This window comes from Geobacillus thermopakistaniensis (genome assembly GCF_000498995.1).
In the GTDB taxonomy this organism is placed as follows: Bacteria; Bacillota; Bacilli; order Bacillales; family Anoxybacillaceae; genus Geobacillus; species Geobacillus thermoleovorans.
The window spans coordinates 1-57,530 of sequence record NZ_AYSF01000038.1 but is presented as its reverse complement, the minus strand read 5'-3'; the positions used below and the strand labels follow the sequence as shown (position 1 = coordinate 57,530).

Sequence of the window (57,530 nt, the reverse complement as noted above, 5' to 3'; positions counted from 1 at the left end):
CGCTTCGGTTTCCCAAACCGCTTCGGGTGGTGGATTCGACGACCGTCACGGTCGGGAAAAACCGCCTCCCATGGGCTCCGTGTCACGGCGAACGCGCCGGAGTGAAGCTGCACGCCGCGTATTCGCCGGAATCCTCGCTGCCGGCAGACGTGGTGGAAACGACCGGACTGCGTCATGATGGCCCGGTGGGAGAACAGTTGACGAACCCTCAACAAGTGCTCGTGGAAGACCGGGCGTATGTCAAAATCGAACGCCTCGATCGATTTGTGGAGCAGCATCAGCTCTTTGTCATTCGGATGAAGGACAACATCGAACTTCATCAGAAAAAAAGCTTGAAACGCCTTTCCAGCACATCCTCATCGGTTCAAGCCGACTTCACGTGCCAGTTGGGGACGAAACAATGCCGNTCAAAATCGAACGCCTCGATCGATTTGTGGAGCAGCATCAGCTCTTTGTCATTCGGATGAAGGACAACATCGAACTTCATCAGAAAAAAAGCTTGAAACGCCTTTCCAGCACATCCTCATCGGTTCAAGCCGACTTCACGTGCCAGTTGGGGACGAAACAATGCCGATCGACCAAGCGTCACCGGGCGTGATCTTTCGAGATGCAAATGGCCGCGACATTCGGGTCGTGACGAACCTCTTCCATGCGTCTGCGGAAACCATTGCCGACATGCACCAACAACGTTGGACCGTTGAAGTCTTTTTCCGCTGGGTGAAGCAATATCTGAATGTCCCGACCTTGTTTTACACCACCGAAAATGCGGTATACAACCAACTGTTTGCGGCGTTCATCGCGTATGTGTTGCTGCGATGGCTGTATGATCAAACCAAAAAACAGACGAANGTTCGCCGTTTTTTCTCTGGGCAGCTTCCTCTCGATTGGAAATCCGGGATGGCCGCTGCTTTGTTTGAGTATGCCCAAATTTATGGAAGACGTATGTCTAATTTTGGATAATCAACACTCGTGTTGGAGCATATTCTTTGGAATGAGCTTGGCACACAGGAAGATTATAAAAGAGAATTCGGAGACACACCGATTACAAAGCTCGTCCGCCAAATCGTCGGCCTTGACCCGCAGGCCGCCAACGAAGCGTTTTCCGAATTTTTATCAAGCGAACGGTTGAACATCCAACAAAGCCGTTTTGTCAAATTGATCGTCGATTACTTTGTGAAAAATGGAGTCATGGACAAGCGGGTGCTGCAGGAAGAACCGTTTAAAACTGTCGGCAGCATTGTTGAACTCTTTCAAGACAACATGGACGGCGCGCGGAGGATCATTAGCATTATCGATGGGATCAACCGGAATTCGGAAGAAATTGCGGGGGCGTGAGCGGTGGATGGCATCAACCGAGAAGTGGTTCTATTGGGGATGGATGAATCACGACCATGATGGCACGGATGGAGAAACGCTGTCTTTCCTAGGGGCAGTGCATGATAAGGAGCGCTGAACGTGAGCATTTCGTCTCTCATTTTGCTTTTGTTGATCATGTCGATCGTGTTGTTCGTGTATGGTGTTGTCCAAAAGAGCAAAGCCGCGAAACGGATCGCCTTTGGCCTCTTCGTCGCATCGGTCGGATTGGCCGGTTTTGTCGTGTTTCTCATCGGTTATATGTAACGGAAAGCCAAAGCCGAACACGCTGTTCTGTGTGTTCGGCTTTGCGTTTGCGGCGCTTCGGGAGGGAATCATTCGGAGAAGATGGGGCTCGTGCTTAAAGGCCTCAAGGACTGGGACCCTGCTGCAAGGGGAGGCGGCCGTTCAGGGCGGGTTCACCCGCCTTGCTTCATCTACCATTTTTTGGTTTGGTAGTTATTTTAAAAAAACAACGAAGAAAGTGATTCATTTTTTTGCACAAGGAAAAGTGTAGGGGATATAAAGAAAATGCAGAAAAGAATGATATATAAAAAAATTATTGAAGCAGAAGTGTGTAGTATTTATAATATTATTTGGTTATGTGTTATACAACAAAAGTAATCAGCTGGCATAGGAGGGATTGGATTGATTGAAAAGCTCGTGGAAACGGTGAACGGGTGGCTGTGGAGCCCTTTCTTAATTGCTTTTATTGTCTGTTGTGGTTTGTATTTTAGCATTCGCACCCGCTTCCTGCAAATCCGCCACGTGAAAGAGATGATCCGGCTTGTGACGACGGGGAAGGGCTCTGAGGCCGGGGTGTCTTCTTTCCAGGCGTTGACGATGTCGTTGTCCGGCCGCATCGGCGTCGGGAACGTGGCCGGGACGGCGACGGGGATTGCGTACGGGGGGCCGGGAGCGGTCTTTTGGATGTGGGTGATCACCTTTATCGGAGCGGCGACCGCGTATGTCGAGTCGACGCTGGCGCAAATTTATAAAGAGGAACAAGACGGACAGTACCGCGGCGGTCCGGCTTTTTATATTGAAAAGGGCCTTGGCTGGAAATGGTTTGCGGTTGTGATTGCCGGGGCGATCATTCTCTCCATGGCGGTGTTGATGCCGGGGATTCAAGCGAATTCGATCGCGGATGGGTTTTCGAATGCGTTTGGCATTCCGAAATTGGTGACGGGAATTTTCGTGATCGCTGTTCTTGGCTTTACGATTTTTGGAGGAGTGAAGCGGATCGCGAAAACGGCGGAAATTGTCGTGCCGTTTATGGCGGTTGGCTATTTGTTGGTCGCGATTGCGATTATTGCGGTGAATATTGAGAAAGTCCCGGATGTGTTTGGCCTGATTTTCAAAAGCGCGTTTGGCGCTGATCAAGTGTTTGGCGGCATTCTTGGGTCGGCCGTGATGTGGGGGGTCAAACGCGGCCTTTATGCGAATGAAGCGGGGCAAGGGACGGGCGCCCACCCGGCAGCGGCGGCGGAAGTGTCCCACCCGGCGAAGCAGGGGCTTGTGCAGGCGTTTTCGATTTATTTGGACGTGTTCTTGGTCGTGACGGCGACGGCACTGATGATTTTGTTTACGGGTCAATACAATGTGATCAATGAAAAAACAGGCGAGCCGATTGTGGTTCATTTGAAAGGAGTGGAGCCGGGCGCAGGGTATACGCAGGCGGCGGTGGACACGCTCTTCCCGGGATTCGGGTCGGCCTTTATTGCGATCGCTCTGTTCTTCTTCGCGTTTACGACGATGTACGCGTATTACTATATTGCCGAGACGAACCTCGCCTATTTGGTGCGCAGTGAAAAGAGGGGAACGGCCTTCTTTGCCTTGAAGCTCATCTTTTTGGCGGCCACGTTCTATGGAACGGTCAAAACGGCGACGACGGCGTGGGCGATGGGCGATATCGGGCTTGGAATCATGGTTTGGCTCAACTTGATTGCGATCCTGTTGTTGTTTAAACCAGCCTATATGGCCTTAAAAGATTACGAAGAACAGCTGAAGCAAGGGAAAGATCCGGAGTTCAATGCGTCAAAATACGGAATCAAAAACGCGGCGTTCTGGGAAAATGGGTATAAGAAAGCCGGAGAAAAGAAAAAGGAAGCTTTATGATGATCGCCTTGTTGCAGCCATCCATGTCTAAGGTTCACCGTACGTTGGTGAGGTTGGTGGTGTTGAGAGCATACGGCGCGAAACCGATCGTTCCTGAAGCGGAGGAGTCTTGCCTCGTTTGATTTTGCTTTCCTAAAAAAACGTTTTGCTGTGAAGGTGAGGTGATTGTTCACCGGTCTTCTAGCAGTCAAGGGTGTCCCGTTGCTTTTGGGACACCCTTTTTCTATTACCATCGATTCACTAGGAGAGCGGTGATTTGCTAGTGCAACCGTTTCCTAGAATCGTTTCTTAAGTAGAGAAACCTGTCGCGTCGGTTTTGCTTTTCGCACGTTTCCCCATCAATCAAGGAAAACAACTGTTTTTCCATCAGCCTTCTAGAGACCCTTTTTCTATGAATTCCTTTTTCGGCGGTCATTCTTTTTTCTTCACCTGAAAGCGTCCCTTTTTACACAGAATGATGGCGTTTGCCCGCTCATACATCCAATAAATGGGATAGAGTGTGACGAGAAACACGATGATTGTTGGCACGTGTTCGACCACGGGCCAATAAGCTGCTGCAAACGCCTTGATTTGGACTGTCAGGAAAAGAAACAACGGGACGATGCCGGCTGCGGCCAGCAGCAAAAACGGCGTGATTCTCGTTTCTTTCAGCTTCACATCGCAATACGGGCATTTCATGGTCCAAGGCGAAGAAAAATGCATGACATCTTTAACAGTAATGGGATTCGTGCACTGCGGGCAAGAGATGAAAGGATCCATCTTCCCGTTCTCCTTCCTCTATAAGATGCAGCTGTTCGTCGTCATTGAAACCGCCTTTGCGCCCCCGTGAATCCATGCGATTTTTGTCATCATGATGACTCCTCATCCGCTTCCACCAAATGCTTGAGAGCCGCAAGCCGTTCATCCCAATACTGTTCAAAGAAGGAAAGCCATGTTTTCAATTCGGCGAAGGGTTCGGGATTGAATCTGTACCTCGTTTCGCGCCCGGCTTTTCGACGGCTCACTAAACCTGCTTCCGCTAGGATATGAAGGTGCTTGTTGACGGCTGTACGGCTGATCGGAAACGATTTGGCAATCGCGGCGATCGACAGCTCGTTGTCGGCCAGCAGCTGCAACATCTGGCGGCGAGTCGGATCGGCGATGGCGTGAAACACATCGTGCTTCGGCGCGGAAACGGTCCGTTTATCCTTTGAGATATGCAGGAAGTTTTTGGTTGACAATGTTCTCCCACCCGTCATCCATAATCTTGCGAACGACTGTGTGAGGCTGCCCAAATTCGGTTGTTTTGTCCGCATCCCATCCGGAATGGATCAGGGTGAATTCTGTTTTTCCGTCTTCTAATGCTTTTAATTCAAACGTAAGGTGCCAATCCTTTCCCCAGTCAAACCCCAAGCGGTTAGGTGGATCGAGCTCTGTCACTTTGCATGGCGAATCGCCGAATGGCCCTGCGTGCAAAACAAACTGGTGACCTAAAATCGGCTCAAACGTATTGGGCATCCACCACGCCGCAATACCTTCGGAGGTCGCCACCGCTTTCCATACTTTTTCAATGGGGGCATTCAGCACAATCGTTTTGCGGATTTCCGGCAATGTTTGCTTGGTTTCCACAAGAACTCCTCCATTCATTGGATATGACACCAATAGGTTTCAAAATAAATATATCACCTTTTAGTGTTAAAAGCAAATGAAAACGAATGCAGCTCCCATCGATCGGGAATGATGTTCTGCCGTTTTCAATGAAAGTCGTTCCTTGTTATAATGAAAAACGTATGTTTCCGCCAAGCATAAGTCCGTTGCGACAAAGTGCACAATACACTCAAGAATGAAATAAGGCCGATTCATTTCGAAAAGGAGGGAAACCATTGGGCGGTGTGACGAAACATTCGTTTGTGGCAGAAGTTCATCAGTTGGATAAAAAAGGAATTGGACAAGCCGTCGTTTGGCGTGAAGAGGACGGAAAGAGAAAGAAGCTCAAACTCGCCATTCCGTCTACACTTCCCGGTGAGAAGGTGCGAGTCGTTGTCGATGAGCCAAAACGGCGCAGAGTTCAGGCGCGGTTGGAAGAAGTGATTGAGCCGCATCCGGAACGGCTTGCGCCTTCGTGTCCGCACTTTGACCGCTGTGGCGGCTGTGTCTGGCAGCACTGGCGCTATGAAGGGCAGCTGCGCCATAAAACGGAGCATGTCAAGACGCTCTTGAAAGAGCACGGATTTGACCCTGGCGTTGTCCGCGATACGATTGGCATGGAACATCCGTGGCATTACCGCAATAAAATGGAGTTTACGTTTTCTCCGGAAGGGTTGCTTGGACTGCACGAGCGAGGGAACTTCCGGCAAGTCATTTCGTTGGAGACATGCCTCATTGCCGGCGAGAAGATCGTCAAAGCGGCCATGGAGGTGGCGCGTTGGGCGCGCGATCATCAGCTGCCTGGTTATCACAAAGATACCCACGAAGGGCTGCTTCGCCACGTCATGGTGCGCGAGTCGTTTGCGACAGGAGAGGTGATGGTGGCGCTCTTTGCGACCGAGGCGCCGGAAGGGGATCTGAAAGAAGCGGCGGCCGATTTGACGGAGCGGATCACCAAAATGCTCCCGCAAGTGAAAAGTTTGCTTTGGCTCGAGAATCGGGCGTGGGCGGACCGCACCCAAGCGGAACAAACCCATGTGTTGGCCGGACGTGATTTCATTTACGATGAATTGTGCGGCTTCCGCTACCGCCTTTGGTTTGATACGTTTTTTCAAACAAACCCAGTGCAGGCGGCCAAATTGGTTGAACTGGCGTTGGAGATGGGCAAACCGCAGCCTCATGAAAACATGATCGACCTCTTTTGCGGAGTCGGGACGTTTTCCCTGCCATTTGCGAAACGGGTCAAAGCGTTAGCTGGCATTGAAATTGTTGAAACGTCGATTGAGTCGGCGAAGCGAAATGCGAAGGACAACGGCATTGATAATACGTACTTTTTGGCTCGGGATGCAAGACGCGGGATTGATGAAGTGTTGGAACAGTTCGGGCGGCCGGAGCTGCTGCTTTTGGATCCTCCACGTTCGGGGGCGGGCGGGAAGGTGATGCGCAAAATCGGCCGGGCGCGGCCGGAGCGGGTTGTGTATGTCTCGTGCAATCCGGAGACGTTTGCGTCAGACATTACGGAGCTAGTCTCGTTCGGCTATACATTGAAAACCGTCCAGCCGGTGGACATGTTTCCGCATACGGCCCATGTCGAGTGCTGTGCGTTGCTTGTTCGGGGATCATGATGGAAGGAATCCCGTTTCTCGGATAGGGAGAAACGGGATTTATTGCTTTTGCCATCCTTTTTTGAAACAAATAGAAATCATTTACAGGGATAGATGTGCAACCTATGCCCCACCTACAAACTTCAGAAGCGGAAGGAAAAAGATGGCGGACGGCCCTTTTCGTTTTTTCCGTCTAACTGTACTTCTGGATCGCATCTGCCAGTAATTGCGGCAATGCCGGGATGTCGCCTGTGCCGTATGTGAACCGGACAAACGTCTCGTCCATATCGAGCGCCTCTGCGAACAACCCAGAAAGTCCACGTGCCTTGCGGTCGATTTCCAGCAAGACTTCTACGCTGTTTTCAGACAAAAAGAAGATCGCTTCCAATTCATCAAGACAGCCTTTGAACGGTCCACTTGCCGGCTTGAATTCAAACTCTTGGACAAACGGCAACCGCCGTTGCCAATAGCGCGGCGCTTGTTCGCACTGCACATGGTGGAGGCGGAATCCTAATTGGCGGGCTGCCTCGAGAAACGCGGCGACGAGCGGGTGCGGTTCGATGGCGAGATGGTCGCGGTCTTGCGGGTCGAGCGCCATTTTAATGTCAAGGCCGGTTTGCAGCCATACCCGCGAAGAGCCGAGCGTGACGGGCACGTCGTACGGCAAGGCGAATTGAAACGGGATCGTTTTCGTTTCGTTCGGCCCAATCGTCAGCGAGCCGCTTACTTTGTACCTTGCCAGCACCGCTTTTTCCTCGTGTTTCTTATCATCGATTTCTCGAAGGTAGGTCGTCACTAACGCTAAGTAAATTTCGTCGATATGCTGCTCGATGCTGCCGCCGCGAATGTCGACAATCCCTTCGACTGTTTCGCCTTGGACATATTGCGCTTTCGCTAATTTCGTATCAACAGTGGCTGCTCCGATGCCGATAGAACTTAACAGTTTTTTGAACAACAAGTTCTCCTCCTTGTCATCGATTTCAGTTGAGAATACGGAGCGCCTGGTGAAAAGGTTCCGTCCTTCTTAATTAAAAAGGTGGGAACGATACCGTCCCGCCAAGAGTCTGACGCCAAAGGGCGATGTTCAAGAAGCGAAACGCAATATATTGCTTTTTAACAATTATATACGGCAATCAAAAAAGGTGCCCCGATCTTTTTGGGACACCTTTCCTTTTTGTTTCGTTGTGTTAACGGATGCCGAGCGGATCGGTTTCTTCATCTGCAACGGTGCACGCTTCCGCCAAAGCGAGGTCGGCGGCGGCGTCTTCGGCAGTGACGAGGACGCGCCAGCTCGGGTTCTCGATCAAACGGCAAAAATCAAGAAAGCGCGTTTGGGCAATCGCTTCGTACCACCCGTGGCGGTCCGAGAGCACCACGGTGCGCTCGTACGGGATGCGCGGGGCGTCTGACCGTGGAACCGACGGCAACAGGCGGTTGGCCGCTTGCCTGACTTGTTCGATGGCGCGGGAGGACGGTTGTTTCGGAATGGCATCAAGCAAAGCGTCCATATGCGCTGCCTCATCGGTTGAGACGAGGCCGGAGACGGATAGCTGCGTCGGAATCCAGCCTTCAAGCACGATGCGCCCGCGTGCCGTATGAATGTCCCAGTGCGTCGATTCCGAAGCGGCGGGGTCCATCGTAAAGCCGTGGTAATAATGGACGGGGATGCGCCAGCCGTTGCTTTCATGAATCACCGTAGCGCCGACGCGCGGCCGTGTGCCGTCTGGTTCTCGCAACGCGAATCCGCGTGCGGAAGCCGCTTCGCCAAACCAGTCGCGTCCGACTTCAAAAAAGTGGACGCCGTGCTCGATCAGGATGCCGCCGCTTCGCCGCTCGTCCCAAAACCAATGGCCTTCCGCGACACGGTGAGCCGCGTTGTGAAGGCTTGCGTAGTCCACTGGGCCAAGAAACGCGCGGTGGATGAGTTGCTTGACGGCTTCTGCGAGCGGGTGGTAGCGAAGGACGAGATTGACCGCCAACGCCCGGTTTTGGCGGGCGGCGAGCTGGATGTTCGCCCGCAGCGCCTCGGCGGTGAGGCCGCCTGGCTTTTCAAGCAGCACATGTTTTCCTTCCTCAAGCGCCCGCTTGGCAAGCGGGGCGTGCAAATGCGGCGGGGTGGTGAGAATGACGATGTCAACATGCGGGTCAACGATCAATTCTTCAGCTTCGCGGTATTCGCGCACGTCGCCCGCCTGTGCCTGACGGCGGCGATAGGCGTCGATGACGCGCTGGCGTTTTTCGTCCGTCCGCCCGGCGACAGCGGCGAGATGGAAGGAAGGAAGCGGGGCGAGCGCGCCGGCGAGAAATTCAGCGAATGCGCCGGCACCGGCAATGCCAACATGGTAACGGAAAGATGATGAAGAAATCATGGCGTATTCTCCTCCTCCCTCACATATATATAGCATTAACGATACTCATTATACCGCAAAGAAAAAGAAGAACGAGAAAATGAAAGTTTTGAAATTTGCAAGCATCAATCATTCCTCATCGACACCATCCGACAATTATTTCGCTTGCATAGAAGGAGGAATATTATGTATATTATTATTAGCAACCATCGCAGCCGAGTGCTAGCAATCTATGAACTACTTTCATTTTCTCGTTCATCCGTCAAAAAAGGTGTCTATTTTTGTGAAAAAAAGATATGGAGGGATGACGAAATGAAAGCATTGTTGCTGGCAGGAGGATTAGGTACGCGTCTTCGTCCATTGACCGAAAACATCCCCAAACCGATGGCCCCGATTGCGAACCGGCCATGGCTTGAACACCTCATCGTTCATCTTCGCGACCAAGGAGTCAACGAATTTGTCATCGCCGCACATCATTGTTCAGAAGTGATCCGTCGCTATTTCGAAGATGGGAAGCGCTGGAACGTCAAGATTACATACGCGCTCGAACCGTTCCCGCTCGGAACGGCTGGGGCGATCAAAAACGCCGAGCGCTGGCTGAAGGAACGGTTTCTCGTGTTTAACGCCGACATTGTGCATTTGCCGCAATTGATCCCGCTGCTTGATTTCCATCGTCAACATGGCGGTTTGGCGACGATTGTCTTAACGGAAGTAGACGATCCTTCTTCCTATGGGGTGGTCGAACAAGACGATCGTGGGCAAATTTTACGCTTTGTCGAAAAGCCGCGCCGCGAAGAAGCGCCATCGAACCGCATCAATGCCGGCATGTATATTTTCGAGCCGGACGTGATGCGTTATATTCCGGCTGAGCGGGAAGTGTCGATCGAGCGTGAAACATTCCCGCTGCTGATCGAGAAGAATGTCGGTGTATATGGCATCGTCAGCACCGGATACTGGCGTGATATGGGGACGCCGGCCCGCTACCGCCAAGTGCATTGGGATGCGTTGAGCCGGGAGTTTCCGATTCCGCTCAAAGGACGTGAAATTCAACCGGGCGTGTTTGTTGGTGAAAACGTGGAGATTGGGTCTGGCGTCTTGTTTGTGCCGCCTGTGCTCATCGGCGACCACGTGAAAATCGGTCCGCAGGCTGTCATTGGCCCAAATGCGGTCATCGGCGACCGCTGCCAAATTGGCGCCCGCGTCCATTGCGCGCAGACAATCGTTTGGGACCGCTCTGTCATTCGTGACCGCAGCCGTTTGCAAAACAGCATTTTCGGCTATCGGACGGTGACGCCGGCGGGAGAAGTGTTCGAAGATTCGATTATTAATCAGTTCAAGGAGGCGGTGCAAGCATGATTCGAATTGCCTACGTCAGCACGTACCCGCCGCGGCGGTGCGGGCTGGCGACGTTTACGGAACATTTGCGACAAAGCATTGACGGCGTCCGGGGCCCGTCCGACGGCGACCGCGTCATCGTGTTGTACAACGAAAGCGACGGCGATGACGCCTATCGCCACAACCCGGCGTATTGGCCGCTTCCGGCGCAAAACCGCGCGGCGTATGCCGAGATGGCCAAAAGGGTGAATGAAAGCGACATCGACGTCGTTTTATTGCAGCATGAGTTCGGCATTTTCGGCGGCGAGGCGGGCGAATACATTCTTGATTTCATCGCCGCGCTCAACAAGCCGCTCGTAACGACGTTCCATACGGTGTTTGCCGACCCGCCGTTGCCGTATCGCCCGATTCAAGAGAAAATCGCGGCGGCAAGCGATGCGATCATCGTCATGAACCGGCAGGCGATTCCGTATTTGGTCAAAGCGTTTGGCCTGCCGGAAGAAAAAATTGTCTACATTCCGCACGGTGCTCCAGGCCCAAGCAGCGAAAATCGCGATTCGCTTCGCCGACGCCTCGGATTCAGCGGCCGCAAAGTGATGTTGACGTTTGGGCTGCTCAGCCGCGGCAAAGGGATTGAATCGGTTTTAGCCGCATTGCCGGGCGTTGTGCGCAAGGTGCCGGAAGCGCTGTATGTCATTGCCGGACAGACGCACCCAGAAGTGAAAAAGAGGGAAGGAGAAGCATATCGCGAGGAGTTGAAATCGCTCATTCACCGTTTAGGGCTTGAGCGCCATGTCCACATGGAAGATCGGTATTTCAGCGAAGAGGAATTGATCGATTATTTGACGGCGTGCGATCTATACGTCACCCCGTACCCGGGCATGCAGCAAATCACAAGCGGCACGCTTGCCTATGCGGTCGGCGTCGGCCGTCCGGTCGTTTCGACGCCGTATGAGCATGCGCGCGATTTGTTGCAAGGTTGTGAAGAGCTGTTGTTGCCGTATGGCGATACGACCGCCTGGGAAGAGCGGCTCGGGCAGCTGTTGGCCGACGAGGCGGCGCTGAAGCGATGGGAGGAAAAGGTGCGCCAAATCGGGGCAAACACGCATTGGCCGCGCGTCGGCGAACAGCATGTCGCCTTGTTTGCGCGCATGTGCGACGCGAAACGTGGGGAGGTGAAGACCATTGGCACCGTCAGTCATTAAGTTCGACCATCTCGAGCGCATGACTGACGACACCGGATTGCTTGAGCATAGCCTTGGCCGCATCCCGCGCCGTCGCGAGGGTTATTCGACCGATGACAACGCCCGCGCCATCTGGGCGTGCCTGGAATGGATGGCGCTATGTGAAGACAAAGGAGAGAAAGAGCGGCTGCACCGTTTGCTTGACCGGTATTTGGCGTTTTTGCTTTGGGCGCAAAACGATGATGGCACGTTCCATAACAACTTTTTCTTCGATCGGACAAAAGAAGAGGAAACGCCGTCAGACGACTGCTTCGGGCGGTCGTTTTGGGCGACGGCGTTGGCTTACGTTCGCCTCAGCGATCCGGCGCGGCGCGAGGCGGCAGCAGATATGTTGCGGCGGGCCATGCCGGCGGCTTGGGAGCTTCGTTCGCTGCGCGGCGTCGCCTGGGGGGTGGCCACTTGCGGCGTCTTATTGACAGAAGGACGCCCGCTTGGCGTCGATCAAGAGGAAGTGGCAGCTTTGGCTGCACGGCTTGAGCAGCGGCTGCTTGCGGCGTATTGGGAGCATGCTGGCGACGATTGGCATTGGTATGAGCCGGAGTTGACGTACGCCAACGGGGTGCTGCCGTGGGCGCTTTGGACGGCATATCGGCGCGCGCCTCGGGATGAGGTGAAGGAAGTGGCGGAAAAAAGCCTTGCTTTCCTTATTGAAAAAATGAGCGGACCGGGAGGTGTCATCCGTCCGGTCGGCAACCGCGGCTGGTGCAGCCGCCGCTACCGCGCCGATTGGGATCAACAGCCGCTTGATGTGATGAAGCTCGCTTTGGCGGCGCGCGAAGCGTATTGGGCAACGGACGACGAGCGTTATCGCGGCGTCGTCCGCCGCTGCCTCGCTTGGTTTTACGGACAAAACGACGGCAACGCGCCGCTTGCCGACCCAAGCGACGGCAGTTGCTGCGACGGGCTTGGCCCGAACGGCCCGAACCCGAATCGGGGGGCGGAGTCAACATTGTCGTACTTGTTAACAGCAGCAATCGCTCAATCGATTTCGGTGGAGGTGGTTGTCGATGAATACGTCAACAACGAAACCGTTCGCATGGCCGGCACACGTGTTTAAAGAATACGACATCCGCGGACGAGCCGGAGAGGAGCTCGATGAGTCGTTCGCGTATTGGCTCGGACGGGCCTTTGCCGACATGATGCAAAAGGAAGGCGAGAAGAGGGCGGTTGTCGGTCATGACAATCGTCTATCATCGCCTGGCTTGCATCGGGCGCTCAAAGATGGGCTGCTCGATGGCGGCTGCGATGTCGTCGATATTGGGCTTTCGACGACGCCGATGTTTTACTACAGCTTATACTACACGAACATTCCATGCGGCATGATCATCACCGCCAGCCATAACCCAGGGGATGAGAACGGATTTAAAATCGCCATGGGAAAAACGACAATTTATGGCGAGCGCATCCAAGCGTTGCGGCGGGCGATGGAGCGGCTCAGCCAGGAACAGCCGCGGCCTGAAACAGCGCGCGGGCGCGAGGAAACGTTGGACCTTGCTCCGGCATATATCAATATGTTGAAGGAGAAAATCCAACTCGGTCCGCGCAAGCTGAAGGTCGTCGTCGACTGCGGCAACGGCACCCCATCGATCATTGCGCCACAAGTGCTCAAAGAGTGGGGATGCGATGTCGTCCCGCTTTACTGTGAATCCGATCCAACGTTTCCGAACCATCATCCGGACCCGGTCGTGCCGGAGAACTTAACGGCCTTGATTGAGATGGTGCGCAAGGAGCAGGCTGATCTTGGCATCGCGTTTGACGGCGACGGTGATCGGATCGGGGTTGTGGATGAAACGGGTGCGATCCGTTGGGGCGACCAACTGATGGTGCTGTTCTGGCGCGAGATTCTTAAGCGCTATCCGGGAGCCGACGCGCCCGTTGAAGTGAAATGTTCGCAAGCGCTTGTTGAGGAAATTGAGCGGCTCGGCGGGAAACCGTTCTTCCATCGCACCGGCCATTCGCACGTCAAAGCGACGTTGCGCCGTCGTCCGGAGATCCCGTTTGCTGGTGAAATGTCTGGCCATTTGTTCTTCAATGATGAGTTTTACGGCTATGACGATGCACTGTACGCCGCTGGGCGCCTGCTTCGATTACTGTCGCACGATGAGCGCCCGCTGTCCGAGTGGTTTGCCGATGTGCCGCGGTACGCGGCGACGCCGGAGACGCGAGTTGCTTGTCCGGAAGAGAAAAAACCAGCTGCCATTGCTGCGGTGAAAAACCGGTTCGCTGGCCGCTATCCGGTTGTTGACGTCGATGGCGCCCGCATCCAGTTCCCGGAAGGCTGGGGGTTGGTGCGGCCGTCGAACACGCAGCCGATTCTCGTCTTACGCGCAGAAGCGAAGACGGAGGAAGCGCTGGCGGAGATTAAGCGGCAACTGGCTGATTGTCTCCATGCTCTTGAATTGTGCATCGATTGGTGATGTTCATTTCCAAGCTGCCCGAAATGCTTGGGCCTGTTCTTGATGGTGCGCTCTGTTTGGCGCAAAAACTCTTTTCCGGCGCGGCGCCCGCTATCTCGTGCGGGCCGCCGGCGCCGGTTTGTTTTTGCTGTCGCAGGGGGTTAAAGCTTGATTTCTTGCCAGTTATTTGTCCATAATAGATAGGGGTAAAAACGAGTTGTAGGAGAGTTGAAGGCGTGGTGATCCGTGAATCGTTGCAATATATTCAAGATGCATACGCGGCATTGACGGAGTTGAGCATGCTTATCGTCGATGATCACGGCGCTCCCGTGACGAAAGTATCGAATATGACCGAGCTGGCGGAGCTCGTTTTGTTTGCAGCTGAAAGGGAAGCGCCATCGTTTTTCTGCCCGCGAGAACTTGTTATTGACGGATGGCAGCGTCCATCGGTCGTACCGGTCGGGCGTTTTGGCATGAAAAGCATCGTCGCTCCCGTGTTTGTCGATGAGAAGGCGGAATATTGGATTTGGGCGGGCGTGTTTATCGAGGAAGAGACGAAATGGCTCATTTGCGAACAGCCGCTGGCAGCCGGCGGAAAGTGGGTGTCAGCCATCGAACGATCGGTGGCGCTGCCGGCGCGGGCAGTCGAAGCGAAGTTAAAAGATATAGAAAAGATGGCGGTCATATGCGGGGAATTAATCAGCGGCGAGCGCCGCAAGCAGCAATGCTGTGAATACGGAAAACGGCTCGAAGCAGTGGTTGCGGACAGCTCCGCCCTAGCGGACGTGGACAAGCTGCTTTTTGAGTTGCGGGCGTTCGATGAACGCGTCGATATGGCGTTGTATATCGCCAAGTGTCCGCAAGGATGGATGGTGGCGGCGGCAAGCGGGGAAAAGGCCGGAAAGCTGCGCGGCAAGATGATCGATGCGTTGTTTCCGCCGCTTTCGTCTTCGAAGCCGCCGCTTCGTTCGGTTTACGTTCAAGATGCCGCTTTGGATCCACGCTTTTCCTTTTTTGTCCGCCATGGCATCCGCCCGAAAGCGATGATTGCGTATCCGGCGATGTACGGGAAAACAATGGAAGGATGGGTCATGATCGGCAGCGAGGCGGCCTCTTCACTGCCAGCGGCGCTTCGTTCGGTCGGCTCCGCCCTCGTTCAACATTGGCTGCTTCTGGCTAAATGTACAGAGGCCGATATGAAAATGGACCGCCATTTGATGCGCCTTTCGATGTTGATGGAAATTGGACGGGCCATGCGTATGGTGCAGAACGAGGAAGAAATCATCCGGATGATGGCCGAATTCGCCGCGGAGCTCGCTTACGGCGATTTCGTCTGCGTGGTATGGTCTAGCGATGGCCAAACAGCCGTTGTCCACGAAGGAGCGATGGACGTAGAAATGGCCGTTCGTTATCGGGATGATGTCTGCCGTCGCTATGGCTGTCACGGCGAGAAGGCGAAAAGCGAGGTGCCGGCGTTGCTTGATGTCGAGGGCAAATCGGTGATGGAAGTGCCGTTTTTCGTCGGCGATGGCCGCTATGGCGTTCTCGCCGTTCATATAAAGAAAGGAAGGGAAGCGAAAGAGGCGGAAGTGTATATGACGGCGCTGGCCGCGATTGGTGCGATGATGATTAGCGGCAAGGCCCACGGTGGGAATGATGGGACGGTCAATATCGACATGCTGTCCGAGCAGTTGACAGCCCGGGAGATGGATGTATTGGAGCTGCTCATTCAAGGCTGCAGCAACCGCGAAATTTCAGAACGGTTGTTCATTAGCGTCCATACCGTGAAAAATCATATTACGAACATTTTTCAAAAAATTGGCGTCAATGACCGGTCGCAGTTGATCGCCCTTGTGTATCAACTAAACCACCGCCGGCAGCGCCGCTAAGGGGACATCATTGGACGATGGGTGCCATGATGTCTTTTTTTTTTGGATGTAGGAAATTGGAATGAACCCCATTTTGTATTATAATGAGTTGTAGTAAATAAGAACTATTTTTCGATAGATGGAACAATAAAGGAGAAAAATAGCATTCGAATCCGTTTTCCCCAGCGCTGGAACGTGGGATAGTGGAAAAGCTGCCATGTTGCTTTGGCCGGCGCATAAGCATAACAAGGATAGGGGAATGCCGATGAAGCCCAAGGCCATGATCCGAACGATGGCGATCGTGAAAACGGCGGACATTTTAAAAGCGATGGACATTACCGAGGAACTGGCGAAGAGAATGGGGTTTTTGCCGCGCGATTGCCTTTTTCTTCGGCTCGCGACAGAGGAAGCGTGCACGAATGCGTATGAATATTGTCAAAAAACGAGAAAACTGCCATTTAGGATATTTTGGAAAATTGATGCGAGACAGTTTATGATCATTGTCAAACAGCGAGGAGGATGCTTCTCCGTAGCCCAAACTGATGTCGTCAACACTGGGCCGCGCGGCAGGGGGCTGCAGCTGATCACCCATATCGTCGACGATGTATACGTGAAGCAAGCGGGAAACAACGTCTTGTTTTGCATGTGCAAATGCAAAAAAAAAGAGTGACTATTGGAGGAAACAAGATGGAGACAAAACAAGGGGCAATTTGCACGCTGACATGGGCAGAAGATATTACCTTAAACAATGTCGAATCGTTCCGTCAAGCGCTGGAAAAGTTGCTGGACAAACAGGCGGATCAATTGATCGTCAACATGGAGGGGGTCAAATACATTAACAGCGCCGGACTCGGGGTCATCGCTGACAGCGTCATGGCGGCGAGAGCCCGACAAAAAGAGTTGGTCATTGCCGGAGTGGAAGGGTCGCTTGCAGAAATTTTCCATATCGTCAAATTTTCTTCGTTTATCAAACTATTTGCCACAGAGAAGGAAGCCATGGATTATTTCAGTGGAGAATGACGTTCTATGGTGGATGGGTTTTGGGAACATGTTCAACGTTATGACCACCTCGCGTGGCGAGAGTTGCTTCTCGGCTTGGAAAAAATGAATGTATTCGTTGGGCCGGGCGATTATGTGTATTGGCTCGCAGCGCCGGAACAAAGGCGGCTCTTGTTCATTTCGTCATCATGCGAGCAGCTGTACGGCCTGCCTCCGGACGACTTTTACCGCGATCAAGACATATGGGCAAAAGTGTCCTACCCGGATGACCGCGCCAAGGCGGAAAGAAAATGGTCGCTTCTTTCGGGGGCGGATGCGGGTGCCCAAACGTATCGCATCATCAATCAGCGGGATGGCTCCGTCCGCTGGGTGCTTGAACGGACGTTTCCTGTGCTTGGCCAATTCGGGGAAGTGAGGCTCGTCAGCGGAGTTGTCGCTGATCTGACAGAAGCAAAGCGAAACGAGAATGAACGGCAGCTCGCTGAGCAAGTGTACAAAGCGATGGAACAGGCGATGCTCGTAACCGATGGCCAGTTTGTCGTTCAGTTTGTCAATCCGGCGTTCACAAAAATCACTGGCCATGGTGTAGAGATTGTCGGTCAGCCGCTGCATGCGCTTTACGCGGGTTATTACGAGGCCTGGCTTTATGAGGTGATTCAAGCGGGAACTGGGGAAAGTGGAGAATGGAGGGGATGGGTGCGCTGGCGGCGGAAAAACGGTTCGGTCTATGTCAGGCAGACGACGGTGCGGGCTGTGCCCGGCCATGATGGAGGAATCGCTTTTTACTTGTTTTTATTTGCCGGTCCAACTTATGAGAACCCATACATCGCAGCGATGAAAGATGACTTGCGGCTGGCCCGCGAGGTGCAAAAGCGCGTGTTGAGCAAGCCGTTGTCGGCCAAAGGAATCCAGATTGCCGGAACGTACATCCCATCACGGGAGCTGGGGGGCGATATGTACGCCTGGTATCCGATCGACAAACAGCGGTACGGCATTTTTTTAATGGATGTGATGGGTCATGGGGCAGCGGCTTCACTCATTTGCATGTCGGTCCGCTCGCTCTTAAACGGCGTCATCCGCAAAGGGATCGTTCCGACGGAAGTGTTTCGCGAGTTGAACCGCCATATGCGCCAGTTGTACCATGAAAACGGGCGGATGACGTATTATTTCACCGCCGTGTATGTTCTTGTGGATGTCAAGGAACGGATGATTGAATATGCATCAGCCGGCCATCCGCCGGGGTTTTTGTTCCAACCGGACGGAACGGTGGCGGAGTTGGACCGCGGCTGCGCGCCGATCGGGCTGCTTCCGCGCCTTTTTGTCGACAGCGGCCGGTTGCGCTACGAGCCGGGGGCGACGCTTGTGTTGTATTCCGACGGGGCGATCGAAGGGGAAACGGGCTCTGTCCGGCAAAAGATTGAAGCGTTCCGCGATGCGCTAACGCCGCATATTTTATTGGACGAGCAGGTGCTTTTGGACCATCTGCGCCGCCATTTTGCGCAAAAAGGGCCGCTTCCGGACGATTTTTCGGCGGTGGTGGCCAAGCTTGGCTAAACGAGGGGAAAAGCCGCCTATATCGGATGATCGATCCGCTTCACAAGCTGCTTTTTCTTTATGTATGAAACGGCACGGCAGCCAACTGTGTCTCGGTTGCAAAAATGGCCTTTTGGGCTATCTTTTTTACGAATCGTGAAAAGACGCATTCACTCCTGCCGCCCAATAATGGCGGCAAACACCAAACTATAGTATAGATTCCTTTCCACAATTCAGGTTAAAATAAAGACAATTACGCTGTTGATTGCGAATACAATATAGAAAAGGCAACAGGAGGGAAGACATATGGCGGTGACGAATCCGGCTGGATTTTGGAAGCGGCTGTTGGCTAACTTGTTGGATGCGATTGTCGTTGGCATTCCGATTTCGATCATCGGCTATTTCATCACTGGCAGTTGGGAAACGAACTGGTTTACGTCATTAGCGAACATCCTTTACGCGTTAATCGTTCCGGCTGTTTGGTACGGATATACGGTCGGCAAGCGGATGCTTGGCATCCGGATTGCGAAAGTCAACGGCGGAAAAGTTGGGGTCGGCACGATGTTTTTGCGCTCGTTCGTTGGCGGACTCGTATACTTTATCACGTTTGGCATTGGTCTCATTATTAGTGCGATTATGGTAGCTGCAAGAGAAGACAAACGGTCGATTCACGATTTTATCGCTGGGACGTATGTGACAACGGAAAAACCGACGGTGTAAACAATGGAAAAAGGCGGGCTTCCGAGTGGAGGCCCGCTGTTTTTACATCGACGATTCGAGGTAAATAAATTCCGGATGCGGATGGCTTAAAAAATCATGATGAGAAATGTCCCAGCCGTAGGCGCCGGCGCAGCGGAACAATACGATGTCGCCAACGCGAAGGCGGGCGCAAGGCACATCCCGAGCCAATATGTCGTTTGGCGTGCACAATTCGCCAGCTAACGTCACCCGCTGGTTATGTAAAGATGGGCGGTTAAAGGGGTATGGCCACTCATCAATAGGAATGACGAGAAAGGGATGGTTCATTTTCCAGGCTGCCGGCAGCCGAAGATGGTGGGTGCCGCCGCGAATAATCGCAAAATGCGTTCCGTAATTGGTTTTCAGGTCGAGCACCTCGGCGGCGTAATACCCATTATGGGCGGCAATAAAGCGGCCGAGCTCGAAAATGACTGTCCAATGAGGGGGGGCTTGACGGCGCAGCAACAGGTTCAGCTCTTTGGAAAACCAATTCCAACGAAATTGCCGGTCCGGTTCGTTGTAATGCACGCCGACTCCGCCTCCGACGTTAACGACCGAAAACCGCCGCCCGTACGTCGTTTCCGCTTGCGCGACAAATGACAGGCACGTTTCGATAAAAGAAAGATGGGCCTGCTCGTCGGTATGATTGGACATCGAATGAAAATGGAATCCTTGCAGATCAATAGACGGAAGAGTCAATGCCGTATGGATCGCTTCGGCGATATGTTGTTCGTCGATGCCAAATTGGGTCGGTTTTCCCGCCATATGCAATGTGGCGCCTGAGGCGGCTTGCCGCAAATTGACCCGCAGGAGTACACGCACGGTTGTTTGCCTCCTGGCGGCGATCCAATTCAGCCGCTGCAATTCCCATACGCTTTCGACATGAATGAGAGCAACACGTTCCTCAATCGCCGCGGCCAGCTCCTCATCTGTTTTTCCCGGACCGCCGAAAATGACTGGAGAATCGGCAAACAGGCGGCGGACTTTTTGCAGCTCGCCGCCTGAGGCGACTTCAAAACCGGTGACATACGGCGCGACTGTTTTCAAGATGCGCTCATCCGCGTTCGCTTTCACGGCGTAAAAGAGCCGGACGGAAGGAGGAAGCGAGGCGGACAAGCTTGCTGTATGGACGCGGAGGTTGTCTAAGTCATATACATAGGCGCAAAGTGGGCCCTGCTGTTTTGCCTTGCGTTCTATAATGGCTTGAATGACGGTGTTCAATCGTTCCATATTCGTCCTCCTGTAGAGATGTTCCATAGTTCTTTTCGCCGCCAAAAGGCAAGGGCGCAAAGAAGGCAGAGCCATCCCATCGCATAGCCAGCGATTTTCGCTCCAACATACTCGGCAAGAGTCGTAAGCAAAAGGGTGCCTAGCGGGATGAAGCCGCGGTCCATTAAAGCGATGCTCATGACCCGTCCGCGCAACCGATCCGGAACGACCAGCTGGATGGCCAGGCGGCATAACGTCCGGTATAGCTGCCCGGTCAACCCGGCCAGTGCCATGGCGGCTAAGCAAAGCAGCCAATGTTCAAATAAGACGATCCATAGAAGCAACGATAGAGAAAAAGCGAGCAAAGAGACGATGAGCCATTTGCCGATCGCCTCGACCGGCCGGAAGGAAAGCCAGATCGTGCCGAGCAATGCCCCGGCGGATGAGACGGAGAGCAACACGGCGAAATCCCCGGCATCGCCGTTGGCCAACGCGTCAACAAGAAGAGGGGTGACCGCCGAATAGGCAAAGCCAAACGTCATCGGGATGATTGAAAGAAGAAGCAGCCCCCGAACGAGCGGGGTGCGCTTGATGTAACGGATCGCCTCCCCTTTGCTGCCGTCTGTTGGACGCGCAGCTGGACGGCGGGGGCGGCTCTCTTCTAATGACAATACAGCAAAAGCTGCGATAACGAGCATCGTGCTGTAGACGATAAGCAGTGAAACGCCGCCGAGTGAAGAGAGCCCCCATCCGGCCGCTGCCGGGCCGATGATTTTCCCGATGTGAAGAGCGGCGGTATGCAACGAAATGGCGCTGGAGAGCGCCTCGATTGGAACAAGGTCTGCGATATAGGCGTTGCGCGCTGTCGTTTCCATGGCCATAAAGATCGAACGGACAAAGACAGCGGCAAACAGCCAAATTAATGAAGACGGCTCGCGCAGCAACCAAGCAATCACCAAAGTAAAACCTGCCATGCCCAGCAAGGAGGCAGCAAGCACTTGGCGCCGGGACAGGCGGTCGGCGAGCACGCCGCCGAGCCAACTGAATAGAAAGATCGGCAACAGCCGGCAGACGTTGAGAACGCCTAGATCGAGCGACGAGCGGGAAAGCTGCAACACAGCCCAGTTTAGGATGACGAAATCAGCCCACTCCCCGATGCGCGCCGGCAACGTTCCGCTCCAATAAATCCGGAACGGGCGCCAAAATAGCGCAAAAGAGGGGGATGGTTTTTTCGATGTAAGAAGCATGTCAACTCCCCCTTATCGACTCGTTGCTAACGGATTGGGAACGGAAACGAAACAATACGTTTTCGCTTCTGGCTGCAGCCGCATTTTTGCCAGCGCCTTATGCTCGATGTGCGGCCGGTATAAGGCTTGGCGGTCTTCGTCTACTGCTCGTTTTAGGTTTGGGTCTTTGGCCAATTTGGCAAACACCTCATCACATTGGCGGCGGACGCATATCCAGCATTGTTCCTCGGCAATGCCCCACTGGCGGCTGATATGACGGATGATTTCGCCAAGCTGATTTTGAAAGACTGTATAAAACACTTTGTTTTGCGCTTCTCGCAAATCATCCGTAATCGTGATTGAATCGGGACGGACATCGATATTGAACCCTTGGCGCTCAAGGCGCGGCCGGTACAAACGGATGCCTCCCCAGTCGCGGAACAGCAATTTCATCGGTTTCCCTTGCCGGAAAACGGGAACGGTATTTTGCAAGTGTCCTTCCAGGCCAATACCGTACTTGACGAGCAACGTTAGAAAGCCACGGACGGCGATGCCGACGTATTCGCGAAGAAAGGAAAGCGCCGTTTCTTGAGATGATGGACGGCCGATTCCCTTGGCATATGCTTCAATAATATCGTTGATAATCGGCCGGCCGCTGAATGGTGACGAGGCGTATAAAGCGGTGCCGGCAATGGCGATTTCCCCTTCATCGACAAAGCGATCCAGCCCTTCCCGATAAATGACCGATAAGTTCCGTGCTTTATTTGGATCTTCAGAGCGAAACGAGCAGCCGCCGATTTCACAAACAGGAAGAAAGATAGCGGACAAGTCCCTCTCTCTTTCCAAAATGGCGCGAAGCAGCCGGCTGTATGTTGCGCCGTTGTTGGCTGACTGGGGGGAAATGGACCTGACCGTCGAGGTCATTTGACTATGGACGGCAGTCTTTATATACAGCGGTGCTTCTTTCGCCAAAACGGTTCGGAACGAGGCGGTCGCCTGCGTTGGGATCACCGCTCCTTCGATCAGCCAAAGGCGGCCGTCGCGCAATTCCGCACGATAGACGTTAGGAATGACATGTTCGTATTGCCAAGGATGGACAGGCACGAGCACATAGTCTTCTAGCTTCTTTTTGGTTTGCTGGAAGCATTCTTCAACCGGGCCGCGCAGCGACGGAAAATGGTCGAGCAGGAATGTGTTCGGATCCTCGTATCCGTCAAAGTGGAAATCGCACAAATTGCGTCGGACGGCGACGATCCGCAGCTGCGGTTGACCGCCAAACTCAGCCGAGTAAGCAAATACGTCTTTAGGGGACATCGGCAGTTTCGTTTTGGCGCCTGGATGAAGATGATGCCCTTCAATGCAAAGCTGCTCGAAAAACAGCGCCGGGCAAAACGATGGATCGCTTTGTCGTTGTTCGATATAGGTGAACAAGTTGTCCGCTTCCTTCCGCATCGTTTGGCATTCCTTTTCAAAATGCCAATAAGCCAACGCCAAGTTGGAGGTTCCGTTTTCCAATTCTTTCGCCAGCTGCGCCCATGCTTGTTCCTCGCCGGCCGCTTTGATGAGCGGCGTTAGCAACGAAAGGAAGGTAAGGGCGTCCCGCACCGTTTGGATGCCTTCGCCGATCCAAACGACCTCCTCGCCGATGTCGCATTGGCGGAAAGCGGATTCGCCGCGGATCGGGATCAGCAAACATTGGCCGGGGGCAACGGGGAACAATTTATACATGATCCCTTCCTGCAAGTTGGCGGCCGGCAGCTGGCGGACGACCGCTTCCCATTCCGGCGTCAGCCCGCGCCAGTTCGTGATATACACTGAGCCGATCACTTGCAAATTGTAGGAACGGGAGTATAGACCGAATACGTCCTCCCGCAGCAACGCAGCTGCGGTTCGTTGCAAGATCGTCGTCCGTGCCCGCATGACATGGCGGACATAAGCGGAGAGACGTTCAGGAAATCGTTTTTGGATGAACTCGACGCATTCTTGTTCGTATGGATAAAGGATGATATCAGCTGTCCGGAGGGATAAACGCGTGTTCATCGTTCCCATTCCTCCCTTTTCCATTTGGCCAGCGGATTAGCTGTTTCAATGAATCGGTTGCGAAGATCATTGGTTAAGCGCATAGCGACAAGTGCTTTCATCGGCAGCACCGGGGAAAAGAGCGCGTCCCGATCTTGCCTTGCCTGTTCTTCTGTTTCACTGTCACGGGTCAACGCGGCAAATGCATTCTCCATTACATCCGCTGTGGCCTGCCAAAGAAGTGTCTCGTCGATAGAGAACGTGCGGGAGAGGCAGGCGATCAGCTCGCCAAGATGGTTGTGAATGACGGCATGGGTGAACGTATGCCGCAACTCGTTAAGATCTGCTGTCACGATGCTTGAAGGCGCGAGCTCGTCAAGCGGATAGCGATGGCGACCGAAGCGGCCGCAATGAAGGCGGATTCCTCCCAAGTCGCGAACGTGCATTGACTGGGGCGCGCCGGAGCGAAAGACAGGAAGGCTATTTTGCAAGTGAGCTTCCAAGCTGATTCCGTACTTGCATAAAAGCAAGAGCAACGGCGGAACGAGCATTTCCGCATACTGCCGGAAAAACCATACAGCCGCCTCGCGCACGGAGCTTGCCCCCTGATTGGCTGCATATTCCTCAACGAGCTCAGCTGCCACCGGTTTGCCGCTCAGGAAGGAAGGGGCAAGGAGCGTCACGGCTGGCATCATGATATCCCCTTCCGCCAAATCGCGCTCCGGATTGGTTCGGACGATGGCCGAGAGCTGTTTGGCAAGAGCGGCATCCTCGTTGTCTGTCCGACCTTGCGGCGAGAAAGAGATGCCCGCTGTTTCGCTGACGACCCGAAAGCGGGGAGCAAGCCGCTCTTTGACGAGCACATCGTTCAGCCAAAGCGATAAGCGTGGTCCGTTGGCCGCTGCCGCCGGAGATACAGTGCGGATGGCGCTCGTCATTTGCACATTGATCGGAGTTTTCAAATGATCACCGGAAGCGCCGGGGATCATGAACGTCCGCACGGAAACGAGCGGATAAGCAGGCAGTACGCCGCCATCGATCGGAACGATTGTTTGTGCGGCCAGTTCGTTTTGAAAACGCTGTTGGATGACGTGTTTCCATTGCCATGGATGGACAGGGATGACGTCGTATTCGCATTCAGACAGGCCGTATGCCCGCAACGTGTTTTGCACAACGGACTGCAACGTTTTATCTTGTTCGTAAACCCAATCTGCCATCCGTCCATAGGAAAAGGAAACGAAACGGCAATGGCTGCGACGCACCGCCAGCAAGGGGAGAGCGACTTTCGCTTCCCATTCCGGCGAATAGTCGATCATGTCTTGGACGCTGAAGCCGAGCCGCGTTTTGGCGCACGGGTGCAGTGTATGCCCGTCAATGACCGTTTGTTCGTAAAAGGTGAGAGGGCTGAACGGCCGCGGCTGGGCACGCACCCACTCGAGCGAAGACGAGTACGTTGCTCCATATGTATCGCGCCATCGACAGCGGCGCCGCTCGGCCGCGGCTTGGGCAAGCGCGTCGTTGATCACGCTGTTGGCGATTTCGGCGCAAAACTCGTCCCAATTTGGTGCACAACTGATGAGCCCTTCGCGTTGAAGCAGCTCGAGCAGCTCCAAGGGAGAGGAGAGAGACTTTCGCTCCTTCTGATCAAGCAGCCAAAGGCGCGCAACGGTAAACTGCCCTAAGGAAAACTGTTCCATTACCGCCGCTGTGATTTGTTTCTTCATAGAGAGTAGGATGGAAAGCTCCAATTTGTGGCCGGTTTGTTCCCAAACAACGCGATCTGGGCTGAGGAGCTGTTCGCGAATAAGCGCCTGCAGCAGTCGGTTGGCTATGCGTTGACGGCTGTTCGGCAAGGTGGCCAAAAACAAACCAGCCAACGATGGATCGACCGTTTGCAAATATCGATATGTTTCTTCTTCCTCAGTGAGAAAGAGGATGGACGAATTCAATCGGATCCCTCCATTTGATAACGATTATCAATTTCGTTAAATATCATAATATAAATGATTATCATTTTCAATAAGGAATTAAAAAATAGTCTTTCCGTCTAAGAGATAGGGAGGAGAGTAAGAAAAACTGACTAGTTCGATTGATGGGAGGGAGAATATAGAGGTTCCGCCTAAGAGACTGGTAATTTAAGAAAAAAATGTTCCGGTGTGGGACTTTCGCTAATGAATCAACAGCCTTTCCACGCGTTCATGAATCAACCATTTTAAAGAAAATGCGGTTTTTCTCTAACTCTCTAAAGCGGGGCGACAAATCAAAAACGGGAACTCCATTGTCGGAGCCCCCGCTTTTGATTCATTAGTTTCCCCAAATGGCGTTCGCCATCAGGCGGAATAGGTAGTCGGTATGGTCCCGGAATCCANGGTTTTTCTCTAACTCTCTAAAGCGGGGCGACAAATCAAAAACGGGAACTCCATTGTCGGAGCCCCCGCTTTTGATTCATTAGTTTCCCCAAATGGCGTTCGCCATCAGGCGGAATAGGTAGTCGGTATGGTCCCGGAATCCAGCTTCGAGCCCGATCAACGTGACGTCGGCGTTTCGTTCGCGGACAATGACAGCAGCCCCTTGGGCGGCATCGCGGTTTTTCCAATGCCCGGCGACGAAGAAGCCCGGATCGTTTATAAATGTCGCTTCGACGATATCATTGTCCGTATTCGTATACCATACCGGACGATACACAAAGCCGATGTCGTTCTGTCCGTAGCCGGCTGTCGTCCCTGTGCCGCTGTAGTCGACACGGACGATGCCGTTGCTGTTCGAGCCCCCAACGTTAATTGTATCGTCGGTGAGACCGAGTGTTTTGGTTGCCCTTGATGCCCCAGCGCCAACAGCGATGTATTTGCCGCCATTTTGGACAAACGCGGTGACGTTTGCCTTAAAGGCATTGTACTGCTCTTCATTTTGCAAGCCAAACTCTTTATTAGCAGCACTCAATTTGAGAGAAATCAAATTTTCCGTGCCGCTGTAAATAAAGACGTCAAATCCATTAAGCCCGTTCGTCGCCACTTCGACAGGCGTCAATTCGGCCACTTGGAAGCCTAGACGCTGCAACGCCAGCTTCGTACCGGAATGTGATTGCTGCTTATTCATCCCCCCGTCTTTCAACAAGGCGACACGGACGCTTGTAATCGGTTCGGCATCAGCCGGAACAGCGGCGGTGGAAATATGCAGCCCCGATTCTTTCACAGCTGCTGAAATGCGGTTGGCCGGCGCTCCCACATAGAAGTTTCCACGCTCATCGCGTTTGACCGCAACGCCTTGTTGCAACAGCGTATTCACTAAGCGGACGGCGCTGACCGAGCTGTTCGGAATGAGGTACGGGCCTTTCCCGGTTAATGACCCTTGCACTTGGACGTTTCCTACGTTTGTCGTCGGAACGTTCACTTCCTCGTTAACAGGGATAGCCGCAAATCCCCATAATTCCGGCAAGCTCCATGCTGAGATGTCATACATCGCCGGCGTATCGTCCGTAATGTCTTCGCCGTCCCAAAGCATCGTGTTGGCTAAGCCGGCTTTCGCCTGATCCATTGGAACGATGTACGTTCCTTTCGGGTACGTTGTCCCGCCTACGGTAAACGGCTGCGCCGCCTGCTTCACTTCAATGTCATTGCGGAGCAGATGTTCCACCGCTTTTAACGTGGCGGTCGGATCAGTTTCATCGACCGGCAAAAGATAGGCGTTCGGGAAAAAGCCTTGCGGATGATGCGGATGGCTGAACGTAATCCCGCGTTTAAACATTTCAATCTGGTCGGCGATCATTTCTTGTTTATGTTCAACGGCGAATTTCAACGCGCCCATAATGGCGTTATATTGCCAGCGCACGCCGTCCCAGTCGTTGGTCGGTGCTTCGAGCGTATGGCCGTACGCGCCGTGGTACATGGCGTACATTGGCGTGAAAATCGGCGGATAGTCATCCCAGCCGGCTGTATCGTCCCGGTACGGGATATAGACGCCTTCCATCGATTTGTACAGTTCACCTTGATAAGATGCTTTGTCGGCTAGAATTTCCGCTTCCATCGCTTTCGCTTGCTCGAGCGCCCATTTGATGTATAAATCGTATTCATAGTTTGGATTGTGCGGGGGTGTGCACGGTTCAATCAATCCTTGTTTGTTGGGCGCATAGTTTTTGACATATCCGTGCGTATCAAGAAACACCATCGGATTCCATTCTTTAATTAATTCTACCGTTTCCCGTGTTTCCGGTTGCGATTGGGTGATGAAGTCGCGGTTCAAGTCGATTCCCGCACCGTTAAACCGTGTCGCCTGCACGCGCCCGTCCGGGTTTTGCACGACGTTAAAAATGAGGACGGTGTTCGCTAAAATCTGCTTTGTTGCGTCATCGTTTTGTGTTGCAAACCGCTCGATCAGCTGAAGAATTGCGTCAGTGCCGACAAATTCGGTTCCATGGATCGAACCGTTGATCATAATCGGGACTTTGAAGTCTTCGTTGTTTGCCACCCATTCCTGCGCTTTGCCCGGGTTTTTGAACATTTGTTTGCGGAGCGCCTGAATTTTGCCGAATTTGCCGCGCGTCGACGGATCGGCAATTGTGACGACATAAAGCGGGTAGCCGTTCGCTGATGTTCCTCTTACTTCCACTTTGACGCGGTTCGACTGTTTCTCGATTTCTTTCAGTTTGGCGCCGATTTGCGAAAACTTGACAAAGTCATAGTTTTCTTGGTTGAATAAGCTCCCGTTTTGTTCTTCAAACGCATTGACGTTCGTCCATTTGATCGGCTCAGCTTGCGCGGCCGTCCAAGGGGAGAATGCCAATAAACTGAAGGCAAGTGCCCCGCCAATCATCTTCTTTTTATTCATGGATGATCCTCCATTTTATTGATCTAGTAAATGAATATTTATAACACAATTACTATTTTAATACAATCCCTTTTTACTGGCAATAGAATTTTTACATGAATCTGTGGTAAAAACGTGTCCAAACTGCTGAGAACACTGAATAAATATAACGTTTTTTGCTTTTCACTCAATAAATGAAGATTCGAAGAGGGGCTAAAACCTTGGTATAATAACGTTTTCTGATACTTTTGATGAACTCCTGTCATATAAAGGATGTCCGGTTGGGCGCTAAAGAAGGAAAACCAATGCACGTTGACGAATATGTCAATGCTATAGTAGTAGTATAAAGTTTTTTGATGATAGAAAAAAGGAGGAGAATGGATTGTCGTTAAGCGCTTATATCATTCGCACAATGTTCGTTGTCATTCCTGGCACAGCGGCGATCGGCATGGCCACATGCCTGGTCAACGGCATTCGCGGGGCGGCATTTTGGTGGACGCTTGTTGCTACGGTGCTGTTTGGCGCGATGCTCGGCTTCGTTTCGGCAACGCTCAACTATCGACGGTTTGTTGCCCCGATTGCCGTTATTAACGAACATTTAGGCAAGATGACAGGCGGAGATTTGACGGTGCGCATACCGCTTGATCGCGTGCAGCAGCTGCGGCCGATTGCGGCGTCGTTAAACGATATGGCAGACGCTTGGCAAAGTGTGATGGGGCAAATCCAACATCATGCCGAAGAAGTAGCGCAATATTCTCAGCAGCTTGCCGCTGTCGCCGAACAGACGACGAAAGCGACAGAGCAAATTGCGACAACGATGGAAACGCTTGCGGCAAGTGCGGAGGAGCAGGCTGATGCTGTCCGCACCACCGCCGCGTCCGTGCATGATATTTCCCAAACATTGAGTGACGTCGCTTGCCATACGAAAGATGTGGCGCACCGCGCCGAGAAAACGTCGGCGAAAGCAGAGGACGGCAAGCAGTCCATCGGACAAATGTCCGAGCAAATGCAGTTCATTTACGATCATGTGCAAACGCTCGGCCAGGTGGTGAAAGGGCTTGGGGAGCGCTCCAACGAGATTGGACAGATTACGGAAGCGATCACCGGCATTGCGTCGCAGACGAATTTGTTGGCGCTCAATGCGGCGATCGAAGCGGCGCGCGCCGGCGAGCAAGGGAAAGGGTTTGCGGTTGTCGCGGACGAAGTGAGGAAGCTCGCAGAACAATCAGCGCGCTCAGCGCAACAAATTTCCGAGCTGATCGGTTACATTCAAGAAGAAACGAAGCGGGCAGTTGCGTCTGCCGAACAGGTGATCGCCGAAGTGGCGAAAGGATTGAACGTTGCGGCGGCATGCGGCCAATCATTTGCCCATATCCGCGAGGAGGTCGGCCAAGTGAGCAAACAAATTGGACAAGTATCGTCCGCCATCGAGCAAATGACGGAGCATGCTCGTCAAGTGAACGACGCACTCCAACAGATGACCAATATTGTCGAACAGTCAGCGTCTGGTGCGGCCAACGTATCGGCAGCGACCCAGGAACAAATGGCTTCCGTCGAGGAAATCGCCTCTTCGTCGACATCGCTCGGTCAGATGGCGGACGAGATGCGGGCAATGCTGAAGAAATTTTCTGTGTGAGTGAGGAAAAGGACGCTTTCTTCGAGAAAGAGGGGCTTTCAAACGACGTGTGGGAGTCAACGTTTGGAATAAAATGGTTTGCATCTTTGCCAATTGCCTGATAGAATAAAAAAAGTCAGTCATCATTGTGATACGCTTATCTGCTAGGGGAGTCCGAGAGCCGGGCTGAGAAAAGAACGCGATGAAGTTCTTTGACCCTTTGAACCTGATCTGGGTCATGCCAGCGTAGGGAAGCAGGCAGCGGGAACAGATGGACGTGTCTTGTTCATTTGGCCTTTTGCCTTCGATCAGGTTCCGGTGTCGGAACCTGTTTTTATTTTGAATCGGCCGCCATCGCCTATTCTCGTGTTTGCCCCGCTTCAGACGGTGTGGCTTCAGATCTGATTTTTCATCATTTTATGTTGAAAGGGGAAGCCACGCATGGAAAACATCCGCTCGTTTATGTCGTTTCCGGAAAGCCGCAAAGTGTACATCGAAGGGTCGCGCCCGGATGTGCGCGTGCCGATGAGAGAAATTGCTTTATCGCCAACGAAAACGCCGCAAGGAATGGTGGAAAACAAACCGGTGCGTGTCTACGATACGACGGGCCCGTATACGGATCCCGATTTTGAACCGGACGTGGAGAAAGGCTTGCCTCCTCTTCGTCGCCGCTGGATTGTCGAGCGCGGCGATGTGGAGGAAATGGAGCGGTCTTCTGTTGCGATCCAACGTTCGCTTCCGTTTGTGCGCCGTCCATTGAGGGCAAAGCCCGGAAAAACAGTGACACAAATGCATTACGCCAAACGGGGGATCATTACGCCAGAAATGGAGTTTGTCGCGATTCGTGAACAAATCGATCCAGAAATTGTCCGCCAAGAAGTCGCCGCTGGTCGGGCCATTATTCCGGCCAATATTAACCATCCAGAGAGCGAACCGATGATCATCGGACGTCGTTTCCATGTGAAAATTAATGCCAATATCGGCAACTCGGCTGTTTCTTCATCGATTGAAGACGAAGTGGAAAAATTGCTTTGGGCAGTGCGTTGGGGCGCCGATACGGTCATGGATTTATCGACCGGCAAACACATTCATGAAACGCGCGAGTACATCATCCGCAATTCGCCGGTCCCCGTGGGAACGGTGCCGATTTATCAGGCGCTCGAAAAGGTAGGAGGGGTGCCGGAGAAGCTGACATGGGACGTGTACCGCGAGACGCTCATCGAGCAGGCTGAACAAGGAGTCGACTACATGACGATCCACGCCGGTGTGCGGCTTCATTACATTCCGCTCACCGCCAACCGGACGACCGGAATTGTCTCGCGCGGCGGCTCGATCATCGCCCAATGGTGTTTGGCCCACCATGAAGAAAACTTTTTGTATACGCATTTTGAAGAAATCTGCGAGATTTTGAAACAATACGATGTCGCGATCTCCCTTGGCGACGGCTTGCGCCCCGGCTCCATCGCCGATGCGAACGATGAGGCGCAGTTTGCGGAACTCAAGACGCTCGGCGAGCTGACGAAAATCGCCTGGAAGCATGATGTGCAGGTGATGATCGAAGGGCCGGGGCACATTCCGATGCATAAAATTCGCGAAAATGTCGAGCGGGAACAGGAAATTTGTCATGGAGCGCCGTTTTATACGTTAGGGCCGCTTGTCACCGACATCGCGCCCGGGTATGACCATATTACGTCAGCGATTGGCGCCGCCATCATTGGCGCTTATGGAACGGCGATGCTTTGTTACGTAACGCCCAAAGAACATTTAGGGTTGCCGAATAAAGAGGACGTACGCGCCGGGGTCGTGGCCTATAAAATCGCCGCCCATGCGGCTGATCTGGCAAAAGGGCATCCAGCCGCTCAGCAGCGTGACGACGCGCTCTCGAAAGCGCGCTTTGAATTTCGTTGGAACGATCAGTTCAATTTATCCCTCGATCCGGAACGGGCCCGCGAGTATCATGATGAAACATTGCCGGCTGAGGCGGCGAAAACGGCCCATTTTTGTTCGATGTGCGGGCCGAAATTTTGTTCCATGAACATTTCACATGAACTGCAACGGAAAATCAAAGAGGAGGGGATGAAAGAAAAAGCGCAACAATTTATTCGGCAAGGGTCGTCGCTGTATCAATGACAAGAAGCGGGCTGCGATGCTCGGCATGGTGGAGAGGATATGGAAGTTCGATCAACGGAAAAAGCATGAGCTGGAAAACGCTCGGTGCTGATCGAAGCAGCGGAGGGGGGCGAACGTTCATCGTCTTTGGCGAGGAGACCCCCACTTCAACGACCAAAGGGAGTAAGTGGGGGAGGAATCGCTTTTTTTGTGTTTTTGTATCACTTTTAGTGAAAGAGAGGTGAGACAAATGGACATGACGTTAACAGCCAAAATAAAAATTTACCCAACAGCGGAACAAGCAGAAGTATTGAAAGCCACCCTTTCCGCTTATCGACAAGCGTGCAACGCTGTGTCTGTTGTGATTTTTGACACAAAAGTGCTTGCACAAGCCAAGTTACACGACATGACCTATCGTCTACTTCGATCAAACTACGCTTTGCGTTCGCAAATGGCGCAATCTGTGATTAAAACGGTGATCGCTAGATACCGCTCCCTAAAAAGCAATGGTCACGAATGGACATTGGTTCGCTTTAAAAAGCCTGAATATGATCTCGTTTGGAATCGAGATTACTCCATTGTTCAAGGGTTATTTTCTGTCAATACGCTAGAAGGACGAATCAAAGTGTCATTCGAACCAAAAGGCATGGAACCATATTTTGATGGCTCATGGACGTTTGGCACAGCCAAACTCGTCTACAAGCATAACAAATTCTTTTTGCACATCCCCATGACCAAAACAATTCCAACCGTAGATGAACACAACATTCGCCAAGTGGTCGGTGTCGATGTAGGGGTTAACTTTCTTGCAGTAGCTTATGATTCGCAAGGGAAAACTATCTTTTTTAACGGACGAAAAATCAAGCATATGCGTGCCAAGTACAAACGAATGCGAAAAACCCTCCAGCAAAAAGGGACGGCTTCTGCGCGTCGGAAGTTGAAAACAATCGGACAACGAGAAAACCGTTGGATGACGGATGTGAACCATGCTGTCACGAAGGCACTCGTTCGTCAATATGGAGAACGTACCCTTTTTGTATTAGAAGATTTAACAGGCATTCGTGAAAAAACAGAACGTGTACGTATCCATGACCGATATGAAACCGTATCGTGGGCTTTCTATCAGTTCCGTCAAATGTTAGAGTATAAGGCACGTTTGCATGGGTCAAAAGTGATTGTGGTTGCTCCGCATTACACCTCTTTGACATGTCCAAAGTGTGGTCATACGGAAAAAGCCAATCGAAAGAAACGTACACACACCTTTTGTTGTCGAACATGCGGATATACCTCAAACGATGACCGCATTGGTGCTATGAACCTTCAACGAAAAGGAATAGAGTACATCGTTGAAGGAACGACACAGGCATGACCTGCGTCGTTGGGTAGTTGTCAACCTGCCCCCTGATGCAACCCCAAGTCAAGGAAGGAGGACGAAGTCCGCTCGCACTTCTGGGGAGTTGCAAGCCCCCACTTCAAGCGTTAGCTAAGTGGGGGTAGTTGACCGCCCCTCTTGTTTGTTGTGCAAATTGGTCCGGTTCCTTATTATTTTAAAAATATATAATTTTTAAAAAATATATTTACAAATCGTTTCGGATTGATTATGATAATGGCATAAGGTGCAAATTTCTAGTCATAGAATGATCATGCGGGGAAAACTGCGCAGTCTATCGCGGCGCCTTCGCCGGCGCTTCGCTTCCATAGACAGCGGCCAGTTGCGTCATCGAACCGTGGATGATGCCGGCCGCTTCTTTTTATGGCGAAAGGGCCGGGTTTCAGAAGGTTGATCGCGTTTTTCTAGCAGCTTAGTGAAAAAATAACCACTTCTCCTGCATCGACCGCTTTTCGAGAAAAAAGATTTTGATGATGTCTTGATGTGAGAAAGCCATTGGTATGATAGGCTGCTTCTTGAACGTGAGACGGGCATGAGGGTGATGGGCGTGCGCATAAACTGAAACGAAGGGCCATGAGGAGGGATGGGATTGAACACATTTTCCGATATTGTGCAGACGATGCCGCCATATTTGTTCTCCCGATTTCAGAAGAAAAAAGAAGAATTGCTAAAGCTCGGGGTCGATGTCATTGATTTAGGGATCGGCGCCCCCGATTTGCCGCCCCCTTCCTTTGTCATCGAAGCGTTGAAAGAAGCGCTCGATGCGCCAGAACACTATACGTATTCGCCGTATGGCGGCTGCAGGGAGTATCGGGAAGCGGTCGCGCGTTTTTATGAACGGGAATATGGCGTCAAGCTCGATCCGGAGACCGAGGTGTTGGCGTTAATCGGCTCGAAAGAAGGAATCGTCCATTTGCTGCAAGCCGTTCTCAATCCCGGCGAGCTCGCCTTAGTGCCTGATCCGGGCTATCCTGTCTACCGGACGGCCGTCCATTTTGCCCGCGGCCAGGGCCTATCGCTGCCGCTCGATGCGCAACATGGTTATATTCCTCGGTTTGATGCGCTTCCCTCGTCCGTTTATGACCAAGCGAAAATCATGTTTCTCAATTATCCGAGCAATCCGACGGCCGCCGCTGTCGATTTGGATGTATTTGCCGAAGCCGTTTCACTTGCCCGTCAGCACCAGATGTTCATTGCTCATGATGCGGCCTACTCGTTCGTGACGTTTGCCGGTTTTCAAGCGCCGAGCATTTTGCAGGTGGACGGGGCAAAGGAAGTGGCGGTGGAATTTGGATCGTTGTCCAAAAGCTATAACATGGCCGGCTGCCGCATCGGATACGTAGTCGGAAACCGGGACATGATTCGAGCGCTTTCGGTGATCAAGAGCAACACGGATACGTGCCAGTTTATTCCGATCCAGAAGGCGGCGGTGGCCGCTTTGACGAACGGACGGACGTTTATTCGAGAAAATAGCCGCATTTATGAACAACGCATGAATATGATGGTCGAGAGACTTCGAGAACTGGGCATCGACGTGCAGCGGCCGAAAGCGACCTTTTTCTTGTGGATCCCGGTCTATGACGGATACTCGTCCGAACGATTTGCCGCCAAACTGCTGGAAGAAGCGGGAGTCATCGTAACACCGGGAACAGCGTTTGGACCCGCAGGGGAAGGATATGTCCGCGTATCGCTGTCAGCGCCGATGGAGCGTCTGCAGCAAGCCGTTGAACGATGGAAGCAAGTGGATTGGGAGGAATCGGCGCGATGAAGAGAACGATGCGTCACATCACGGTGGCTCAAGCCATCGTCGAATGTTTCAAACAGGAACAAATCCGTTATGTGTTTGGTGTGCCGGGGGAAAGTTATTTGCCCCTGCTTGATGCCATCTATGATGAGCCATCCATCGAGTTCATCTCCGCCCGCCATGAAGGGGGTGCTTCCTTTATGGCGGAAGGGTATGCGAAAGCGTCGCGGAAGTGCGGCGTCGTGCTGGCTACAAGGGCGGTTGGCGGGGCGAACTTAACGATCGGCGTCCATACCGCCAGGCAAGATTCCACTCCGATGGTCGTGTTTTTGGGGCAAGTGAACAGCCGCTTCCTAGGACGTGAAGGATTTCAGGAAGTCGATATGGAAGCGTTTTTTCGTCCGATCGCAAAATGGGTGATCGAAATTCGCGAAGCCGAGCGGGTGCCAGAGCTGGTGCAACGGGCGTTTCGCACCGCGAAAACAGGGCGGCCCGGCCCCGTCGTCGTTTCACTGCCAGAAGATGTATTTTCCAAAACGATAACGGAAGCAGTGATGGCCGAGACCTATGTGCCGAAGCCGGCCCCAAGGCAAGAGGATATACGGAATATAAAGGAGCGGCTCGAGCGCGCCAAACGGCCGCTCGTGATTGCCGGCGGCGGCGTCAAATGGTCGGGAGCCGAGCAGCTGCTGCGCTTATGGGCGGAAAAGTATGCACTTCCAGTCATGGCGGCGTTCCGGAGGCATGATGTGTTTCCCCACAACCATCCGTGCTATGTCGGCCACCTAGGCCTAGGGACGCCGAAAGAGGTCATGGAAACGGCTGAGCAGGCCGATGTGGTGATTGCGTTGGGGACGCGGCTGTCGGAAGTGACGACGCAAGATTACCGTTTGCTATCTCCAACGCAGACGCTGATTCATATCGATATTGACAGCGATGGGCTCGGAAAAGTGTATGCACCGGATATCGCGGTTTGGGCTGACTGTCGGGAAGCGCTGTCCCGTTTGCTCGATATCGCGGTGCAGCCGTCTTGGCAGGAATGGGCGGCTGAACGGAGGGAACGGTACGAACAAACGGCCGCGCTGCCGCTTGAAAAACGAACTCTCCATGAAGCGGTCATGGCGAGTTTAGGTCGCCATTTGCCGAAAAATGCGGTCATTACGAACGATGCTGGGAATTTCGCCGGTTGGCTTCACGCCTTTTTCCCGTTTGGGGATGGGCACACGTACATCGGCCCGACGTCAGGAGCGATGGGATATGGCATGCCGGCTGCCATTGGCGCGAAACTGGCCTTTCCCGACCGGACCGTCGTTTCTTTATCCGGGGATGGCGGCTTTATGATGACGGTGCAGGAGTTGGAAACGGCCGCTCGATACGATATTCCGATCATTAGCATTGTGTTTAACAATCATATGTACGGCACCATCCGCATGCATCAAGAATTGCAGTTTCCGGGGCGGGTCATCGGCACCGATTTAGGCCGCGTGTCGTTTGCCCGGTTGGCAGAATGCTTGAACAGCTGCGGATTCCAAGTGCAGACGGAACAACAGTTCACGGAAGCGCTTCTGTTGGCGCTTGAAGCCAAGAAGCCGACGGTGATTGAAGTGTTGACCGACCCGAACCACATTTCGGTGGCGGCAACGATCCAAGACTTGCGGGCCAAGAGGAAGTCCTGACGATCATCGCTCGGCGTTCAATGTATAAATTATCTCACTAAATCATCTAGAAAAATGGGGGGAGTATACAGTGAAAATCCAAAACTATATCAATGGAGAATGGAAGGAGCCAAGCACCGGGCAATTTGCGCCGGTGATCAATCCGGCGACGGGGGAAACGATTGCCGAGGTGGCGATGTCCGGGCCAAACGATATCGATGAAGCGGTTCAGGCAGCCAAAGAAGCGCAAAAACAGTGGGCCCTCGTGCCGGCGCCGAAACGCGCGGAAATCTTGTATAAAGTTGGGATGCTGCTAAAGGAGCGGAAAGAACAGTTGGCCCGGATGTTGACGATGGAAATGGGCAAAGTGATTGAGGAAGCGCGCGGCGAAGTGCAGGAAGGCATTGATATGGCGTTTTACATGGCGGGAGAAGGACGGCGGTTGTTCGGCGATACGACGCCGTCTGAACTGAAGGACAAATTTGCCATGAGCGTCCGCACGCCGGTTGGAGTGGTCGGCATCATCACGCCATGGAATTTTCCCATTGCCATCGCCACTTGGAAGTCGTTTCCGGCCATTGTTGCCGGCAATGCGGTCGTATGGAAGCCAGCGCCCGAGACACCGATCATGGCGCAGGAATTAGCCCGCATTTTTGAAGAAGCGGGCTTGCCGCCGGGAGTGTTTCATGTGGTCCACGGTGACGGGCCGACAGTCGGCAATGCGCTCGTCGAGCATCCTGATGTCAAGGTCATCTCATTTACCGGATCGAATGAAGTCGGGCGGATGATTGCGGAAAAATGCGGACGGCTGTTGAAAAAGGTGTCGCTTGAAATGGGAGGAAAAAACGCCGTCATCGTGATGGATGATGCGGATTTGACATTGGCGGTTGACGGCATCATCTGGAGTGCGTTCGGCACGTCGGGGCAGCGGTGCACGGCGTGCAGCCGGGTCATCGTCCATGAGCGGGTGAAACAGGAGCTTGAGCGGCGTCTGCTTGAAGCCGTGAAAACATTGAAAATCGGCAACGGGTTGGATGAAACGGTCAAAGTCGGACCCGTCATCCATGAAGAGGCGCTGCAAAAAATCGACCGCTACGTGCGCATTGGCGTAGAAGAAGGGGCGAAACTGCTTGTGGGTGGCTATATATTGCGCGAGGGCGACTATGCGCGCGGCTTTTATTACGCGCCGACGATTTTCACCGATGTCACGCCGAATATGCGCATCGCCCGCGAAGAAATTTTCGGCCCGGTTGTGTCGATCATTTCCGTCCGCAGTTTGGACGAAGCGATCGCCGTCAACAACAGCGTCGATTATGGGCTGTCAAGCGCCATTTTCACACGCGATGTCAACAATGTATTCCGAGCGATGCGCGATTTGGACACCGGCATCGTGTATGTCAACGCCGGCACAACGGGAGCGGAAATTCATTTGCCGTTTGGCGGCACGAAAGGGACGGGCAACGGCCACCGCGACTCCGGCGTCGCTGCGCTTGACGTATTCACCGAATGGCGGAGCATTTATGTCGATTTCAGCGGCAAGCTGCAGCGGGCGCAAATCGATACCGATGATTGAACCGGGCTGTCGCTTGCAACATGGCCGGCAAAAGAGAAGCGAAGATCAACGTGGAACATATATCGTGAATCGAAGCAGCGGCCGCGGCAAAGATGTGAAAAAAGCGGCTGTCATGTGAGCGTATGGCAAAGAATCGGTGACAGAGGGGGAAAGAACGATGAAAGTGCTTGTGCTTGGAGCGGGGCTGATGGGCAAAGAAGCAGCACGCGATTTAGTGCAAAGCCAAGATGTTGAGGCGGTGACGTTGGCGGATGTCGATTTGGCCAAGGCGGAGCAGACGGTGCGGCAGCTTCATTCCAAAAAGCTTGCCGCTGTGCGGGTGGATGCCAGCGACAAGCGGCAGCTGTCGGCTTTCATGAAAGGGCACGATGTGGTTGTCAACGCCTTGTTTTACCAGTTTAACGAAACGGTGGCGAAAACAGCTATTGCAGCTGGCGTCCATTCTGTCGATTTAGGCGGCCATATCGGCCATATCACCGACCGGGTGCTTGAGCTGCATGAACAAGCCCAAGCCGCTGGGGTGACCATCATCCCCGACCTTGGCGTCGCACCCGGAATGATCAACATTTTATCCGGCTATGGGGCGAGTCAACTCGATGAGGTGGAATCCATCTTGCTGTATGTTGGCGGCATCCCCGTCCGCCCCGAACCGCCGCTGGAGTACAACCATGTGTTTTCGCTCGAGGGGCTGCTTGACCATTACACCGATCCGGCCTTGATCATCCGCAACGGACAAAAGCAGGAAGTGCCGTCCCTTTCGGAAGTCGAGCCGATTTATTTCGACCGGTTCGGGCCGCTTGAAGCGTTTCACACCTCAGGCGGGACGTCGACGCTCTCGCGCTCGTTTCCGAACTTGAAGCGGCTCGAGTACAAAACGATCCGCTACCGCGGCCATGCGGAAAAATGCAAGCTGCTTGTCGATTTGAATTTGACACGCAACGATGTGGAAGTTGAGATCAATGGATGCAGAGTCAAGCCGCGCGATGTGCTGCTTTCCGTCCTGAAGCCGCTGCTTGATTTGAAAGGAAAAGATGATGTGGTGTTGCTTCGGGTCATCGTCGGCGGTAGAAAAGATGGAAAAGAAACGGTGCTGGAATACGAAACCGTCACGTTCAATGACCGCGAAAATAAGGTGACGGCGATGGCGCGTACGACGGCCTACACCATTTCCGCTGTCGCCCAGCTCATCGGCCGTGGGGTGATCACAAAGCGCGGCGTCTATCCGCCGGAGCAAATCGTTCCGGGGGATGTGTATATGGACGAGATGAAAAAACGCGGCGTTCTTATCAGCGAGAAGCGGACGGTTCATAGCTGAACAGCGAGCGCCATAAGCAGGAGGATGGAAGCAGTTTCGTGAAAAAGGGCAATGCTTCGCCGCCGCGAACACGATGACAAAATGGCTGCGGCCGGGAAGCGAATTGTGAACAACGCCCGTTCCCGTCTGGAACGGGCGTTTTCTGATTTTAGACGCGAAATGATTGTGATCGCCTGTTTTTTTTACGGCTATGCCGTTTTGGGTGCCGAAGTCTTGCGCTTGCGCCAGGAAAGGAACAGAAAGGCGATGAGCGCCAGCGCCATGGCGACCATAAACGGTGCTTTTGAGGAAATGGTGTGGCCGATGATGCCGGACAGCACCGGAGCGATGGCCGCTCCGAGCCAGCGGACGAAGTTGTACGTGCCGGACGTCACTCCCCGCTCATATGGCGATGTTTCCATCACATAGCTTGTAAACAAAGCGTTGTTGAGTCCGGAGACGAGCCCAGACAAAATGATGAGCGTTACCATAAGCCATGTCGGCTTGGCGACTACAAGAAGCAGCAATAAGGCTGCGAACATCAGCAAACCGTATGGCAAAATTTCCCTTGGTTCATATTGTTTCTCAAGCTGATGGGCGAGCACCGCTGAGCCATAAGCAAGGCAGAGCCCCCAGCCGAAGAAAACGAGGCCGATTTGGATGGCCGACAGTCCAATGATCAAAGGCGAATACGCCAATACGACGAAAAAGCCGTAATAGTAAAGCATGCCGCCGACCGCCCCTTTTAAAAATGGCGGGAACGAAAGCAACCGCCGCATTTCTTGCAGGCCGACCGCTTTTTTCGGCTTTCCTTTGTTCGGATCATAGACGAAAAAGGTGACGAGTAAAAAGGCAATGAAAATCAAGACGCTCGTGCCGATAAACGGATAGCGCCATGAATGTTGGCCAAGCAGTCCGCCGACGAGCGGACCGCCGGCCATGCCGAGGCCGATCGCCGCTTCATACAGGCCGACCGCGGTGCTTGCCTGCGGCGTCAACGCGATCAACAACGTCATGGCTGTGGCGAAAAACGTCGCATTGCCCAATCCCCAGCCGGCGCGAAAGAGCGACAGCTGCGGGATAGTAGAAGCAAAGCCGCACAACAACGAAAAAATCGTAACGAGGCCAAGCCCGATCACCATCATTTGTTTATCGCCGATACGGTTGACAACAAGACCGACCGGGATCATCATGACCGCCATCGTCAAAATGTAGGCGGTAAACAACATTTCGACTTGCCAATGGGTGGCGCCGATGCTTTCGGCGATGACCGGCAAAATCGGGTCGACGATCCCGATGCCCATAAACGCTAAAAAGGCGGCGGCGACGGTAATCCATCGCGCCTTTGTTTTTCTCCCTTCCTCCACTATTCTTCTCTCCTTTCTTGCAAGAGGGCGTCTACCCGCTCTGCCATTTGTTCCAGCTCTTGCTTCAGCATGGCCATCTTCTTCATTTTCTCTTCCAGCATGGCGATTTGCCGACGCAATCCAGCGCTGATTTGTTCCAGTTCACGCCGTTTTTCGCTCCCAGCGGCCTCATGTCGATATTCCGCCCGATGCGTCTCCATCGTTTCTTTCAGCGCCAAAAAATGCTGCAGCTCCTGCAGCGAAAAGCCGAGCACTTCGCGCGCGGCAACGATGTTTTTCAGCCGTTCGATGTCCTCAGCTGTATAAAGGCGTGTGCCGCCTTCGCTGCGCGCCGGCGGCTTGATCAAGCCAATCTCCTCATAATAGCGAATCGTCCGTTTTGTTAGGCCGGTTGCTTTGGCGACGTCATCGATTTTGAATCGCTCCATTCGGGGCCCCTCGCTTTCCCGTGATCACAGTGAACGATCTGTTTTACAAACATAACATTAACGTTAACGTTATATTTTTGTCAATAGCTATTTAGAAGGCCGGTGAAAAACCGCTGTTTTCCTTGATCGATGGGTGAACGTGTGAAAATAGGGGCTGATGCTACAAGGATTTTCTACTTGAGAAGCGATTCCGGGAAGCTGTTGCCCTAGTAAATCACCGGCCTTTTCGATGAGATGTATACCGCATCAAAAAAGAATATCCCGATTGGGTGCGGGATATCCATTGCTCGTCAAGGATCTGTTGGTTTTGCTTTTTTGGCTTCGAGCACTTCTTTGACCGCCGCTTCAATTTCTTGATAGCTTGTGCAGCGGCAAATATTCGACTCCAGCCATTCTTGAATCGTCGCCTCATCGGCGTTTGGGTGCCGCTCGATGAGCGCGTGGGCGTTCATAATGAACCCAGGAGTGCAATAGCCGCACTGAAAGGCGAAGTGGCGGACGAAGGCGTGCTGAATGGGGGCATCATCAAGCCCTTCGATCGTGGTGATTTCTTTGCCGACTGTCTCAATCGCGAGCATCATGCACGATTTGATTGGCGTGCCGTCGACTAAGACGGTGCAGGCGCCGCAGTCGCCGTTCAAACAGCCTGGCTTGGCCCCGGTCAGCCCCAGCCCATCGCGCAAAACAAACAGCAGCGTTTCGGCTTGGCGAGTGACGATCGATCTTCGTTCTCCATTAACGTGCAGCACAAGCTCCCGCTTTGTCGTTTCCTCCATGTCCGCATGCTCACCTCCTGTTTAGACGGTTTCTCCGTCTCCGAGCTCACGAAGCATATCTTCAAGCAGCTGGGCGGCCACGAACAGCCGGTAGTCTGCTGAGCCTTCAATATCGTGCAAAATCGGGCGCGGGAAGGCGTCAACCGCTGCTTGGATTCGTTCACCAACTGGGCGGTTCCGGTCGTTGAGGTGCGCCTCAACGTCAGCCGAGCGAAACGGAAACGGGCAGATGCCGCTTAGGGCAACGCGAACCGTCCCGTCTTTTTTCAGCGCTGCAATCGTCACAAGCGGGTAGCCGACTTCCCCTTGCTTGCGGCGCTTGCGGTGGAAATGGGGCAGGGTGGCGGTGGCACGGTCAACCTTGAACTGGACGACAAATTCACCGCGGCCAAGCTGCAGCTGTTGATGAAACAAGTCAAGGAAGCGGCATTGCCTGATGCCGTATGGTCCGGCGATGATGACATCCGCCTCGGCGACGAATAGCGGCAGTGCGGTCTCACGGTAAAAAATTTGTCCGCAGATGTTGCCGCCGAGCGTAATTTGGTTGCGCGCTGTCCGGTCGGCGACTTCTCGCGCCGCTTTTGTCAATAACGGGAACGGATTTGCTTCTTCGAGCTCGCCGAGGGAGAGCGCCGCTCCGAGCACGAGAGAACCATTGTCGACATCAAGCGACCGACATTCAGGGATCGCTTTTATGTCAATGACGGCCGCGGTGCGGACAAGGTTCAACCGAGACAACGTGATGATTTCCGTGCCGCCGCCGTAGTAGAGCGGTCGTTTTCCATCCCGCTCGAGCGCCGCAAACAGCGCTGTCGCTTCGGCGATCGACTGCGGCCGGTAGTAGGCAAAGTCAAACGGAACCATAGGAGTCCCCTTTCTGTGTCCGCCAAATGAGTTCAGGCACAAGCGGCAGTTCATTGAGCGGCACGCCGGCAGCGAGAGACAAGGCGTTTGCCAAGGCGGCGGGCATGCCGATCAAGCCATGTTCGCCGATGCCGCGAGCGCCGTATGGGGCATCGATTTGCGGCGTTTCGACAAACTCAACGATGTACTCTGGATGTTCGCCGAAGCGAATCGGCCGGTATGTGCGCAACTGTGGGTTTAACACGCGCTGTTCGTTGTCAAAAAGAAACCCTTCGCGGCTGGCAAAGCTTAGCCCCATGCTCATCGCCCCCATCGCTTGGCCAAGCGCTGCCTTTGGGTTGAGCACTTTGCCGGCATCAATGACCGCATACGCTTTGACAATGCGATACGTGTAGTCGCGGCGGTTGAACTCAATTTCCACTCCCTCGGCGCATACGCCCCATTCCGGTCCCGGTTTGCCGGCGCCGGTCTCCGGATCAAGCGGGGTCAAGTGGCGCAAAATGTAGTGGCCGCGCCCGATCACTTGCCCGCCGATGGCGTTGCCGTTCGGAAACTTGTAGCCATAGGCGATGTCTTTGATCAGAAGAAAGATGGCCGGGTCATCGCGCAAAAAGACGCGCCCGAATCCGACTTCCAAATCGTCCGGCGAGGCCCGCAAGACGCAGGCGGCGATGTCTTTTAACTGACGGATGGCGTCGTCGGCAGCGGCAAGCGCCGCACGTCCGGCCATAAACGTCCCGCGGCTGGCGACTGTTTTCCAATGTTCCGGCGTCGTTTGCGTATCAATATCCATTTTGACATGGACACAATCGACGTCCATCTTCAGCCGTTCAGCAACGATTTGCGCGAGCACCGTTTTCGTTCCGGTTCCGATTTCGACGACGCCGGAGATGACGTTGACACTGCCGTCGGAGTTGAACGTTAAGATGACGCCCGAGCTAGCATCTGTGTCGATCGTCGATGTTTTCCAGCCGCTGCTGATTCCCTTTGCTCTTACCGTATAAGCGTCCACTTCGACGCGCTGCCACTCGTCCCAGCGCATCAGCTCGCGCAACCGGTCGAGGCAGGCTGATATGTTGCCGACGTTGCTTTTTGTGAGCCGCACTTGCGTCGGGGTCGTATGCCCCGGGCGGATGGCATTTTTGCGCCGCACGTCCCATGGGTCAAGTTGAAGCGTTCGTGCCAATTCATCGATGGCCCGCTCGACGGCAAATGCCTGTTCGCAATGGCCAAAACTGCGAAACGGCGTCGCGTACGGGCGATTCGTATAGACGCACAATGAATCACAAAAGACGTTTTCGACATGGTACGGGCCGGTGCAATCGACGGCTGCGGCGCGGCTGACATCGATCGCCTTGTCGGAATAAGCCCCGCCGTCAAATAGAAATAAGATTTCCATGGCCTTGAGCAAGCCCTCTTTTGTCGCGCCGATTTTGACGGTTGCCTCCAAACCGATATGGACGGGCGAAGTGACCATGTCATGCTCGCGGCTGTTCCAGACGCTCACTTTTCGGCCGCCGACCGCTTTGGAGGCAAGGTAGGCAAGCAACTCAAGCTGGACGGGCGCTTTTCCTCCGTAGGCGCCGCCGACAAGCGGCGTATGGACGATGACTTTGCCGGTTTCTTCGCCAAAATACGTATGAAGCAACTTCTTGATCATAAACGGTGACTGTGAGGAGGCGGAAATATGGATCGTGCCGTCCGGCCAAATTTCTGCCGTGGCGCAGCGTGTTTCCATCGCGATATGATCGGAAGGGGCGAACGATACGCTTGTTTCGACGATGACGTCGCTTTCAGCAAACCCTTGTTCAATGTTGCCTTTTCTGATTTTCGTCCGGTGGGCGACGTTTGTCCCTGGCTCAGGATGAGTCGTTTTGTTTTTTTCATAGCGGTCGAGATGTTCATGCAATAATGGAGCGCCTTCTTTCAACGCCTCGCGCGGCGAGCCGACGGCTGGAAGCGGTTCGTAAACGACGCGGACGAGGCGGGCCGCTTGTTCGGCTTGCGCGAGCGTATCGGCTACGACGACGGCGACGACTTCGCCATAGTAGCGCACTTTGTCGACGGCGATCGGCGGACGATCGCGCATGTCTTCACCGGTGAGCGGAAGCCCTTCGCCGGTCACAACAGCATGGACGCCGTGGACGGCGAGCGCGCGGCGTGCATCCAGCGAGAGGATGCGCGCATGGGCGTATGGGCTTGTTACTAGAGCGGCATGAAGCATCCCCTGTTCTTTGAAATCGTTCGTATATTTCGCCCGGCCGGTCACTTTATCCCACGCTTCTTTGCGGATGATGCTTTTACCGATGGCCACGGTGGCGTCCCTCCTTTTCTTCTCGATCCATGACGGCACGCTTATAATCGTCTATCGTGTCAATGTCGATGCCGATCGTCTCATCGCCTTCATACAAGAGACCGCGCCAACGCGGATGGTGAAACAGTGTGCGCCCCCCGGCATCGCCCCTTAGAGCAAGCAAGGCAGGGAACGTTTGTTTCCCAAAAATGACTGGGGGCATCGGCGTGCCGAAGCGGGTGAAGGCGACGTAATCAGGACGGTGGCGGCGGTAAAGGTCGGTAAGCGCATTGATTACGTCCGCAGTGACAAATGGTTGGTCCGCCAACAATACGACAGCGGCGTCCGCCCCGCTAGCGAGCGATTCCCGCAAGCCGCAGGCAAGCGAATGCGCCTGCCCACGGCAATGGTCAGCGCAACGGGTGAAGCGGCAGTTTTCATGATTCCGAAGCTCGTCTGGAAGCCACGCGAGCGCATCGTCCGGAGGAACGACGACGATGACGGGCGAAAGGCGGGAACGAAGCGCCGCTTTAAGGCTGGCGGCCCCCAGCGTGCTTTCTCCCCAAGGCAAAGCGCGTTTATCCGTTCCCATCCGCCGGCTTTCTCCAGCCGCCAAATAAATGACAGCGATGGTTGGGCCATTCATGATACTCTCTCCGTTGATCGCCCGCGAAGGACGCTGATCAATTCGGCGGTGATGCTAACGGCGATCTCATACGGACCGCGTGCGCCGATGGAAAGCCCTGCCGGCGAACGGACAAATGGAGGCGTCGAGCCGGAAGGAAAGAGGCGGTCCGTGCGCCGCCGCGGACCGAGCACGCCCAGATAAGCGAGCGGCATGTCGGCTAACAAGGAAACGAGTTCGCGGTCGCGTTCAAACTGATGGGTCGTGATGACGACAAAGTCGCGCTCGTTTAGGCGAAGCCGCGGAACAGTTTCATGCGGAAAGCCCATGACGAAGGCGTCGGCGTCCGGAACATGGGATGGGTGGCAAAACGCTGGGCGCCAATCACTCACGGTAACGGAAAATCCCGCCGCTTTGGCCGCCGCGACGAGCGGCGGGGCGTCCGGACCGGCGCCGAAAATGACGAGGCGCGGCTTTGGCCAAAAATGTTGGATGTAAAACGCGCCGTCATCTGTTTCCTGCACCCCGTTCCGGCCGCGGAAAAACGGGGTGCCATGCAGCGCGTTGAGCCATTCCGGCCTCGGCGGTGAAACATAGCCGCCGAAGCGTTCCCCTGTTTCGCTTTGGAAAAACGGCGGTTCCTTAGGATGAGCGATGCTTCGCGCCATCAGCACATGTTCGCCGCGGTCAAGGCGCTGTTTCAACGTAAGCCAATCCGGTTTCGTCTCGTTTGTGACCGGCTCAAGCCAAACATGGATGACGCCGTCGCATCCGCTTCCTTGCCCCCACCCTCCGTCATCTTCTGTGCGCAAGTCAAACGATAGGGCCGCCGCCTGCCGGCTTGACAGCACTTCGATCGCATGCGCAGCCACCGCTTCTTCGAGGCATCCGCCGCTTAATAAGCCGGTTGTCTTTCCGTCTGCTCCGATCCACATCCATGTTCCTTCCTTTTGGTAGGCCGAGCCTTCCACGTCAATCGTGATGGCGAATACACCATCGTTCGGCGCGGCGGCCATGGCATTGAGCGCGGCATAGTAGCTTTCCATGCTTATCCTCCTTCCGCATGGCGCCAAAGGCGGCTAAGCTGTTGAAAACGCGGCGTGACGATCAATAAACTTTCATAATGGCCGTAAGCGGCAGCCACCGTCGGCACGAGCCGCATCAGCGCGTACGTGAGCGCTTGAAGCGGCACGCTCGGGTGGAACCGACCGACCGCTTTGAGCATCTCGTTCGTTTCTGCCATGGCTTCGGCCGTGCGAAACAGCACGCTTAGATGATATTTTGCTTCGTTTCGTTCAAGCGGTCCGCTAAGAAGGGTGGAGACGTGTTCGCTGAGTTCTTCGGCCAATGCGGCGAGCCGTTGAAAAAGCGGATAGGTATACCGATGTTCTTGCACGTATGGGCGCAGCTGTTGCTGGATCGTTTCATTGGCCGCTTGAATGTCGCTGAGCAGACCGCTTATCTCTTTTCGATTGTCCCATTGTTCATTCATCGCGATCCTGTTCTCTCCCTAACCATTTTTCGACTTTGCAAACGCCGTTTTTAAAATGCGGCTGTTTTGACACTTGATCCCACGTATCGAGTGTCAGCTCGTTTGCCGCTTCCTGCTCAAGCAGTGATCCGTAGTGAAACGGAAGAAACACCATGCCCGGCAGCACGGAGTCGGTGAGGCGAGCGCGAACGATCACTTCACCGCGGCGGCTTGAGACGCGCACCCAGTCGCCCATTTGGATCTGCAAGCGGGCGGCGTCGTCCGGATGAATTTCCGCATACCCTTCCGGAGCCGACAGCTGCAAAAGCGGAGCCCGCCCGGTTTTCGTCCGCGTATGCCAATGGAAGACGTTGCGCCCGGTATTCAGCCAAAACGGGTATTCCCGATCCGGCCATTCGAGCGGCGGCGACCAGTCGATCCCGTACAAAATGGCGCGTCCGTTGGCGCCGATGGCGGCGAACTCTTCGCGCGTCCGCGCCCGTCCTGTCCGCATGTCGCGACCGTATGACTCAGCCTCATCGACAGCCGTCGGAAACACGTTGTCGGTGTACAGCCGTTTTTTTCCTTCGGGATATTGTTCGTTGCACGGCCACTGAATGCCCCCAAGCCGTTCGATTTTTTCATAGGTCATGCCCGACATGTCGCACGGACGACCTTTTGAGACGAGGCGCCATTCGTTAAATGCCTCCTCGGGTGTGCGGTAGGTGATGAGCGGACGCCCGCTTCGGTCGCGAAACCCCATGCGCCGGGAAAATTCGATCAGCAGCTCCAAGTCGGACGGCAAGCCGAACGGCGGGTCGACCGCCTTGCGAAGCACGTTGACGCGCCGCTCCAAATTCGTCATCGTGCCTTCCTTTTCTCCCCATAAAGCGACCGGGAGAACGAGGTCGGCGAACTCGGCTGTTTCGTTGAAAAACGGATCTTGGACAACAAGGAACACCTGTTTGAGCAGTTCGATCACCCGCTTGCGGTTCGGCAGCGAAACGGCCGGATTGGTGGCGATCACCCAAAACATGCGGATGTGCCCTTCCTCGATCAGCCGAAGCATCTCCATGACATGCGTTTGCGGGCCGACCGGCAGCGTCTCGACATCGACATTCCATAAATCAGCGATTTCTTGCAAATGTTTCGGGTTTTCATCGTTCCGGTATCCGGGGTAAAAGCCGGCGCCGCCGACTTCGCGGTTGGACATCGAGCTCGGCTGCCCGGCGTGCTGAAACGGCCCCGACCCCGGCTTGCCGATTTTGCCCATGATTAAGTGCATCGAATTGACGAGCGAGGCGGCGGCCGTAGCGTCCATGCTTTGATAGACGCCTTGCAGCAGTACGGTGACGGTTGTTTTTGACGTGCCGATCCATTCGGCGCACGTTCGCAAATCGCGTTCTGGCACACCGGTAATTTGTTCCACCACTTCGGGCGTGTAGCGGGCGGCCGTTCGCTCGAGCTGCTCATACCCAACCGTATAGCGTTCGATGTAGCCGCGGTCGATCCAGCCGTTGGCGATGAGCAAATGAATCAGCCCGTTTAAGACGGCGACGTTCGTGCCGCTTTTCGGCCGGAGCGATAAGTCAGCCATTTTTTGGCTGATGTCAAGGCGCGGGTCGATTTCCACAATTTTGGTGCCGCGCTTCCGCCGGGCATCGAGTACCCGCTCCCAGAGGACGGTATTCGTCTCGTTTGAGTTCCGGCCGATAAATACGATGACTTCCGCAACATCCAAATCGTCAAGGCAGGCCGGAGGACCGTCGGCGCCGAAGCTTTGGATAAGCGACCATTCGGCTGTCGCCGTGCATAGCCTTGTATTGGCGTCAACGTGGTGGGTGCGCAAACCGGCGCGGGTGATTTTCGCGATCGTATAATATTCCTCTAAATACAGCTGCCCGCTATGGTAAACCGCGATGCTCTCCGGGCCATGAGCGGAAAGTAATTCTTTCGTTTTTTCCACCAGCAGCGAAAGGGCATCGTTCCAGCTTGCCGGTACGAGTGTTCCGCTCCGGTTGCGGATGAGCGGCCGGGTCAGCCGGTCAAGGCTGTTGTTCGCCCACCATTGGTTTTCTCCTTTCGGGCCGAGCCGACCGCGGTTGACTGGGTAGCGGACATTGCCTTTAATGCCGACGATGCGGTTGTCTTTGACCGCGATGTAGCAGCCGCAGCCGTTCGAGCAAATGCCGCAAGTGGAATACACCCACTTGTCAATTTCGCCTTGCGTATATACGCACATATCTTCGCGCGGCGTCTCCCAAGCCATAATGTCATCTCCTCACGAAGGATAAATGATCGGTGGTGATAATCGCTCGCAGCTGCTGGTACGATGGATACGAAGATGTGTAGCGGATGGAACGGTACGGCAAAAACGGGGGAGGTGCAGGCGTCGTTGCTGCGTAGATGGGAAGCTGTGACGACGGCACACCTGTTTCAGCGCGAAACGGCGGCGTGATGAGCTGCCAAAAGGCAAGCGGCGGCAGCGAATGCGGCATCGGTTCGCCCCCTTTCAAAAAAGGCTCTGCTATCATTATATTTCTGTAACAAATGCCCATGACTGAAAAACAAAGAAGCCAGCTGTTGACAGCTAGCTTCTTTTTTGATCCGTTTTTCCTTTCCTGAGCCGTCCGGCCCGCTTGGCGGCTTCCCGCAGCAAAAACTCGATCTGGGCGTTGACGCTGCGAAACTCGTCCTGCGCCCATTGTTCGAGCGCGGCATATAATTCATGGTCAATGCGCAGGGGAAATTGTTTTTTCTTTGCCATCGCACTCCACAACCGTTAATATAGACTGCCGGTATTGATCACCGGCTGGGTGGCGCGCTCGGAGACGATCGCGACCATTAAGTTGTTCACCATTGCGGCTTTTCGTTCATCATCTAACTCTAAAATGTTTTCTTTGTCAAGCTGTTCGATTGCCATTTGTGCCATGGAAACCGCCCCTTCGACGATCTTTTTCCGCGCCACCAAAATGGCAGCAGCTTGTTGGCGTTGGAGCATGGCGCTCGCAATTTCCGGGGAGTACGCCAAGTGAGTGAGGCGCGCTTCCATCACCTCGACTCCGGCGACACGCAATCGCTCCTGCAGCTCAGCGGCGAGAACATCGGAAATAATATCGGCGTTGCCGCGCAACGTAATCTCGTTGTCGTCTTCAAACGTGTCGTACGGATATTTTGTCGCGACATGGCGAATGGCGGCTTCGCTTTGAATCTCGACGAATTGTTCGTAATCATCAACATCGAACACAGCCTTGGCTGAATCAATGACGCGGAAAACGACGACGGCGGCAATTTCAATCGGATTGCCTTGAACATCGTTCACTTTCAACTTGTTGCTCGTGAAGTTGCGCACGCGCAGCGATACTTTCTTTCGAACGGTGAGCGGCACGGTGAAAAACAGCCCGCTGTCGCGAATCGTGCCGAAATAGCGGCCGAAAAAGGTGAGCACTTTCGCTTGATTCGGCTGGACGATCGTGATGCCGGTCGCCAAGAGGGCGGCAAGGGCGAAGCAGAAAACGGCCAATAAGAGCTGCACTTGAATGAGGCTGACAAAACCAGCCATAACGAAAAGGGCGATGCATCCGATGCCGATAAATCCATCCATGCGCCATGCTTTTTGTTCTCTCATACCTATCCCCCTAATAGTGTCGATTTGATATTTATATGATATCATATAATCAAAAAAATGGAAACAGGGATTGATCATGTTAAGACGAGAAGAGGGATTCGCCCATAGCTCGCCACGAGGCAGATGTTTCTAACTATTTTCCATCCAGAAGCATAAAGGGCGATCGTTCAGCCTGTTAATGTTTTAATGTACTAAAAAATGGAAATTCATAATTGACATCGCATTCATTGTCATCATACAATAGAAAAAAAGACCAATAGGTGTGTAGAAGCAATGGAAACACGACAAGCGCGCATCGGCCGGCTGGCATTGTTGCTGGCGATGCTTGACGAGGGAGAGGAAGAAGCGGCCCTCGGCCAGCTCGAGGCGCTCGCTTGGCGCTATTGTCAAGGGCGGGTCGGGGCGATGGAGCCGCAAAAAATCGTCGCGGCAATTGAGACGGCGGCGAAACGGCATGGAGTGGTTGACGGTGGCTTGTACCGTGAGATGCACGCCTTATACCATGCGATTTTAGAGGCAGTGCATGGCGTGACGAGAGGGCAGGTAGAGTTAGGAGATTTGTTGAGAACCGCTGGCCTTCGTTTCGCCGTGGTGCGCGGTATGCCATATGAACAGCCGAACGAAGGGGAATGGATCGCCGTTGCGTTGTACGGGACGATCGGCGCTCCGGTGCGCGGGCTCGAGCACGAGGCGGCCGGGCTCGGAATCAATCATATATAAGACGGTCAGTGCCTAGAGCAATAAGTCATGAGGAGGCGAACGCTGCCATATGGCAGGGCGCCTCCTTTTTTGTTTGCCCAGGCGTTCGATTGAGAAAACAAACGAAGGGAGATGAAATGATGATCGTATTGACCGGGCATACATTGACGATCGATGAGGTAAGACGTGTTGTCTATGAACGGGAGCGGGTGGCGGCCGATGAGGAAAGCATGAGGGCTGTCGAGAAAAGCCGCGCGGCAGTGGAACAAGCGATCTCCAATGGACGGACGATCTATGGCGTGAATACGGGTTTTGGCAAACTCGCCGATGTGCGCATTGAAGGAAGCGACCTTGAACAGCTGCAAATCAATCTTCTTCGCTCGCACGCTTGTGCCGTCGGCGAGCCATTTGCCGAAGATGTCGTGAGGGCGATGCTTCTTTTGCGGGCGAATGCGTTGTTGAAAGGGTATTCCGGCGTGCGTCCGGCGGTCATTGAGCAGTTGCTCGCATTTTTGAACACCGGTATCCATCCGATCGTGCCGCAGCAAGGTTCCCTCGGCGCCAGCGGCGATTTAGCGCCGCTCGCCCATTTGGCGCTGGCGTTTGCCGGCGAGGGAGAGGCGATGTACCAAGGGCGGCGGATGCCTGCCGCCCAAGCGCTTTCACAAGCGGGGATTTCACCGCTTTCCCTTCAGGAAAAAGAAGGGCTGGCGCTTATTAACGGCACGCAGGTGATGACGGCCGTCGGAGCCCTTGCTTACTTAGAGGCGGAACAACTGGCGTATGACAGTGAATGGATCGCGGCGCTGACGATTGAGGCGCTTTATGGCATTGTGGACGCGTTTGACGCCCGCATCCACGCAGCCCGCGGGTTTCAGGAGCAGGTGGAGGTGGCGGAACGGCTGCGCCGCTATTTAGCTGGCAGCCAACTCACAACAAGGCAAGGGGAGCGGCGCGTGCAAGATGCGTACTCCATCCGCTGCCTCCCGCAAGTGCACGGAGCGTCGCTTAGGGCGCTTCGTTATGTGAAGGAAACGCTTGAAATCGAAATGAACGCTGCTACGGACAATCCGCTTATTTTTGCGGACGGGACGGCGCTCTCTGGCGGCAACTTTCATGGCCAACCCGTTGCGATCGCCATGGATTTGTTGAAAATCGCGGTGGCGGAGCTGGCCAACATCAGCGAACGCCGCATCGAACGGCTTGTCAATCCGCAGCTTAGCGAAGGCTTGCCGCCGTTTTTAAGCCCACAGCCCGGCTTGCAGTCGGGAGCGATGATTATGCAATATGTCGCCGCTTCGCTCGTGTCGGAAAACAAGACGCTCGCCCATCCGGCCAGCGTCGATTCGATTCCGTCATCGGCCAACCAGGAAGACCATGTCAGCATGGGAACGACCGCCGCCCGCCATGCGTACATGATCGTGCAAAACGCTCGAAAAGTGTTGGCGATTGAGCTCATTTGCGCTTTGCAGGCTGTCGAAGCGCGCGGCATCGAGCGAATGGCCCCGTCAACGAGGCAGTTTTACCATAAGGCGCGCCGCATTGTTTCCTCCATTACAGCTGACCGCGTCTTTTCTGATGACATTGAAGCGGTGGCGGCGTGGTTGAGCGAAAGGGCAAACCATCACTTTCTCCGCGATGAAGCGAAAGCTTAGAAGTCTAGTGAGAAAGAGCCAGGAAGTTGTGGGGTTGCAAGGTTTTTCAACTTGAGAAATACTGTTGGAGGACAGCATTTCCCCTTGAATCACCAGCTTTTTCAAGAAGGGCAAAGCATAGTGGGCGTAGAGGCGTGAGAGCGTTCAAGGATAGGTGTTTGAAAAAATGGTAGTTATATAGACCTTTTCCGCTAGAGATAGGGAAGCAGTCATCAGTGAAGATGGTTTGCTTCCCTAACTTTTTCTACGGAGTTCGGACGATGCAGTGAGCCTTCCCCATAATTGGTTAGGACGAGAGCATTGACAGTCTATTCCATTGTTGTCCCCCAGTCGAATTTGCAGTATGATGAAGAAGAGAGACAAAGGGGAAAGGGTGGGTATATCATTGACAATTTCTGCCGCGGCGCTGTTGGCGTTATGGAAGATTATTGCGATTGATATCATTTTGTCTGGGGATAATGCGGTCGTCATTGCGATGGCGACGCGGCGGCTGCCGAAAGACCAGCGAAACAAAGCGATTTTTTGGGGAACAGCGGGGGCGGTGTTGCTGCGCATCTTGTTTGCAGCCATCATTGTCTTTTTACTGAACATCCCGTTCGTTCACTTCGTTGGCGGATTGCTGCTTGTATGGATCGCCTATAAAGTGCTTGTCGAACGGGAAGAGGAAGCGAACGTACAATCATCAGACCGGTTGTTGAAGGCGATTGCGACGATTATCATTGCCGATGCAGTGATGAGCCTTGATAACGTTGTTGCTGTGGCCGGGGCGGCCGAAGGGCATCTTGGCATGCTGGCGCTCGGGGTAGCCATCAGCATCCCGATTATGATTTTCGGCTCCAAAGCGATCGTCCGGGTGATGGAACAACATCGATGGATCGCGTACGTTGGCTCCGGCATTTTGGCGTGGACGGCCGGAAAGATGATGGCGGGGGATGAAGGGGTGCTGCATTGGTTTCACCTTTCTTATGGCCCGTTCGTCTACGCGGTTGCCGCCGGCGTGACGATTTTGGTCGTGTCAGCTGGCTATATCACGAATAAAAAGGCCGAGCGTGAAGAAGGGACGTTGATTTGAGCGGTTGGGGGTGGTGTGATGCCATGAACATCCAACGCATTCTCGTGACGGGAAGGCTTTATGCCGAGCTTGCCGCCCTTCTCCCGGACAAGCGGCCGGATAAAGCGTTTCGCTTTGTGGCGGAAGAAGAATTGACGGCCAATGATTTCGCCTGGGCGGATGCGTACGTCGGCTTTCGTCCGGCCGGGCCGTTTTCGCTCGCCAATTTGCGCTGGGTGCATTCGCTCGGCGCGGGCGTTGACGCGTTTTTGTGGAAGCGGGAATGGAAGAAGAACGTGTTGCTGACGCGGACGATCGGGTCATTTGGCGAGCAGATCGCCGAATATTGCCTCAGCTACTTATTGCGCGACGCCCAATGTCATGACGTGTATGCATGGTATCAAGAACAGCGGCAGTGGAAGCCGCTCGCTCCGAAACGGCTTGGTGAACAGCGGATTGTCATTTATGGGACGGGTGAGATCGGCCGGCGCATCGCGGAAACGCTTCGTCTGTTCGGCGTTTCGCCGATCGGCGTATCGCGAAGCGGCCGAGACACGCCGCCGTTTTCGGCTGTTTGCCGCCATGAAGAGGCGGGGGAAGCGCTTGCTTGCGCTGATTGGGTGATCGCTGCGCTTCCGCTGACAGAGGAAACGCATCATCTCTTTGACGAGACGTTTTTTGCCTGTTTGCACAACGCGGGCTTTATCAATGTTGGGCGTGGGGCGACGGTTGATGAGACGGCGCTTATCGGCGCCTTGGAAAACCGAAATGTCCGCCTGGCGGTGCTCGATGTGTTCGAAGAAGAGCCGCTGCCGCCGCACTCGCCGCTTTGGGTTCATCCGAATGTCATCATTACCCCTCATATCGCGGCGCTGACATCAGCGGATGCCGCCGCCCATAGCGTTTTAGACACGCTCCGCCGCATCGAAACAGGAGCGCCGCTTGCCAATGCGGTCGATGTGAGCCGGCGGTATTGAACCGGCATTTCGCGTCTTAACCGCGTCACAAAGGTTTTTTAGTAATTTTTTTGACCAGCACAACGAGCGATGACAGCTCTTTTTTGGCCATCGCTCTTCCCTCCTTGTGACATTCAATGTCAATGCTTTCGTCCATGCCCAAACCTTCCACAATCTTTCGCTGATCAGGGGGAGCGGGCGGCCCGGTGCGTCCCACGTATATTCGGCTGCGATGTTGTTGGCCTTTGTCTCATAAAACAAGCGAATCGAGTCGCCGTTGTTGGCAAAAGGGGGAACATTGAAAAAAATCTGTCCCATTGCGGAAAATGCAGTTGATTTGGTAAATTCAGTTTTGTTATGATAACAATAGTTAAATAATCTATGGATTGGAAAATAGGGAAGGCGAAAAGCAAGGGCGAGTGGCTGGCGTTGGCAGTGGCCGTCCTTGCAAGCAGGAGTGTTTCGCTTCTCCTTTCAATCCGTCTTTCTAGGGTTCGAACGGTAGTTCACGAGTTTTATTGCCATTTGAGTTCAACTTTCTCATACTATCATAATCAATGGTGATGATCTGCTGAAAACGCAACTTGTTTCCACATCCCTTTGCGATTCCACAATGACCACGGAACCCACCTTTCTTAACTAGGCATCCAGCAGGTTTAACTCATTGTCATTGACTATATACATGCTCATGGAAAAATGAACATTTGCCTTCTCCTTCAACTAACTTCCTCCCCCCCGTGGCTCAGCTTGTAGATTGAGCCCGCAGGATCTGTAAAGGAAGTGTTGCAACGCTTAGGGTGTGCAGGATAACGGAGAGGTTAACTCTTCTTGTTGCATGTATATAGCTACTATATAGCTGTCATTAAAAGAGGAGGTGATCCACGAGATTAGGATGGCTCTGCGGTGTGTTTCTCAACTGAATTGGATTCGCTCAATTCCTTTTTCTGTTTTCGATAGAGCCATTCCCGCATTTTAAACATGACAGTGGAGCTGATCAATAAGGCAATCAATGTTCCATACAGGTGGCACTGAAAGCGAGCCCCTTTCATCGGTTTGAATCGATGAATGTGAAACAGGGATTTCCATGTCTTAAATACCACCTCAATCTGCCAGCGAAGAGAATACAGCGTATGAATTTCGTGCAAAGAGGTATAAATCGCTGGAATATTGGTGATATATACATATATTGGGTGGGGGCGTCGCGTCACGTACGCGGCCCCTTTTTGTTTCGCCTTCTGTTTCCATTGTCCTTCCTTCTGTCGCTCCTGTTCTTCTGTCAGCCGATACACAATAAGCCGCGGTTGATGAACTTTCTTTCCACTGACATACGCATGTTCCAGTTCCATGGTTTCTCCCGGTTGCAGCACCGCAAGGAAATCCTCTGGTTCCCATTTTCGAAATCGGTCCCCTTCTTTTTGGTAAATCCCTACATTGTGTTTGAGCCGTGAAATATAAAAGGCCCCGGCGTCATGAATGGCTTGCAATCCCTCAAGCGAAAAATAGCCTAAGTCTTTCAAACAAAGGTCTCCCTCTTGGATGGTCGATAGAAGGGACGCTCCGCAGGCGGCGTCGTGATGACGGGCATCTTCGACGTCCACATGGAGAACCTTCCCTTCTAGCCATTCATATTCCAGCTGAATTTTCACCCCAGGCCCCGTACATCCCTCGTAAATCCCCTGGATTTCAGGAGGCAGTTGAAACGACGTGGAATCGAGAATGCGAATCCGGAGAAACAGCGAATGTCTTGGACATAAGCGACGGGCCTCCTGAGTCTGATGAATGAGCAGTTTTTCAAACACCGCTTTGAGGAAACTCACCGCTTTTTCATGAAACCGTTGATTGAGCCCTTCCGCACTCAGAGAGGTGTTTTGCTTGAGAGCTAGAGCACTGCAAAGCTGCACCAATGATTTTTGACCGC

At 53.7% G+C, this 57,530-nt stretch carries 46 protein-coding genes, 3 pseudogenes and 1 riboswitch; of the genes and pseudogenes, 26 read left to right on the top strand and 23 right to left on the bottom strand.

Going from position 1 to position 57,530, the window contains the following annotated elements; genetic code table 11:
- From T260_RS0120030 to T260_RS131605, 5 genes and pseudogenes are all read left to right on the top strand, one after another.
- Positions 1 to 392 (top strand): annotated as a pseudogene (locus T260_RS0120030) (transposase); the annotation flags it as partial.
- A 154-nt stretch (positions 393 to 546) separates the two neighbouring features.
- Positions 547 to 960, top strand: a complete 414-nt coding sequence (locus T260_RS0120025; protein ID WP_370736686.1) for a transposase — start codon at positions 547 to 549, stop codon at positions 958 to 960.
- Between the two features lie 12 nt (positions 961 to 972).
- Positions 973 to 1,335: pseudogene (locus T260_RS131600) on the top strand (type I restriction-modification enzyme R subunit C-terminal domain-containing protein); the annotation flags it as partial.
- Between the two features lie 120 nt (positions 1,336 to 1,455).
- The gene (locus T260_RS1000000139925) at positions 1,456 to 1,620 is read left to right on the top strand and encodes a hypothetical protein (RefSeq protein WP_013144211.1); all 165 of its coding nucleotides are present in this window, start codon (positions 1,456 to 1,458) and stop codon (positions 1,618 to 1,620) included.
- Between the two features lie 381 nt (positions 1,621 to 2,001).
- Positions 2,002 to 3,471, top strand: coding sequence for an alanine/glycine:cation symporter family protein (locus T260_RS131605; RefSeq protein WP_023633797.1), 1,470 nt, complete (start codon positions 2,002 to 2,004; stop codon positions 3,469 to 3,471).
- Positions 3,472 to 3,882: 411 nt separating this feature from the next.
- On the opposite strand, the gene T260_RS131610 is transcribed toward T260_RS131605, so the two are convergent.
- From T260_RS131610 to T260_RS131620, 3 genes are all read right to left on the bottom strand, one after another.
- The gene (locus tag T260_RS131610; RefSeq protein WP_023633795.1) at positions 3,883 to 4,230 is read right to left on the bottom strand and encodes a YcnL family membrane protein; all 348 of its coding nucleotides are present in this window, start codon (positions 4,228 to 4,230) and stop codon (positions 3,883 to 3,885) included.
- Positions 4,231 to 4,319: 89 nt separating this feature from the next.
- Positions 4,320 to 4,691 (bottom strand): ArsR/SmtB family transcription factor, encoded by a 372-nt coding sequence (locus tag T260_RS131615; protein ID WP_050582927.1) that lies wholly within the window; start codon positions 4,689 to 4,691, stop codon positions 4,320 to 4,322.
- The gene (locus T260_RS131620) at positions 4,654 to 5,079 is read right to left on the bottom strand and encodes an SRPBCC family protein (protein WP_013522911.1); all 426 of its coding nucleotides are present in this window, start codon (positions 5,077 to 5,079) and stop codon (positions 4,654 to 4,656) included. Before T260_RS131620 ends, T260_RS131615 begins: the two co-directional genes overlap by 38 nt.
- A 254-nt stretch (positions 5,080 to 5,333) precedes the next feature.
- On the opposite strand from T260_RS131620, the gene rlmD reads away from it, so the two are divergent.
- Positions 5,334 to 6,722: a 23S rRNA (uracil(1939)-C(5))-methyltransferase RlmD gene (gene rlmD, locus T260_RS131625; protein WP_023633793.1), complete on the top strand. Its 1,389-nt coding sequence runs from the start codon at positions 5,334 to 5,336 to the stop codon at positions 6,720 to 6,722.
- 172 nt (positions 6,723 to 6,894) lie between these two features.
- On the opposite strand, the gene T260_RS131630 is transcribed toward rlmD, so the two are convergent.
- Together T260_RS131630 and T260_RS131635 are read right to left on the bottom strand one after the other, a co-directional pair.
- Positions 6,895 to 7,659, bottom strand: coding sequence for a sporulation protein (locus T260_RS131630; protein ID WP_014194845.1), 765 nt, complete (start codon positions 7,657 to 7,659; stop codon positions 6,895 to 6,897).
- A 229-nt stretch (positions 7,660 to 7,888) separates the two neighbouring features.
- Entirely contained in the window at positions 7,889 to 9,070 is a 1,182-nt protein-coding gene (locus T260_RS131635; RefSeq protein WP_011229863.1) for a Gfo/Idh/MocA family protein, read from the bottom strand.
- 291 nt (positions 9,071 to 9,361) lie between these two features.
- Between T260_RS131635 and T260_RS131640 the strand changes: the two genes are divergently transcribed.
- The 9 genes from T260_RS131640 to T260_RS131670 all read left to right on the top strand — a co-directional run bounded on the left by T260_RS131640 (position 9,362) and on the right by T260_RS131670 (position 19,144).
- Positions 9,362 to 10,405: a nucleotidyltransferase family protein gene (locus T260_RS131640; protein WP_011229864.1), complete on the top strand. Its 1,044-nt coding sequence runs from the start codon at positions 9,362 to 9,364 to the stop codon at positions 10,403 to 10,405.
- Positions 10,402 to 11,589 (top strand): glycosyltransferase family 4 protein, encoded by a 1,188-nt coding sequence (locus tag T260_RS131645; RefSeq protein ID WP_023633792.1) that lies wholly within the window; start codon positions 10,402 to 10,404, stop codon positions 11,587 to 11,589. Before T260_RS131640 ends, T260_RS131645 begins: the two co-directional genes overlap by 4 nt.
- On the top strand, positions 11,570 to 12,685 hold the full coding sequence (locus T260_RS131650) for a hypothetical protein (RefSeq protein ID WP_023633791.1): 1,116 nt from the start codon (positions 11,570 to 11,572) through the stop codon (positions 12,683 to 12,685). Before T260_RS131645 ends, T260_RS131650 begins: the two co-directional genes overlap by 20 nt.
- Positions 12,636 to 14,045 carry a phosphomannomutase/phosphoglucomutase gene (locus T260_RS131655; protein WP_023633790.1) on the top strand — a complete coding sequence of 470 codons (1,410 nt, stop codon included), beginning with the start codon at positions 12,636 to 12,638 and terminating at the stop codon, positions 14,043 to 14,045. Before T260_RS131650 ends, T260_RS131655 begins: the two co-directional genes overlap by 50 nt.
- Before the next feature lie 215 nt (positions 14,046 to 14,260).
- Positions 14,261 to 15,913, top strand: a complete 1,653-nt coding sequence (locus T260_RS1000000140630; protein WP_023633789.1) for a helix-turn-helix domain-containing protein — start codon at positions 14,261 to 14,263, stop codon at positions 15,911 to 15,913.
- A gap of 244 nt (positions 15,914 to 16,157) precedes the next feature.
- On the top strand, positions 16,158 to 16,562 hold the full coding sequence (locus tag T260_RS0120020) for an ATP-binding protein (protein ID WP_031212548.1): 405 nt from the start codon (positions 16,158 to 16,160) through the stop codon (positions 16,560 to 16,562).
- A 17-nt stretch (positions 16,563 to 16,579) separates the two neighbouring features.
- Positions 16,580 to 16,912, top strand: a complete 333-nt coding sequence (locus tag T260_RS0120015) for an STAS domain-containing protein (protein WP_011229870.1) — start codon at positions 16,580 to 16,582, stop codon at positions 16,910 to 16,912.
- Positions 16,913 to 16,918: 6 nt separating this feature from the next.
- Positions 16,919 to 18,445, top strand: coding sequence for a PP2C family protein-serine/threonine phosphatase (locus T260_RS131665; RefSeq protein WP_023633788.1), 1,527 nt, complete (start codon positions 16,919 to 16,921; stop codon positions 18,443 to 18,445).
- A gap of 285 nt (positions 18,446 to 18,730) precedes the next feature.
- Positions 18,731 to 19,144, top strand: a complete 414-nt coding sequence (locus T260_RS131670; protein WP_011229872.1) for an RDD family protein — start codon at positions 18,731 to 18,733, stop codon at positions 19,142 to 19,144.
- Positions 19,145 to 19,186: 42 nt separating this feature from the next.
- Here T260_RS131670 and T260_RS131675 read toward each other — a convergent pair whose 3' ends face one another.
- The 5 genes from T260_RS131675 to T260_RS131695 all read right to left on the bottom strand — a co-directional run bounded on the left by T260_RS131675 (position 19,187) and on the right by T260_RS131695 (position 28,440).
- Complete coding sequence (locus T260_RS131675; protein ID WP_023633787.1) at positions 19,187 to 20,392, bottom strand: type III PLP-dependent enzyme; 1,206 nt, start codon at positions 20,390 to 20,392, stop codon at positions 19,187 to 19,189.
- Positions 20,380 to 21,618: an MFS transporter gene (locus T260_RS131680; RefSeq protein WP_013144228.1), complete on the bottom strand. Its 1,239-nt coding sequence runs from the start codon at positions 21,616 to 21,618 to the stop codon at positions 20,380 to 20,382. Before T260_RS131680 ends, T260_RS131675 begins: the two co-directional genes overlap by 13 nt.
- 12 nt (positions 21,619 to 21,630) lie before the next feature.
- Complete coding sequence (locus tag T260_RS131685; RefSeq protein ID WP_023633786.1) at positions 21,631 to 23,637, bottom strand: IucA/IucC family protein; 2,007 nt, start codon at positions 23,635 to 23,637, stop codon at positions 21,631 to 21,633.
- A complete protein-coding gene (locus tag T260_RS131690; RefSeq protein ID WP_023633785.1) occupies positions 23,634 to 25,565 on the bottom strand; it encodes an IucA/IucC family protein in 1,932 nt (643 codons plus the stop codon). The genes T260_RS131685 and T260_RS131690 overlap by 4 nt, the downstream gene beginning before the upstream one ends.
- Positions 25,566 to 26,064: 499 nt before the next feature.
- On the bottom strand, positions 26,065 to 28,440 hold the full coding sequence (locus tag T260_RS131695) for a M14 family zinc carboxypeptidase (protein ID WP_023633784.1): 2,376 nt from the start codon (positions 28,438 to 28,440) through the stop codon (positions 26,065 to 26,067).
- A 361-nt stretch (positions 28,441 to 28,801) separates the two neighbouring features.
- On the opposite strand from T260_RS131695, the gene T260_RS131700 reads away from it, so the two are divergent.
- The 7 genes from T260_RS131700 to T260_RS131730 all read left to right on the top strand — a co-directional run bounded on the left by T260_RS131700 (position 28,802) and on the right by T260_RS131730 (position 39,820).
- Positions 28,802 to 30,055, top strand: coding sequence for a methyl-accepting chemotaxis protein (locus T260_RS131700; protein ID WP_023633783.1), 1,254 nt, complete (start codon positions 28,802 to 28,804; stop codon positions 30,053 to 30,055).
- Positions 30,056 to 30,190: 135 nt separating this feature from the next.
- Positions 30,191 to 30,304: riboswitch (TPP riboswitch) on the top strand.
- A gap of 171 nt (positions 30,305 to 30,475) precedes the next feature.
- Positions 30,476 to 32,164, top strand: coding sequence for a phosphomethylpyrimidine synthase ThiC (thiC, locus tag T260_RS131705; protein WP_011229874.1), 1,689 nt, complete (start codon positions 30,476 to 30,478; stop codon positions 32,162 to 32,164).
- Between the two features lie 229 nt (positions 32,165 to 32,393).
- A complete protein-coding gene (locus T260_RS131710) occupies positions 32,394 to 33,512 on the top strand; it encodes an RNA-guided endonuclease InsQ/TnpB family protein (protein ID WP_011229875.1) in 1,119 nt (372 codons plus the stop codon).
- 610 nt (positions 33,513 to 34,122) lie between these two features.
- Complete coding sequence (locus T260_RS131715) at positions 34,123 to 35,301, top strand: aminotransferase class I/II-fold pyridoxal phosphate-dependent enzyme (protein WP_128738860.1); 1,179 nt, start codon at positions 34,123 to 34,125, stop codon at positions 35,299 to 35,301.
- On the top strand, positions 35,298 to 36,953 hold the full coding sequence (locus T260_RS131720; protein WP_023633781.1) for a thiamine pyrophosphate-binding protein: 1,656 nt from the start codon (positions 35,298 to 35,300) through the stop codon (positions 36,951 to 36,953). Before T260_RS131715 ends, T260_RS131720 begins: the two co-directional genes overlap by 4 nt.
- Positions 36,954 to 37,023: 70 nt before the next feature.
- Entirely contained in the window at positions 37,024 to 38,505 is a 1,482-nt protein-coding gene (locus T260_RS131725) for an aldehyde dehydrogenase family protein (RefSeq protein ID WP_023633780.1), read from the top strand.
- Positions 38,506 to 38,662: 157 nt separating this feature from the next.
- Positions 38,663 to 39,820 carry a saccharopine dehydrogenase family protein gene (locus T260_RS131730; protein WP_023633779.1) on the top strand — a complete coding sequence of 386 codons (1,158 nt, stop codon included), beginning with the start codon at positions 38,663 to 38,665 and terminating at the stop codon, positions 39,818 to 39,820.
- A gap of 188 nt (positions 39,821 to 40,008) precedes the next feature.
- Here T260_RS131730 and T260_RS131735 read toward each other — a convergent pair whose 3' ends face one another.
- The 12 genes from T260_RS131735 to T260_RS131785 all read right to left on the bottom strand — a co-directional run bounded on the left by T260_RS131735 (position 40,009) and on the right by T260_RS131785 (position 51,251).
- Positions 40,009 to 41,166: an MFS transporter gene (locus T260_RS131735; RefSeq protein WP_015373900.1), complete on the bottom strand. Its 1,158-nt coding sequence runs from the start codon at positions 41,164 to 41,166 to the stop codon at positions 40,009 to 40,011.
- Positions 41,166 to 41,594: a MerR family transcriptional regulator gene (locus T260_RS131740; RefSeq protein ID WP_013144239.1), complete on the bottom strand. Its 429-nt coding sequence runs from the start codon at positions 41,592 to 41,594 to the stop codon at positions 41,166 to 41,168. The genes T260_RS131735 and T260_RS131740 overlap by 1 nt, the downstream gene beginning before the upstream one ends.
- 290 nt (positions 41,595 to 41,884) lie before the next feature.
- A complete protein-coding gene (locus T260_RS131745; protein WP_023633778.1) occupies positions 41,885 to 42,370 on the bottom strand; it encodes a (2Fe-2S)-binding protein in 486 nt (161 codons plus the stop codon).
- Between the two features lie 21 nt (positions 42,371 to 42,391).
- Positions 42,392 to 43,234 (bottom strand): FAD binding domain-containing protein, encoded by an 843-nt coding sequence (locus T260_RS131750; protein ID WP_023633777.1) that lies wholly within the window; start codon positions 43,232 to 43,234, stop codon positions 42,392 to 42,394.
- Positions 43,221 to 45,548 carry a xanthine dehydrogenase family protein molybdopterin-binding subunit gene (locus T260_RS131755; protein WP_023633776.1) on the bottom strand — a complete coding sequence of 776 codons (2,328 nt, stop codon included), beginning with the start codon at positions 45,546 to 45,548 and terminating at the stop codon, positions 43,221 to 43,223. The genes T260_RS131750 and T260_RS131755 overlap by 14 nt, the downstream gene beginning before the upstream one ends.
- Positions 45,535 to 46,173 carry a xanthine dehydrogenase accessory protein PucB gene (gene pucB / locus T260_RS131760; RefSeq protein ID WP_023633775.1) on the bottom strand — a complete coding sequence of 213 codons (639 nt, stop codon included), beginning with the start codon at positions 46,171 to 46,173 and terminating at the stop codon, positions 45,535 to 45,537. The genes T260_RS131755 and pucB overlap by 14 nt, the downstream gene beginning before the upstream one ends.
- Entirely contained in the window at positions 46,170 to 47,198 is a 1,029-nt protein-coding gene (locus tag T260_RS131765; RefSeq protein ID WP_014194860.1) for an XdhC family protein, read from the bottom strand. The genes pucB and T260_RS131765 overlap by 4 nt, the downstream gene beginning before the upstream one ends.
- A 2-nt stretch (positions 47,199 to 47,200) precedes the next feature.
- Positions 47,201 to 47,644, bottom strand: coding sequence for a hypothetical protein (locus T260_RS131770; RefSeq protein ID WP_014194861.1), 444 nt, complete (start codon positions 47,642 to 47,644; stop codon positions 47,201 to 47,203).
- Positions 47,637 to 49,892 carry a molybdopterin oxidoreductase family protein gene (locus T260_RS131775; protein ID WP_023633774.1) on the bottom strand — a complete coding sequence of 752 codons (2,256 nt, stop codon included), beginning with the start codon at positions 49,890 to 49,892 and terminating at the stop codon, positions 47,637 to 47,639. The genes T260_RS131770 and T260_RS131775 overlap by 8 nt, the downstream gene beginning before the upstream one ends.
- 4 nt (positions 49,893 to 49,896) lie before the next feature.
- Positions 49,897 to 50,121: a hypothetical protein gene (locus tag T260_RS131780; protein WP_014194863.1), complete on the bottom strand. Its 225-nt coding sequence runs from the start codon at positions 50,119 to 50,121 to the stop codon at positions 49,897 to 49,899.
- Positions 50,122 to 50,213: 92 nt separating this feature from the next.
- Entirely contained in the window at positions 50,214 to 50,390 is a 177-nt protein-coding gene (locus T260_RS1000000138690; protein ID WP_023633773.1) for a type II toxin-antitoxin system antitoxin, read from the bottom strand.
- Between the two features lie 15 nt (positions 50,391 to 50,405).
- Positions 50,406 to 51,251, bottom strand: a complete 846-nt coding sequence (locus T260_RS131785) for an SPFH domain-containing protein (protein WP_023633772.1) — start codon at positions 51,249 to 51,251, stop codon at positions 50,406 to 50,408.
- Positions 51,252 to 51,524: 273 nt separating this feature from the next.
- Between T260_RS131785 and hutP the strand changes: the two genes are divergently transcribed.
- The 4 genes from hutP to T260_RS131805 all read left to right on the top strand — a co-directional run bounded on the left by hutP (position 51,525) and on the right by T260_RS131805 (position 55,633).
- Positions 51,525 to 51,971 carry a histidine utilization transcription antiterminator HutP gene (gene hutP / locus T260_RS131790; RefSeq protein ID WP_014194867.1) on the top strand — a complete coding sequence of 149 codons (447 nt, stop codon included), beginning with the start codon at positions 51,525 to 51,527 and terminating at the stop codon, positions 51,969 to 51,971.
- Positions 51,972 to 52,090: 119 nt separating this feature from the next.
- On the top strand, positions 52,091 to 53,605 hold the full coding sequence (gene hutH, locus T260_RS131795) for a histidine ammonia-lyase (RefSeq protein ID WP_011229889.1): 1,515 nt from the start codon (positions 52,091 to 52,093) through the stop codon (positions 53,603 to 53,605).
- Between the two features lie 343 nt (positions 53,606 to 53,948).
- Complete coding sequence (locus T260_RS131800; protein ID WP_171011207.1) at positions 53,949 to 54,677, top strand: TerC family protein; 729 nt, start codon at positions 53,949 to 53,951, stop codon at positions 54,675 to 54,677.
- A gap of 23 nt (positions 54,678 to 54,700) precedes the next feature.
- Positions 54,701 to 55,633 carry a D-2-hydroxyacid dehydrogenase gene (locus T260_RS131805; RefSeq protein WP_031212542.1) on the top strand — a complete coding sequence of 311 codons (933 nt, stop codon included), beginning with the start codon at positions 54,701 to 54,703 and terminating at the stop codon, positions 55,631 to 55,633.
- A 905-nt stretch (positions 55,634 to 56,538) separates the two neighbouring features.
- On the opposite strand, the pseudogene T260_RS131810 reads toward T260_RS131805, so the two are convergent.
- Positions 56,539 to 57,530: pseudogene (locus T260_RS131810) on the bottom strand (IS4-like element ISGka3 family transposase); the annotation flags it as partial.

What these genes read in the sequence shown, in the direction of transcription:
- T260_RS131750 (WP_023633777.1), bottom strand. Translation starts at nt 43,234, where the DNA reads ATGGTTCCGTTTGACTTTGCCTACTACCGGCCGCAGTCGATCGCCGAA.
- T260_RS131665 (WP_023633788.1), top strand. Translation starts at nt 16,919, where the DNA reads ATGGTGGATGGGTTTTGGGAACATGTTCAACGTTATGACCACCTCGCG.
- T260_RS131685 (WP_023633786.1), bottom strand. Translation starts at nt 23,637, where the DNA reads ATGAACACGCGTTTATCCCTCCGGACAGCTGATATCATCCTTTATCCA.
- T260_RS131670 (WP_011229872.1), top strand. Translation starts at nt 18,731, where the DNA reads ATGGCGGTGACGAATCCGGCTGGATTTTGGAAGCGGCTGTTGGCTAAC.
- T260_RS131645 (WP_023633792.1), top strand. Translation starts at nt 10,402, where the DNA reads ATGATTCGAATTGCCTACGTCAGCACGTACCCGCCGCGGCGGTGCGGG.
- T260_RS131770 (WP_014194861.1), bottom strand. Translation starts at nt 47,644, where the DNA reads ATGAATGAACAATGGGACAATCGAAAAGAGATAAGCGGTCTGCTCAGC.
- T260_RS131675 (WP_023633787.1), bottom strand. Translation starts at nt 20,392, where the DNA reads ATGGAACGATTGAACACCGTCATTCAAGCCATTATAGAACGCAAGGCA.
- T260_RS131635 (WP_011229863.1), bottom strand. Translation starts at nt 9,070, where the DNA reads ATGATTTCTTCATCATCTTTCCGTTACCATGTTGGCATTGCCGGTGCC.
- T260_RS131695 (WP_023633784.1), bottom strand. Translation starts at nt 28,440, where the DNA reads ATGAATAAAAAGAAGATGATTGGCGGGGCACTTGCCTTCAGTTTATTG.
- T260_RS0120020 (WP_031212548.1), top strand. Translation starts at nt 16,158, where the DNA reads ATGAAGCCCAAGGCCATGATCCGAACGATGGCGATCGTGAAAACGGCG.
- T260_RS1000000138690 (WP_023633773.1), bottom strand. Translation starts at nt 50,390, where the DNA reads ATGGCAAAGAAAAAACAATTTCCCCTGCGCATTGACCATGAATTATAT.
- hutP (WP_014194867.1), top strand. Translation starts at nt 51,525, where the DNA reads ATGGAAACACGACAAGCGCGCATCGGCCGGCTGGCATTGTTGCTGGCG.
- T260_RS131730 (WP_023633779.1), top strand. Translation starts at nt 38,663, where the DNA reads ATGAAAGTGCTTGTGCTTGGAGCGGGGCTGATGGGCAAAGAAGCAGCA.
- T260_RS131775 (WP_023633774.1), bottom strand. Translation starts at nt 49,892, where the DNA reads ATGGCTTGGGAGACGCCGCGCGAAGATATGTGCGTATATACGCAAGGC.
- T260_RS131785 (WP_023633772.1), bottom strand. Translation starts at nt 51,251, where the DNA reads ATGAGAGAACAAAAAGCATGGCGCATGGATGGATTTATCGGCATCGGA.
- T260_RS131740 (WP_013144239.1), bottom strand. Translation starts at nt 41,594, where the DNA reads ATGGAGCGATTCAAAATCGATGACGTCGCCAAAGCAACCGGCCTAACA.
- hutH (WP_011229889.1), top strand. Translation starts at nt 52,091, where the DNA reads ATGATCGTATTGACCGGGCATACATTGACGATCGATGAGGTAAGACGT.
- T260_RS131780 (WP_014194863.1), bottom strand. Translation starts at nt 50,121, where the DNA reads ATGCCGCATTCGCTGCCGCCGCTTGCCTTTTGGCAGCTCATCACGCCG.
- T260_RS131610 (WP_023633795.1), bottom strand. Translation starts at nt 4,230, where the DNA reads ATGGATCCTTTCATCTCTTGCCCGCAGTGCACGAATCCCATTACTGTT.
- T260_RS131745 (WP_023633778.1), bottom strand. Translation starts at nt 42,370, where the DNA reads ATGGAGGAAACGACAAAGCGGGAGCTTGTGCTGCACGTTAATGGAGAA.
- T260_RS131800 (WP_171011207.1), top strand. Translation starts at nt 53,949, where the DNA reads ATGATGAAGAAGAGAGACAAAGGGGAAAGGGTGGGTATATCATTGACA.
- T260_RS0120015 (WP_011229870.1), top strand. Translation starts at nt 16,580, where the DNA reads ATGGAGACAAAACAAGGGGCAATTTGCACGCTGACATGGGCAGAAGAT.
- T260_RS131655 (WP_023633790.1), top strand. Translation starts at nt 12,636, where the DNA reads ATGAATACGTCAACAACGAAACCGTTCGCATGGCCGGCACACGTGTTT.
- T260_RS131680 (WP_013144228.1), bottom strand. Translation starts at nt 21,618, where the DNA reads ATGCTTCTTACATCGAAAAAACCATCCCCCTCTTTTGCGCTATTTTGG.
- T260_RS131710 (WP_011229875.1), top strand. Translation starts at nt 32,394, where the DNA reads ATGGACATGACGTTAACAGCCAAAATAAAAATTTACCCAACAGCGGAA.
- pucB (WP_023633775.1), bottom strand. Translation starts at nt 46,173, where the DNA reads ATGAATGGCCCAACCATCGCTGTCATTTATTTGGCGGCTGGAGAAAGC.
- T260_RS131640 (WP_011229864.1), top strand. Translation starts at nt 9,362, where the DNA reads ATGAAAGCATTGTTGCTGGCAGGAGGATTAGGTACGCGTCTTCGTCCA.
- thiC (WP_011229874.1), top strand. Translation starts at nt 30,476, where the DNA reads ATGGAAAACATCCGCTCGTTTATGTCGTTTCCGGAAAGCCGCAAAGTG.
- T260_RS131765 (WP_014194860.1), bottom strand. Translation starts at nt 47,198, where the DNA reads ATGGAAAGCTACTATGCCGCGCTCAATGCCATGGCCGCCGCGCCGAAC.
- T260_RS131805 (WP_031212542.1), top strand. Translation starts at nt 54,701, where the DNA reads ATGAACATCCAACGCATTCTCGTGACGGGAAGGCTTTATGCCGAGCTT.
- T260_RS131720 (WP_023633781.1), top strand. Translation starts at nt 35,298, where the DNA reads ATGAAGAGAACGATGCGTCACATCACGGTGGCTCAAGCCATCGTCGAA.